Origin of the sequence: Streptomyces sp. AV19 (assembly GCF_015999245.1) — a bacterium.
Classification (GTDB): domain Bacteria; phylum Actinomycetota; class Actinomycetes; order Streptomycetales; family Streptomycetaceae; genus Streptomyces.
The window spans coordinates 1-55999 of the sequence record NZ_JAEAMR010000007.1 but is presented as its reverse complement, the minus strand read 5'-3'; the positions used below and the strand labels follow the sequence as shown (position 1 = coordinate 55999).

50 protein-coding genes and 5 tRNA genes (1 of these 55 cut by a window edge) are annotated in these 55999 nt (G+C 71.0%); 34 read left to right on the top strand and 21 right to left on the bottom strand.

What is annotated here, in order from left to right; all coding sequences use genetic code 11:
- A protein-coding gene (locus tag I5Q34_RS09790) for a nicotinate phosphoribosyltransferase (protein WP_199891820.1) crosses the window boundary here: on the top strand, positions 1–421 show its 3' end. The gene continues 908 nt to the left of window position 1, outside the view; only the last 421 of its 1329 coding nucleotides appear in the window; its start codon lies off the left edge, out of view; its stop codon occupies positions 419–421.
- A 143-nt stretch (positions 422–564) separates the two neighbouring features.
- Positions 565–1152 (top strand): isochorismatase family protein, encoded by a 588-nt coding sequence (locus I5Q34_RS09785; RefSeq protein ID WP_199891819.1) that lies wholly within the window; start codon positions 565–567, stop codon positions 1150–1152.
- A gap of 190 nt (positions 1153–1342) precedes the next feature.
- Here I5Q34_RS09785 and I5Q34_RS09780 read toward each other — a convergent pair whose 3' ends face one another.
- Complete coding sequence (locus tag I5Q34_RS09780; RefSeq protein WP_199891818.1) at positions 1343–2887, bottom strand: MFS transporter; 1545 nt, start codon at positions 2885–2887, stop codon at positions 1343–1345.
- Between the two features lie 79 nt (positions 2888–2966).
- On the opposite strand from I5Q34_RS09780, the gene I5Q34_RS09775 reads away from it, so the two are divergent.
- The 4 genes from I5Q34_RS09775 (at position 2967) to purM (ending at position 7281) form a co-directional block, all read left to right on the top strand.
- Complete coding sequence (locus tag I5Q34_RS09775) at positions 2967–3608, top strand: TetR/AcrR family transcriptional regulator (RefSeq protein ID WP_199891817.1); 642 nt, start codon at positions 2967–2969, stop codon at positions 3606–3608.
- A 123-nt stretch (positions 3609–3731) separates the two neighbouring features.
- A complete protein-coding gene (locus tag I5Q34_RS09770; RefSeq protein ID WP_199891816.1) occupies positions 3732–4559 on the top strand; it encodes a sterol carrier family protein in 828 nt (275 codons plus the stop codon).
- Between the two features lie 104 nt (positions 4560–4663).
- Positions 4664–6181: an amidophosphoribosyltransferase gene (gene purF, locus I5Q34_RS09765; protein ID WP_199891815.1), complete on the top strand. Its 1518-nt coding sequence runs from the start codon at positions 4664–4666 to the stop codon at positions 6179–6181.
- Positions 6182–6207: 26 nt separating this feature from the next.
- Positions 6208–7281, top strand: coding sequence for a phosphoribosylformylglycinamidine cyclo-ligase (gene purM, locus I5Q34_RS09760; protein ID WP_199891814.1), 1074 nt, complete (start codon positions 6208–6210; stop codon positions 7279–7281).
- Positions 7282–7386: 105 nt separating this feature from the next.
- On the opposite strand, the gene I5Q34_RS09755 is transcribed toward purM, so the two are convergent.
- Both I5Q34_RS09755 and I5Q34_RS09750 read right to left on the bottom strand, forming a co-directional pair.
- Positions 7387–7644 carry a DUF3073 domain-containing protein gene (locus tag I5Q34_RS09755; protein ID WP_199891813.1) on the bottom strand — a complete coding sequence of 86 codons (258 nt, stop codon included), beginning with the start codon at positions 7642–7644 and terminating at the stop codon, positions 7387–7389.
- Between the two features lie 358 nt (positions 7645–8002).
- The gene (locus tag I5Q34_RS09750) at positions 8003–9130 is read right to left on the bottom strand and encodes a Glu/Leu/Phe/Val dehydrogenase dimerization domain-containing protein (RefSeq protein WP_199891812.1); all 1128 of its coding nucleotides are present in this window, start codon (positions 9128–9130) and stop codon (positions 8003–8005) included.
- Between the two features lie 212 nt (positions 9131–9342).
- On the opposite strand from I5Q34_RS09750, the gene I5Q34_RS09745 reads away from it, so the two are divergent.
- Both I5Q34_RS09745 and bldC read left to right on the top strand, forming a co-directional pair.
- A complete protein-coding gene (locus I5Q34_RS09745; protein WP_199891811.1) occupies positions 9343–10179 on the top strand; it encodes a hypothetical protein in 837 nt (278 codons plus the stop codon).
- A 486-nt stretch (positions 10180–10665) separates the two neighbouring features.
- A complete protein-coding gene (gene bldC, locus I5Q34_RS09740) occupies positions 10666–10872 on the top strand; it encodes a developmental transcriptional regulator BldC (RefSeq protein WP_003980577.1) in 207 nt (68 codons plus the stop codon).
- A gap of 512 nt (positions 10873–11384) precedes the next feature.
- On the opposite strand, the gene I5Q34_RS09735 is transcribed toward bldC, so the two are convergent.
- The 6 genes from I5Q34_RS09735 to I5Q34_RS09710 all read right to left on the bottom strand — a co-directional run bounded on the left by I5Q34_RS09735 (position 11385) and on the right by I5Q34_RS09710 (position 16425).
- Positions 11385–11588 (bottom strand): DUF6274 family protein, encoded by a 204-nt coding sequence (locus tag I5Q34_RS09735; protein WP_199891810.1) that lies wholly within the window; start codon positions 11586–11588, stop codon positions 11385–11387.
- Between the two features lie 245 nt (positions 11589–11833).
- Positions 11834–11908 (bottom strand) — tRNA-Asp (locus I5Q34_RS09730).
- A gap of 95 nt (positions 11909–12003) precedes the next feature.
- Positions 12004–16005, bottom strand: coding sequence for an ATP-dependent RNA helicase HrpA (gene hrpA / locus I5Q34_RS09725; RefSeq protein ID WP_199891809.1), 4002 nt, complete (start codon positions 16003–16005; stop codon positions 12004–12006).
- Positions 16006–16139: 134 nt separating this feature from the next.
- Positions 16140–16213: transfer RNA gene (locus I5Q34_RS09720), tRNA-Phe, on the bottom strand.
- 24 nt (positions 16214–16237) lie between these two features.
- Positions 16238–16312: transfer RNA gene (locus tag I5Q34_RS09715), tRNA-Asp, on the bottom strand.
- Positions 16313–16352: 40 nt separating this feature from the next.
- A tRNA-Glu gene (locus I5Q34_RS09710) sits at positions 16353–16425 on the bottom strand.
- A 159-nt stretch (positions 16426–16584) separates the two neighbouring features.
- On the opposite strand from I5Q34_RS09710, the gene I5Q34_RS09705 reads away from it, so the two are divergent.
- The 5 genes from I5Q34_RS09705 (at position 16585) to I5Q34_RS09685 (ending at position 21801) form a co-directional block, all read left to right on the top strand.
- Positions 16585–16935 carry a metallopeptidase family protein gene (locus I5Q34_RS09705; protein ID WP_199891808.1) on the top strand — a complete coding sequence of 117 codons (351 nt, stop codon included), beginning with the start codon at positions 16585–16587 and terminating at the stop codon, positions 16933–16935.
- 111 nt (positions 16936–17046) lie between these two features.
- Entirely contained in the window at positions 17047–17562 is a 516-nt protein-coding gene (locus tag I5Q34_RS09700; protein WP_199891807.1) for a hypothetical protein, read from the top strand.
- A gap of 281 nt (positions 17563–17843) precedes the next feature.
- Positions 17844–20051 (top strand): DEAD/DEAH box helicase, encoded by a 2208-nt coding sequence (locus I5Q34_RS09695; RefSeq protein WP_199891806.1) that lies wholly within the window; start codon positions 17844–17846, stop codon positions 20049–20051.
- Positions 20052–20212: 161 nt separating this feature from the next.
- Positions 20213–20285: transfer RNA gene (locus I5Q34_RS09690), tRNA-Lys, on the top strand.
- A gap of 268 nt (positions 20286–20553) precedes the next feature.
- A complete protein-coding gene (locus I5Q34_RS09685; protein WP_199891805.1) occupies positions 20554–21801 on the top strand; it encodes an MFS transporter in 1248 nt (415 codons plus the stop codon).
- 13 nt (positions 21802–21814) lie between these two features.
- On the opposite strand, the gene I5Q34_RS09680 is transcribed toward I5Q34_RS09685, so the two are convergent.
- Positions 21815–22204: a winged helix-turn-helix domain-containing protein gene (locus I5Q34_RS09680; RefSeq protein WP_199891804.1), complete on the bottom strand. Its 390-nt coding sequence runs from the start codon at positions 22202–22204 to the stop codon at positions 21815–21817.
- A 321-nt stretch (positions 22205–22525) separates the two neighbouring features.
- Here I5Q34_RS09680 and I5Q34_RS09675 point away from each other — a divergent pair, with 321 nt between their 5' ends.
- The 7 genes from I5Q34_RS09675 (at position 22526) to I5Q34_RS09645 (ending at position 31408) form a co-directional block, all read left to right on the top strand.
- Positions 22526–23323, top strand: a complete 798-nt coding sequence (locus I5Q34_RS09675) for a DUF6227 family protein (RefSeq protein ID WP_199891803.1) — start codon at positions 22526–22528, stop codon at positions 23321–23323.
- Between the two features lie 212 nt (positions 23324–23535).
- Complete coding sequence (locus tag I5Q34_RS09670; RefSeq protein WP_199891802.1) at positions 23536–23739, top strand: cold-shock protein; 204 nt, start codon at positions 23536–23538, stop codon at positions 23737–23739.
- 94 nt (positions 23740–23833) lie between these two features.
- Positions 23834–25561, top strand: a complete 1728-nt coding sequence (locus I5Q34_RS09665) for a DEAD/DEAH box helicase (RefSeq protein ID WP_199891801.1) — start codon at positions 23834–23836, stop codon at positions 25559–25561.
- A gap of 503 nt (positions 25562–26064) precedes the next feature.
- Positions 26065–27252, top strand: a complete 1188-nt coding sequence (locus I5Q34_RS09660) for a PP2C family protein-serine/threonine phosphatase (protein WP_199891800.1) — start codon at positions 26065–26067, stop codon at positions 27250–27252.
- Positions 27253–27768: 516 nt separating this feature from the next.
- Positions 27769–28770 (top strand): M23 family metallopeptidase, encoded by a 1002-nt coding sequence (locus I5Q34_RS09655; protein WP_199891799.1) that lies wholly within the window; start codon positions 27769–27771, stop codon positions 28768–28770.
- A gap of 104 nt (positions 28771–28874) precedes the next feature.
- The gene (locus I5Q34_RS09650; protein ID WP_374192993.1) at positions 28875–30437 is read left to right on the top strand and encodes an MFS transporter; all 1563 of its coding nucleotides are present in this window, start codon (positions 28875–28877) and stop codon (positions 30435–30437) included.
- Between the two features lie 29 nt (positions 30438–30466).
- Positions 30467–31408 carry an aldo/keto reductase gene (locus tag I5Q34_RS09645; RefSeq protein ID WP_199891798.1) on the top strand — a complete coding sequence of 314 codons (942 nt, stop codon included), beginning with the start codon at positions 30467–30469 and terminating at the stop codon, positions 31406–31408.
- A gap of 228 nt (positions 31409–31636) precedes the next feature.
- Here I5Q34_RS09645 and I5Q34_RS34575 read toward each other — a convergent pair whose 3' ends face one another.
- Positions 31637–31954, bottom strand: coding sequence for a hypothetical protein (locus I5Q34_RS34575; protein ID WP_277965483.1), 318 nt, complete (start codon positions 31952–31954; stop codon positions 31637–31639).
- A 225-nt stretch (positions 31955–32179) separates the two neighbouring features.
- Complete coding sequence (locus I5Q34_RS09640) at positions 32180–32608, bottom strand: ATP-binding protein (RefSeq protein ID WP_199891797.1); 429 nt, start codon at positions 32606–32608, stop codon at positions 32180–32182.
- A 251-nt stretch (positions 32609–32859) separates the two neighbouring features.
- Between I5Q34_RS09640 and I5Q34_RS09635 the strand changes: the two genes are divergently transcribed.
- Positions 32860–33711, top strand: coding sequence for a helix-turn-helix transcriptional regulator (locus I5Q34_RS09635; RefSeq protein WP_199891796.1), 852 nt, complete (start codon positions 32860–32862; stop codon positions 33709–33711).
- Positions 33711–33914: a DUF397 domain-containing protein gene (locus tag I5Q34_RS09630; protein ID WP_199891795.1), complete on the top strand. Its 204-nt coding sequence runs from the start codon at positions 33711–33713 to the stop codon at positions 33912–33914. The genes I5Q34_RS09635 and I5Q34_RS09630 overlap by 1 nt, the downstream gene beginning before the upstream one ends.
- Positions 33915–34155: 241 nt before the next feature.
- Here the strand turns inward: I5Q34_RS09630 and I5Q34_RS09625 are convergent, their stop codons facing one another.
- On the bottom strand, positions 34156–34992 hold the full coding sequence (locus tag I5Q34_RS09625) for a hypothetical protein (RefSeq protein WP_199891794.1): 837 nt from the start codon (positions 34990–34992) through the stop codon (positions 34156–34158).
- A gap of 196 nt (positions 34993–35188) precedes the next feature.
- Here I5Q34_RS09625 and I5Q34_RS09620 point away from each other — a divergent pair, with 196 nt between their 5' ends.
- The 4 genes from I5Q34_RS09620 (at position 35189) to I5Q34_RS09605 (ending at position 40640) form a co-directional block, all read left to right on the top strand.
- A complete protein-coding gene (locus I5Q34_RS09620; RefSeq protein WP_199891793.1) occupies positions 35189–35878 on the top strand; it encodes a hypothetical protein in 690 nt (229 codons plus the stop codon).
- Between the two features lie 7 nt (positions 35879–35885).
- Complete coding sequence (locus tag I5Q34_RS09615) at positions 35886–37328, top strand: hypothetical protein (protein ID WP_234428699.1); 1443 nt, start codon at positions 35886–35888, stop codon at positions 37326–37328.
- Positions 37328–39142 carry a DEAD/DEAH box helicase gene (locus tag I5Q34_RS09610; protein WP_199891792.1) on the top strand — a complete coding sequence of 605 codons (1815 nt, stop codon included), beginning with the start codon at positions 37328–37330 and terminating at the stop codon, positions 39140–39142. The genes I5Q34_RS09615 and I5Q34_RS09610 overlap by 1 nt, the downstream gene beginning before the upstream one ends.
- Before the next feature lie 163 nt (positions 39143–39305).
- Positions 39306–40640, top strand: coding sequence for a DNA cytosine methyltransferase (locus tag I5Q34_RS09605; protein WP_234428698.1), 1335 nt, complete (start codon positions 39306–39308; stop codon positions 40638–40640).
- On the opposite strand, the gene I5Q34_RS34570 is transcribed toward I5Q34_RS09605, so the two are convergent.
- The 5 genes from I5Q34_RS34570 to I5Q34_RS09580 form a co-directional block, all read right to left on the bottom strand.
- On the bottom strand, positions 40572–41033 hold the full coding sequence (locus tag I5Q34_RS34570) for a very short patch repair endonuclease (protein WP_277965244.1): 462 nt from the start codon (positions 41031–41033) through the stop codon (positions 40572–40574). The genes I5Q34_RS09605 and I5Q34_RS34570 overlap by 69 nt on opposite strands.
- Before the next feature lie 59 nt (positions 41034–41092).
- Entirely contained in the window at positions 41093–42445 is a 1353-nt protein-coding gene (locus I5Q34_RS09595; protein ID WP_199891789.1) for a PrsW family intramembrane metalloprotease, read from the bottom strand.
- 40 nt (positions 42446–42485) lie between these two features.
- The gene (gene trmB, locus I5Q34_RS09590; protein ID WP_234428785.1) at positions 42486–43205 is read right to left on the bottom strand and encodes a tRNA (guanosine(46)-N7)-methyltransferase TrmB; all 720 of its coding nucleotides are present in this window, start codon (positions 43203–43205) and stop codon (positions 42486–42488) included.
- Positions 43206–43317: 112 nt separating this feature from the next.
- Positions 43318–44538 carry an L-2-hydroxyglutarate oxidase gene (lhgO, locus tag I5Q34_RS09585; RefSeq protein WP_199891787.1) on the bottom strand — a complete coding sequence of 407 codons (1221 nt, stop codon included), beginning with the start codon at positions 44536–44538 and terminating at the stop codon, positions 43318–43320.
- 227 nt (positions 44539–44765) lie between these two features.
- On the bottom strand, positions 44766–46217 hold the full coding sequence (locus I5Q34_RS09580) for an MFS transporter (RefSeq protein WP_199891786.1): 1452 nt from the start codon (positions 46215–46217) through the stop codon (positions 44766–44768).
- Between the two features lie 677 nt (positions 46218–46894).
- On the opposite strand from I5Q34_RS09580, the gene I5Q34_RS09575 reads away from it, so the two are divergent.
- Positions 46895–48805: an asparagine synthase gene (locus I5Q34_RS09575; protein WP_234428697.1), complete on the top strand. Its 1911-nt coding sequence runs from the start codon at positions 46895–46897 to the stop codon at positions 48803–48805.
- On the opposite strand, the gene I5Q34_RS09570 is transcribed toward I5Q34_RS09575, so the two are convergent.
- Positions 48798–49718, bottom strand: coding sequence for a hypothetical protein (locus tag I5Q34_RS09570; protein WP_199891785.1), 921 nt, complete (start codon positions 49716–49718; stop codon positions 48798–48800). The two genes, I5Q34_RS09575 and I5Q34_RS09570, sit on opposite strands and share 8 nt — an antisense overlap.
- Before the next feature lie 310 nt (positions 49719–50028).
- Here I5Q34_RS09570 and I5Q34_RS09565 point away from each other — a divergent pair, with 310 nt between their 5' ends.
- Positions 50029–50334: a hypothetical protein gene (locus tag I5Q34_RS09565; protein ID WP_199891784.1), complete on the top strand. Its 306-nt coding sequence runs from the start codon at positions 50029–50031 to the stop codon at positions 50332–50334.
- A 21-nt stretch (positions 50335–50355) separates the two neighbouring features.
- Here I5Q34_RS09565 and I5Q34_RS09560 read toward each other — a convergent pair whose 3' ends face one another.
- A complete protein-coding gene (locus I5Q34_RS09560; RefSeq protein ID WP_199891783.1) occupies positions 50356–50547 on the bottom strand; it encodes a hypothetical protein in 192 nt (63 codons plus the stop codon).
- A gap of 80 nt (positions 50548–50627) precedes the next feature.
- On the bottom strand, positions 50628–52442 hold the full coding sequence (locus I5Q34_RS09555) for an IS481 family transposase (RefSeq protein ID WP_199891782.1): 1815 nt from the start codon (positions 52440–52442) through the stop codon (positions 50628–50630).
- A gap of 182 nt (positions 52443–52624) precedes the next feature.
- Between I5Q34_RS09555 and I5Q34_RS09550 the strand changes: the two genes are divergently transcribed.
- From I5Q34_RS09550 to I5Q34_RS09525, 6 genes are all read left to right on the top strand, one after another.
- Positions 52625–53269, top strand: a complete 645-nt coding sequence (locus tag I5Q34_RS09550; protein WP_199891781.1) for an asparagine synthase-related protein — start codon at positions 52625–52627, stop codon at positions 53267–53269.
- The gene (locus I5Q34_RS09545; protein ID WP_199891780.1) at positions 53253–53540 is read left to right on the top strand and encodes a PqqD family peptide modification chaperone; all 288 of its coding nucleotides are present in this window, start codon (positions 53253–53255) and stop codon (positions 53538–53540) included. The genes I5Q34_RS09550 and I5Q34_RS09545 overlap by 17 nt, the downstream gene beginning before the upstream one ends.
- Complete coding sequence (locus I5Q34_RS09540) at positions 53537–53959, top strand: lasso peptide biosynthesis B2 protein (RefSeq protein ID WP_234428696.1); 423 nt, start codon at positions 53537–53539, stop codon at positions 53957–53959. Before I5Q34_RS09545 ends, I5Q34_RS09540 begins: the two co-directional genes overlap by 4 nt.
- A gap of 107 nt (positions 53960–54066) precedes the next feature.
- Entirely contained in the window at positions 54067–55092 is a 1026-nt protein-coding gene (locus I5Q34_RS09535) for a protein-L-isoaspartate O-methyltransferase (protein WP_199891779.1), read from the top strand.
- Positions 55093–55291: 199 nt separating this feature from the next.
- Entirely contained in the window at positions 55292–55606 is a 315-nt protein-coding gene (locus tag I5Q34_RS09530) for a transposase family protein (RefSeq protein WP_199891778.1), read from the top strand.
- Between the two features lie 109 nt (positions 55607–55715).
- Positions 55716–55999, top strand: a 284-nt coding sequence (locus I5Q34_RS09525; protein WP_234428695.1) for a transposase, incomplete at its 3' end; no start/stop codon positions are given.

Sequence of the window (55999 nt, the reverse complement as noted above, 5' to 3'; positions counted from 1 at the left end):
CGCCGCGCCCGTGGACGCCTACGGCGTGGGCACCCAGCTGGTGACCGGCAGCGGCCACCCCACCTGCTCGATGGTCTACAAGCTGGTCGCGCGGGCCGACGGCGACGGCCCGGACGCGCCGCTGCGGCCCGTCGCCAAGAAGTCGATGGGCGGCAAGATGTCGATCGGCGGCCGCAAGTGGGCCGCCCGCCGGCTGGACGCCGACGGCGTCGCCGAGGCCGAGGTCGTCGGCACCGGCCCGGTGCCGGCGGAGCTGACGGACCGGCAGCTGCTGGTCGAGCTGGTGCGCGGCGGCCGGGTCCTCGGCCGCGAGCCGCTCGACGCGGCGCGCGACCGGCACATCGCGGCCCGCTCGATCCTGCCGCTCTCGGCGACGCAGCTCTCCAGGGGGGAGCCTGTACTGCCCACCGAGTACCTCTGACCGCCCCCTGTGCTCCTCCTCCCATCGCCCCAGAGGACTCACTACCCTCGGTCACAGGGAGTCGATATCGATTCCGTCGATTCCGTCGATTCCGTTGATGCGGCACTGTCGGCCGAGGGCCCTTTCGCAAAGGATCGAGCGCCATGAACCGTGCACTGATCATCGTCGACGTGCAGAACGACTTCTGCGAGGGCGGCGCCCTCGGGGTGGCCGGCGGCTCCGACGTGGCGGCGGCCATAACGGACCTGGTCGGCGAGGCCCCGGCCGGATACGCGCACGTCGTCGCCTCCCGCGACATGCACATAAACCCCGGTGACCACTTCTCCGACCACCCGGACTACGTGGACTCCTGGCCGGTGCACTGCGTCGCCGGCACGGAGGGCAGCGGCTTCCACCCCAACCTGGCCCCCGCGCTCGCCTCCGGCGCGATCGGCGCCGTCTTCGACAAGGGCGCCTACGCGGCGGGCTACAGCGCCTTCCAGGGCTCCGACGAGAACGGCGTCTCGCTGGAGGACTGGCTCCGCGCGCGGGACGTCGACGAGGTGGACGTCGTCGGCATCGCCACCGACCACTGCGTCCGGGCGACGGCCGTGGACGCGCGCCGCCTGGGCTTCGCGACGACGGTCCTGCTGGACCTGACGGCGGGGGTGGCGCGGGAGACGGTGGAGAAGGCGCTGGAGGAGATGCGGGGGGTGGGGGTGGAGCTGGTGGGAAAGCCGGTGGTGGGGTGAGGGTGGGTTTTGCCCCGGACCCTCCCCCAGAGGGGGCACCCCCACTTTCACCGTTTCTCGCGCGCTCCGCGCGGGGCAACGCGGCTGCGCCGCGTTCGTCCTCAAGCGCCGGACGGGCTGGTTCAGCCCGTCCGGCTTTTGAGGACAACCGCGCGGAGCGCGGTTTCGGGGTCCAGGGGCGGAGCTCCGGCTACGCGGCGGAGCCGCGTTCGGGTCCGGGGCCTGCCCCGGGAAACGGTGAAAGGGGGGTGCCCTCTCTGGGGGAGGGGCCGGGGCTCTCCCCCGCCACCCGCAACCGGGTCGCGAGCAGCAACGCCAAGCCCATCAACCCCGCCGCCACCGCGAACACCACATCCACCCCCGACACGAACGCCTCGACCGCCCGCCCGCGTTCGGCCCCCCGAAGAGCGGCGAGCCCACTCGCCGACCCGCCCGGCCCCTCCGCCGCGTACACCCGCGCCAGCACCGTCCCGAACAGCGCCGACCCCAGCGACATCCCCAGCGTCTGGAAGAAGCGGATCGCCGTGGTGGCGACACCGAGTTGATGCCGCGGCGCCGCCCGCTGCACCAGCACGATCAGCTGCCCCAGGACCTGCCCGAACCCGGCCCCCAGCAGCAGCATTTCGCCCCGTACGATCCACAGCCCCGTATCGGCGGACGTGAGCGCGAGCAGCCCCATGGCCACCGCCGAGCAGAGCGTTCCGCTGATCACGGACGCCTTCGGGGACCGCCCGAGCCGGGCGGTGACCAGCCCCGAACCGGCCATGCCGAGCGCCATCGGGAGCATGAACAGGCTCGCCGAGGTCGGCGCGATGCCCCGCGCCACCTGCAGGTAGAGCATCACGTGGACGACCGCCCCGATGAGCGCCAGCCCGACGAGCGCCTGCACCGCGAAGCCGACGCGCAGGACGGGGCTGGCGAACAGCGAGAGCGGGAGCACCGGTTCGGCGGCGGTGGCCTGACGCCACAGGAACAGCGCGAGCAGGGCCGCGAATCCGCCGAGCAGCCCCAGGATCACCGGCGATCCCCAGCCGTACTCGCGCCCGCCCCACTCGGTGACCAGCAGCAGCGCGGTGGAGAACGCCGCGGCGAGCGCGGCCCCGAGGAAGTCGATGCGGCGTCGCACGCCGCCGTGGTGGGGCAGGTCGAGGGCGATCGCGGCGGTGACGAGCACCGCGATGCCGACGGGCAGGTTGACGTAGAAGATCCAGCGCCAGTCGGCGTGGTCGGAGAGGAACGCGCCGAGGAGCGGACCGAGGGCCATGCCGGTGCCGGCGACGAGCCCGCCGACGGCGGACCCCTTGCCCCCGCCCTTCTCGTCCGGCCCCTTGAGCTGGGCTATGACGACCATCGTGACGCTCATCAGCCCGCCGCCGCCGATGCCTTGGACGGCGCGGAAGGCGATGAGCTGGTCCATGGACCCGGCGGCGCCGCACAGCGCGGAGCCGGCGAGGAAGACCGCGACCGCGCCCAGGAACACCCGCTTCGCGCCGAGCGTGTCGCAGAGCTTCCCGTACAGCGGCAGCACGGCCGTGGAGGCGAGGGCGAAGGCGCTGATGAGCCAGGGGATGCGGTCGATGCCGCGGGCGGGGTCGAGGTCCTCGACGATCGGGACGGTGACGGCCGAAACGATGTTCTGGTCGAGGACGGCCAGCAGCATCGTGACGAGGCAGAGGGCGAAGCCGACTTTTCGCCTGCCGGCGGACGATGGGGGCGCGGACGGGGATGCGGTCATGGCCGCCACCCTGGACCAAAAATGTGTACTGAGTCAATTCTTCATCTGGGATTAATTTTCATCCTGGTACAGTCATGGCATGACCGAGGAGCCGGGGCTGCGCGAGCGCAAGAAGATCCAGACCCGCCGGAAGCTGTGGAAGGTCGCCCTCGACCTCTTCCTGGAGCGCGGTTTCGACAAGGTCTCGGTCGCCGAGATCGCGGCCGCGGCCGACGTGTCGAAGATGACGGTCTTCAACTACTGCGGCACCAAAGAGGACTTGGTCGTCGGGCCGATGCGCGAGCACGTCGACGACGTGGCGCGGGCGGTGCGGGAACGGGCGCCGGGGGAGTCCGTGGTCGCGGCGGTGCGCCGCCAATTCCTGGACGCGCTGGACGCGTTCGACGCGTCGGTGGGGATGAACGACAGGGAGTTCGTCCTGCGGGTGCGCCGGCTGATCGTCGAGACGCCGTCGCTGCTGGCGAGGGCCCGGGAGGTCCTCCACCTCGGCGAGGAGAACCTGGCGACGGTGCTGGTCGCCGAGGCCGCGCCGGGCGAGGAGCCCCTGGCACGGGTCGTGGCCGCGCAGCTCATGGCCGTGCGCTCCGGGCTCGTGGTGCACAACCACGGGCGGTTGCTGGCGGGGGAGCGGGCGGTGGACGTCGCCGCGGAGGCGAAGGCGCTGGCGGAGCGGGCGTTCGACACGGCCGAGTCCGGACTCCGGGAGTACGGGGTGAAATGAGCGGGAGTACGGCGTGAAGTGAGCGGGAGTGCGGATCCAGTGAACGGAAGTACAGGGTGAAGTGAGCCCCCGCCCACCGCCGTTCGAGCCCCCGCGCACGCCCGCGCGACTACGCTCACCCCCATGAGCCCCGCCCCCCGCACCCCCCGCCCCCGCGCCTACGACCCCGCCAAGGTGCGCACCGCCCTGGAGGCGGAGCTCCGCGTCCTGCGCGAGAGGGTGAACGCCCTGTGCGAGGGCGGGAACGCGGACGAGGCCCTCGCCGCCCCCACCCGCCTCGGCGACTGGACCGTCCGCGAACTGATCGTCCACATCGCGGCCGTTCTGGAGCGCCTGCCGCGTTACCTCGCCGAACCCGCCCCGGACCCCGCCGCGCCCCGCGTCGACCTGCGGAGCTACGTACCCCTCCTCCGCACCGCCGCCGCGTCCGTCGACGAGGAGGCGAGGGAGGCGACCGCCGCCGGGGCCGAACCCCGCGCCGTCGCCGACCGGTTGAACACCGCCGTGGACCGGCTCACCGAGGCCGCGGCCGCGGACCCCGCCACCGTGATCACCAGCCGCTTCGGCCCCATGACCGTCGCCGACTTCCTCGTGACCCGCCTCTTGGAGGCCGTCGTCCACGCCGACGACCTCGCCGCCGCCACCGGCGTCCCGATCACCCACGACCGGCAGGCCCTCGCGGCCGTCACCCGCCTCCTCGCCGACGCGCTGGCCGCCAGGGCCCCCGGCGGCTCGGTGGAGGTGAGGGTCCCGCCGTTCGCCGTGATCCAGTGCGTGGAGGGCCCCCGGCACACCCGCGGGACCCCGCCGAACGTCGTCGAGACCGACCCCCTGACCTGGATCAGGCTGGCCACGGGCCGCCTCGCGTGGGCCGCCGCGGTCGAAGAGGCGCTGGTCAGTGCGAGCGGCGAACGGGCGGACCTGTCCGCACAACTTCCCTTGCTCAGTTGAGCGGACGCTCATCCGCTGTACGCGTGGTGTGGCTGTGCGTGGTGTGAGACATCCCCGGTCGTCCCCGGTTCGGATGAACCACGTTGCTGCCATAGACTCGAGGTGTGCCTCGTGGTGACGGACGACTCAACCACGACCTGCTCCCCGGTGAGAAGGGCCCCCAGGACGCTTGCGGCGTCTTCGGTGTCTGGGCTCCGGGTGAAGAGGTCGCCAAACTCACCTATTTCGGGCTGTATGCGCTGCAGCACCGTGGACAGGAGTCCGCGGGCATCGCGGTGAGCAACGGCTCCCAGATCCTGGTCTTCAAGGACATGGGCCTGGTCTCCCAGGTCTTCGACGAGACCTCCCTCGGCTCGCTCACCGGCCACATCGCCGTGGGCCACGCCCGCTACTCCACCACCGGGGCCTCGGTGTGGGAGAACGCCCAGCCCACCTTCCGCGCGACCGCCCACGGCTCCATAGCCCTCGGTCACAACGGCAACCTGGTCAACACGGCCGAGCTGGCCGAGATGGTGGCCGCGCTGCCGCGCGACGGCGGCCGGGCCACCCAGGTCGCCGCGACCAACGACACCGACCTGGTCACCGCCCTCCTCGCCGGCCAGACCGACGACGACGGCAAGCCGCTGACCGTTGAGGAGTCGGCCGCGAAGGTCCTCCCGGCCGTCAAGGGCGCCTTCTCGCTCGTCTTCATGGACGAGCACACCCTCTACGCCGCCCGCGACCCGCAGGGCATCCGCCCCCTGGTGCTGGGCCGCCTGGAGCGCGGCTGGGTGTTCGCCTCCGAGACCGCCGCCCTCGACATCGTCGGCGCGTCGTTCGTCCGCGAGGTCGAGCCCGGCGAGCTGATCGCCATCGACGAGCAGGGCGTGCGCAGCAGCCGCTTCGCCGAGGCCCGGCCCAAGGGCTGCGTCTTCGAGTACGTCTACCTCGCCCGCCCCGACACCGACATCGCCGGCCGCAACGTCTACCTCTCCCGCGTCGAGATGGGCCGCCGCCTGGCGAAGGAGGCCCCGGCCGAGGCCGACCTGGTCATAGCGACCCCGGAGTCCGGCACCCCGGCCGCCGTCGGGTACGCCGAGGCCAGCGGCATCCCGTACAGCGCCGGCCTGGTCAAGAACAGCTACGTCGGCCGGACGTTCATCCAGCCGAGCCAGACCATCCGCCAGCTCGGCATCCGGCTCAAGCTCAACCCGCTCAAGGAGGTCATCCGCGGCAAGCGCCTGGTGGTCGTGGACGACTCCATCGTCCGCGGCAACACCCAGCGCGCCCTGGTGCGGATGCTGCGCGAGGCCGGCGCGGCCGAGGTCCACATCCGGATCTCCTCGCCGCCGATCAAGTGGCCGTGCTTCTTCGGCATAGATTTCGCCACCCGCGCCGAGCTGATCGCCAACGGGATGTCCGTCGAGGAGATCGGCAAGTCCCTCGGTGCCGACTCCCTGGCCTACATCTCCATCGACGGCATGATCGAGGCGACCACCATCGCCAAGCCGAATCTGTGCCGCGCCTGTTTCGACGGTGAGTACCCGATGGACCTGCCGGACCCCGAGCTGCTCGGCAAGCACCTGCTGGAGACCGAGCTCGCAGGCGGCCCCGACGCCGCGGACGCCCTGCGCCGCCCGTAAGAACGACACGAAAGATCTCGAGAGCAATGTCCTCTGCAGAGACCACCGGTGCCAGCTACGCGAGCGCGGGCGTCGACATCGAGGCGGGCGACCGCGCCGTCGAACTGATGAAGGAATGGGTGAGGAAGGCGAGCCGCCCCGAGGTCGTCGGCGGCCTCGGCGGCTTCGCCGGCCTCTTCGACGCCAGCGCCCTCAAGCGGTACGAGCGCCCGCTGCTCGCGTCCGCCACCGACGGCGTGGGCACCAAGGTGGACATCGCCCGCCGCATGGGCGTCTACGACACCATCGGCCACGACCTGGTCGGCATGGTCGTCGACGACCTGGTCGTCTGCGGCGCCGAGCCGCTGTTCATGACGGACTACATCTGCGTCGGCAAGGTGTACCCCGAGCGGGTCGCCGCGATCGTCAAGGGCATCGCCGAGGGATGCACCCTCGCGGGCTGCGCGCTGGTCGGCGGCGAGACCGCCGAGCACCCCGGGCTGCTCGGCGCGGACGAGTTCGACGTGGCCGGCGCCGGCACCGGAGTGGTCGAGGCCGACCGGGTGCTGGGTGCCGATCTCATCCGCAAGGGCGACGTCGTCATCGCGATGGCCTCGTCCGGACTTCACTCGAACGGGTACTCGCTGGTCCGCCACGTGCTCTTCGACCGGGCGGGCTGGGAGCTGGACCGCGAGGTCCCGGAGTTCGGCCGCACCCTCGGCGAGGAGCTGCTGGAGCCGACCCGGATCTACTCGCTGGACTGCCTGGCCCTCACCCGCACCACCGAGGTGCACGCCTTCTCGCACATCACCGGCGGCGGGCTCGCCAACAACCTCGCCCGGGTGGTCCCGGACCACCTGCACGCGGGGATCGACCGCTCCACCTGGACGCCGGGCGCGGTGTTCTCCCTGGTCGGCGAGGCGGGCGGGGTCGAGCGGCTCGAACTGGAGAAGACGCTCAACATGGGCGTCGGCATGGTCGCCGTCGTCCCGCGCGAATCCGTCGACGTGGCACTGGCCACCTGCGCCGACCGTGGCATGGACGCCTGGGTCGCGGGAGAGATCACCGACCGCGACGGCCGTACCGACGCGGTGACCCTCAGCGGTGACTACGCGAGCTGAACCGGCGCCGTCCACGGACCCCGGGGCCTCTCGGCCCCGGAGGTCCGGACAGCACAGAACCCGGTCCGAGGCGAAGCCCCGGACCGGGTCGGAAAAGCTATCGCGTCAAGCGCGGCGACGGTAGGCGGACTGACCGGACGGCTGCTGCTCGTCCTCGTCGTCCTCCTGGTTGTAACGCGCCGCGTACTGAGCGTACGGGTCGTCGTCCAGCTCATCCTCGAGCGGCTCAACGTTCGGCGGCTGCTTCGCCGCCGGCGATGCGCCCAGCTCGTCAGCCAGGCGTGAGAGGTCGGTCCCACCGCTGTTGTACTTCAGCTGGCGGGCGACCTTTGTCTGCTTGGCCTTGGCCCGGCCGCGCCCCATGGCTCGACCCCCTCAATTACGGGGCTCGACGGCCCCAGAGTCTTGACACGCGTTCACTGTCATGAGTCAGAGCGGATCCCCGCAGAGGGATCCGGTCTGTAGGACTTCCACGGTACCTGCTTCCGCGGCCATACGGTACGTCGCCCGCATGACGTGCCACGGAGCACAACCCTCGGGGTGCCCCGTCCCCGCTGGTCAGCTGCGATTTTAACCCGATCTCCACGGCGACCCGCCGAGGGGTGGTGAGGGATCTCTCCCTTGCCTTCCCCCGACGGGCGGTCTGTCGGGACCGCTGTGCGGACCCCGACCACCAGAGCGGGCTCGGTCCTCCCCTGCCGTCCCGGGCGTCCCTCGGGTGTCAGGGGCGGGCCTGGCGCGGGACCTCGGCGGTGCGCGGTGTCCGGGCCTCCGCCATGCGCTGCTCGGCGAGCCGGTCGGCGGCCGCGGCCGGCGGGATGCCGTCGGCCTTCGCGCGCTCGAATATGGCCAGCGTCGTGTCGTAGATCTTCTCCGCCTTGGCCTTGGCCCGGTCGAAGTCGAAGCCGCGCAGCTCGTCCGCCACCTGGATCACGCCGCCGGCGTTCACCACGTAGTCCGGCGCGTAGAGGACGCCCCGGTCGGCGAGGTCCTTCTCGACGCCCGGGTGGGCGAGCTGGTTGTTGGCCGCGCCGCAGACGACGGTGGCGGTCAGGGCGGCGACGGTCGCGTCGTCCAGCGCGCCGCCGAGGGCGCACGGGGCGTAGACGTCCAGCGGGGTGCGGATCAGCGCCTGTGTGTCAGCCACCGCCGTGACCTGCGGGTGGCGGGCGGTGACGCGCTCGACCGCGTCCGGGCGGACGTCGGTGACCACGACCTGGGCGCCGTCCTCGACGAGGTGCTCCACCAGGTAGTGGCCGACCTTGCCGACGCCCGCGACGCCGACCCGCCGCCCGCGCAGCGTCGGCTCGCCCCACTGGGTCCTCGCCGCGGCGCGCATGCCCTGGAAGACGCCGAAGGCGGTGAGCACCGAGGAGTCGCCCGCGCCGCCGTTCTCCGGGGAACGGCCGGTGGTCCAGCGGCACTCGCGGGCGACGACGTCCATGTCCCGCACGTACGTGCCGACGTCGCACGCGGTGACATAGCGGCCGCCGAGGGAGGCCAGGAACCGACCGTAGGCGAGCAGGAGTTGCTCGGTCTTTATCGTGTCGGGATCGCCGATGATCACGGCTTTTCCGCCGCCGTGGTCGAGGCCGGCGAGGGCGTTCTTGTACGACATGCCTCGGGAGAGGTTGAGCGCGTCGAGCACCGCCTCCTCATCGGAGGCGTACTGGTGGAAGCGGGTGCCGCCGAGGGCCGGGCCGAGGGCGGTGGAATGGATGGCGATGACGGCCTTGAGGCCGGTCTCGCGGTCCTGGCAGAGCACGACCTGCTCATGACCGCCGAGGTCCGAGCGGAAGAGGGTGTGCAGCACGCCCTCGGCTTCGGTGGTGGGACGTACGTCAGTCACGGTGGTGACTCCATATGTCTCGCGGTGGTCGCCCTCCGGGGGTGGAGGAGGGCCGGTTGGCAAGAGAGTAGGCCCTGAGGGGCCCTCGTACCGGTGCGGTGCCGAGGATCACTCTCCCGGGCTGTCGTGCCGTGGGACGATTCGGTCAGTACGGGAGGCCCGCGCGGTCCGCGCGGATCCCCGGGGGGTTCCTGCTGCTTGAGGGAGCGAGCGTGGGTCTGGCGACGTCGGTGACCGTCCCGTACGCGGCGTACCTGAGGGTCTACGAGCCGCTCAGCGCCTTCCCCCGGGCGGAACGGCGGCGCTGGGAGAACTACGCGCGGCGCGACGCGCTGCCCACCGCGCAGGACGAACTGCGGCGCTCGCTGGCCGATTTGCTGCCGACCCCGCCCGTGCCGGTCCCGGTGCACGAGAGCCGGGACGCTTTCGTCGCCGTCGTGGACGGCGTCGTCTGCGTCTGTCCCTGGCGCACCCGGCTGCGCGGCTGGCTGGCCCTGGAGGAGCTCGCCGAGCGCTTCCCCGCCCCCGTCCTGGACGCGGTGCTGCCGCCGGTGGTGCGGCGCCAGGCGGAGGCGGACTACGCGCGCTGGCTGGAGGGCAACCCCGACGCCCGCCCCTGGATCCGCACGGCGACCTGGCAGGTGCCGCTGCGCTGGTTCGTCCTGTTCTCCGACGGCGAGCGGGACTACGGCCGGGCCGGCGAGGTGCCGGTGCTGCGGTACCGCACCCCCATGGTCGAGGCCCGGCGCCGGGTGGCCAGGGGGCTGCGGACGCTGCGGGACGCCATCGAGGAGGGGCCGCTGATCGACGGGCTGGTGGACGTCGGGCGGTGGCTGGAAGAGTTCCATCCCCGCTCCCTGGTGGAGCTGGACTACGGCGGTCTGGTGCATATGGTTCCGGAGTCACAGCTGGCGGACGACCGTTCCGCCGCCGACATCGAGGAGGGGCTGACCGCGCTGCGGGCCGGGGACGGCGCCCGGGCGGGGGCGGCGTACGAGCGGCTGACGGAACGTTGGCGGGCGGTACGCGACCGTCAGTTCGCCAACTGACGCCCGGGTGCGGGCTTTTCGGACGGCCAGGACCTAGGTCCTGATCCGGCCAATTGCCACAATCGTGATCTAGCGCACTAACGTCAGCTCTTGCGCCCATCGCCCATCCTCGTGGCAAAATAGGACAAGGAGTCCGGGAAGGACTCCTTCCGTCCTCCTTCCGTCCGAGTAAGGGTGGATTGATCGGTATTGCACTCCTTGGCGGGTCTGGTGACCCCTGATCCCGCTGTGACTGATCGTCACGGTGGCGTGACTGTCCGCTATGGCACGGTCCATCGGCTTCCGTCGAGGTTGAACACCTGAGAGGGCAATTCCATCGGTTTGGCCGACGTGGCTGGACAGATGGTGTAGTTGTAGTGCCGAGGACAAGCCGTTCGTCCTATAACCGACTCGGCCTGCGTCTGCCATTTCGGGCAACGTGGGTCAAGGTGCAGAATTTAGAGGAAAGAACCGATCCTGAACTCGGTTCTCCCGAGGAGGCCGCTCATGACCGCTCGCACCCCTGATGCCGAGCCGCTGCTGACCCCGGCTGAGGTTGCCACGATGTTCCGCGTGGACCCGAAGACGGTCACGCGGTGGGCCAAGGCAGGCAAGCTCACGTCCATCCGCACGCTCGGAGGACACCGCCGTTACCGCGAGGCGGAGGTCCGGGCGCTGCTGGCGGGTATCCCGCAGCAGCGCAGCGAGTCCTGATCAACCGCGTGACCGGGTGTTTTCCGGGGCCCCCAACCCGGTGACCGCCCAACCCCAGCTTCACCGAGCTCCACCAGGCAGTGCCGCGACGGACACCCGCCCCCAACGGGAGTCCACGCCCGGTTCCCGGGCGTAGAGTCGTCGACCGCGCTGGACTCCGCCGGGTCCAGCGCGGTCTTTTTTGTGCCCGCTCCGCGCCCCCGGGCGTCCGCGCATTCCTTCGTGCGACGCCGGCGGCGCGGCTCCGGAAGGGGAGATTCCGGTCAGGCCGGTGGCTTTCGCGGGTGGTTGAGGGATCGGTGCAATTGCACATATTAAATTGACCGGTGGTGAGCGGGGGGTGAGTTCCGCCGGCTTCGTAACTCTTTCGGTGACTCCCGTCACAACGTGCTGCGCTTGTCACCCACCGTGTCGGCGCGGTAAAGAAGCAGACCGACCCGTTGGTTCCTCCGCCGCCGGGCCGACTGCCGTGGCGGGCACCGCTGTTGGGCGTCCGGGCCCACCGGGGCGCCTCACCACGCGACGGAGCCCCCGTCGCGGCCGGCGCGCCCCACTCTGTCCCCGTCGGCGCGGGGGCCCAGGGCCAGCCGCAGGAGCCGGTGGCAGACCGCGCAGCGGCGGGTCAGGTGCCCTTGACCGACGACGGCCGAGAGGTGGGCGCGCAGCAGGGCCCCGGTCTCGTGCCGGGAACCCCCGGGCCGGGGCGTCGTGGTCATCGGGCACGCACCTCCCACTGACTGGGTACCCCTGGCACGTGTCGTCGTCAAGACGTCGCGCGAACGAGCGTGGGGACGGGGCGAGTTGGCCCTTGGGGCAGCGCGGTGAGGCCCTGACGGGATTCGCCGTGTCCGCCGGCGGCTCCGCCGCGGGCGCGGCCTCCCGGTCCTCGCTCGGGGCAAAGAGCTCGAGGCAAAGACGAAGCCCCGCGCTCCATGCGGGGCGCGGGGCTTCACCATCGATGCGGTCCTGACGGGATTTGAACCCGCGGCCTCCACCTTGACAGGGTGGCGAGCACTCCAAACTGCTCCACAGGACCTTGCTTGCTTTCCCGCTCTCGCGGTGCTGCGTGCATGACTGTACAGCAGGTCAGGGGGTGCGGTCGAACTCGGCCGTCCCGCACCCCGCGGCCCCTCAGGGCGCCAGCGCGTCGATCGCCTTCACGATGCGCTTGTCCGAGACCGGGAACGCCGTGCCGAGCGCGTGCGCGAAGTAGCTCACCCGCAGTTCCTCGATCATCCAGCGCACGTCCAGCGCCTCCTGCGGCACCGGGCGGCCCTTCGGGAACTGCTCCAGCAGCCAGGCGTACTCGTCCTGCATCTCCCGCACCTTGGCCAGGCGCGAGCGGTCCCGCTCGGCGTTGGTGGGCAGCTGCGTCAGGCGCCGGTCCACGGCCACCAGGTAGCGCATGAGGTCCGGGAGCCGGCGGACGCCGTGGGCCGTCACGAAGCCGGGCTTGACCAGCTCCGCGAGCTGCTGCCGGACGTCCGTGAGGGACTCCAGCAGGACGGGGCTGGTCGTCGCCTTCAGCCGGCGCTCGCACGCGTGCCAGGCGGCCAGCACCTCCTGGACCTTGCGGACCGTGTCGAGCGTCACGTCGACGATGTCGGTCCGCACCGCGTCGAAGAGCTTGCGGAAGCCCTCCTCGTCCCAGGCGGGCCCGCCGTGCGCCGCGATCAGCTTGTCCGCCGCGCCGGACACGCAGTCGTCGAAGAGGGCCTGGATCGAGCCGTGCGGGTTCGCGGACAGGGCGAGCTTCTGCTGGTTGCCGAGCTTGTCCTGGGCGAACTTCGCCGGGTTCGACGGCAGGTTGAGCAGGATCAGCCGGCGCGTGCCGCGCCACATCGCCTGCCGCTGCTCCGGCTCGGTGTCGAAGAGCCGGACGGCGACCGACGCGCCCTCGTCGACGAGCGCGGGGTACGCCTTGACCGGCAGCCCGGCCATGGGGGTCCCCCCTGCTCGAGCGGAGCCGAGAGCTTGGGGGAGGGTCTCGAAGGTGCGCGGGAGGGCGCCGATCGTCCACTGGGTGAGCCCGGAGCGCTGCTCGGGGCCCGGGGCGCTCCCGGGGGCCGTGGCGGCCTGCTCGAAGGCCTTGGAGATGGCCGCCCGCGTCTTCGGCTTGAGCCGGGTCCGCAGCGCCTCCAGGTCCTTGTCCTCGGCGATCTTCCGCTTCCGCTCGCCGACGATCCGGAAGGTGATCTTCAGGTGGTCGGGGACGCGGCCGGGGTCGAAGTCGTCCGCCTCGATCCGCACGCCCGTCATCCGGTGCAGCTCGCGCGCCAGCGACGTGGTCAGCGGCGCCGCGAGGGGGGACGCCTGGTCCAGGAACCGCTGCGCGTAGTTCGGCGCCGGGACGCAGTTGCGCCGGATCGGCTTGGGCAGCGAGCGGATCAGCTCCGTCACCAGGTCCTCGCGCAGGCCCGGGATCTGCCAGTCGAAGCCCTCGGACGAGACCTGGTTGAGCACCTGGAGCGGGACGTGGACGGTCACGCCGTCCGCGTCCGCGCCGGGCTCGAACTGGTAGGTCACCTTGAACTTCAGCCGGCCCTGCCGCCAGGAGTCCGGGTAGTCGTCCTTGGTGACGGCCTCCGCGTTCTCGTTGATGAGCATGGAGTGCTCGAAGTTGAGCAACTCCGGCTCTTCGCGGCGCTTGTGCTTCCACCAGGAGTCGAAGTGCGCGCCGGACACGACGTGTTCGGGCAGCCGCTGGTCGTAGAAGTCGAAGAGCGTCTCGTCGTCGACGAGGATGTCGCGGCGGCGTGCGCGGTGTTCCAGCTCCTCGACCTCGCCGAGCAGCTTGCGGTTGTCGTGGAAGAACTGGTGGTGGGTCCGCCAGTCGCCCTCCACGAGCGCGTTGCGGATGAACAGCTCGCGGCTGGTCTCCGGGTCGATCCGGCCGTAGTTGACCTTCCGCTGGGCGACGATCGGCACGCCGTAGAGCGTGACGCGCTCGTACGCCATCACGGCCGCCTGCTTCTGCTCCCAGTGCGGCTCGCTGTAGTTGCGCTTGACCAGGTGCTGGGCGAGCGGCTCGATCCACTCCGGCTCGATCCGGGCGTTCACCCGCGCCCACAGCCGCGAGGTCTCCACCAGCTCGGCCGACATCACCCAGCGCGGCGGCTTCTTGAAGAGCGCGGAGCCGGGGAAGACCGCGAACTTGGCGCTGCGGGCGCCCAGGTACTCGTTCTTCTCGGTGTCCTTGAGGCCCAGGTGCGACAGGAGACCGGCCAGCAGCGACTGGTGGATGCGGTCCGGCGCGGCGTCCTCCTCGGCGGGGTGGACGCCCATGGACTTCGCGACGGTGCGCAGCTGCGTGTAGATGTCCTGCCACTCGCGTATGCGCAGGTAGTTCAGGAACTCGGACTTGCACATGCGCCGGAACGCCGACGAGGACAGCGCCTTCTGCTGCTCGCGCACGTAGCGCCACAGGTTGAGGAAGGCCAGGAAGTCGCTGGTCTCGTCCTTGAAGCGGGCGTGCTGCTGGTCCGCCTGCTGCTGCTTGTCCGAGGGCCGCTCGCGCGGGTCCTGGATCGAGAGGGCGGCGGTGATGACCATGACCTCGCGGACGCAGCCGTTCCGGTCGGCCTCCAGGACCATGCGGGCCAGCCGCGGGTCCACCGGCAGCTGCGAAAGCTTTCGGCCAAGTGCGGTGAGCCGCTTTCTGGGGTCCTTCTGCTGCGGGTCGAGCGCGCCCAGCTCCTGCAGCAGGTCCACGCCGTCCTTGATGTTGCGCCGGTCCGGCGGGTCGATGAACGGGAACTTCTCGATGTCGCCCAGGCCGGCGGCGGTCATCTGGAGGATGACGGAGGCCAGGTTCGTCCGCAGGATCTCCGCGTCGGTGAACTCCGGCCGGGAGAGGAAGTCGTCCTCCGAGTAGAGCCGGATGCAGATGCCGTCGCTGGTGCGGCCGCAGCGGCCCTTGCGCTGGTTGGCGCTGGCCTGCGAGACCGGCTCGATGGGCAGGCGCTGGACCTTGGTGCGGTGGCTGTAGCGCGAGATCCGGGCGAAGCCGGGGTCGATCACGTACCGGATGCCGGGGACGGTCAGCGACGTCTCGGCGACGTTGGTCGCCAGGACGATGCGGCGGCCGGTGTGGCGCTGGAAGACGCGGTGCTGCTCGGCGTGGGAGAGGCGGGCGTAGAGCGGCAGGATCTCGGTGCCCTGTCCATTAGCGCCTCCGGCGCGGGGGAGCTTCTTCTTCTCCAGCGCGTCCGCCGTGTCGCGGATCTCGCGCTCGCCGGAGAGGAAGACGAGGATGTCGCCGTCGCCCTCGCGGGCCAGCTCGTCGACGGCGTCGCAGATCGCGGTGATCTGGTCGCGGTCGGAGTCCTCGCCATTCTCCTCCAGCAGCGGCCGGTAACGGACCTCCACCGGGTACGTCCGCCCGCTGACCTCGACGATCGGGGCGTCGCCGAAGTGCCGGGAGAAGCGCTCCGGGTCGATCGTCGCCGAGGTGATCACGACCTTGAGGTCGGGGCGGCGGGGGAGCAGCTGGGCCAGGTAGCCCAGGATGAAGTCGATGTTGAGGCTGCGCTCGTGCGCCTCGTCGATGATGATCGTGTCGTAGGCGCGCAGCTCGCGGTCGGTCTGGATCTCGGCGAGCAGGATGCCGTCGGTCATCAGCTTGACGTGGGTGTCCGGGCTCACCTGGTCGGTGAAGCGGACCTTCCAGCCGACGGACTCGCCCAGCGGCGTCCGCAGTTCCTCCGCGACCCGCTCGGCCACGGTGCGGGCGGCGATCCGGCGGGGCTGGGTGTGGCCGATCAGGCCCTTCACGCCCCGGCCGAGCTCCAGGCAGATCTTGGGGATCTGGGTGGTCTTGCCCGAACCCGTCTCGCCCGCGACGATCACGACCTGGTGGTCGCGTATCGCCTCCAGGATCACGTCCTTCTTCTGGCTGACGGGCAGCTGCTCGGGGTAGCTGACGGCGGGCAGCGCGGCCCGCCGGCGCTCGACGCGCAGCTCGGCCTCGGCGATCCCGTCGACGATCTCGGCCAGGACGGCGGCGCGGGCCTCGGGCTTGCGGATGCGACGGGCGCCGTCGAGCCTGCGCCCCAGCCGCTGCGCGTCGCGCAGGGTCAGCTCGGGCAGGCGTGCGGCCAGGTCGGCGGGGGTGAGGGCAGGCTGCGTAGACATACGGCATCCAGGATCGCACCAGGCACGGCGGACCGGCGAACGTATTTGGGTGGGGGTGCCCCTGCCCATGCCCCTGTCCGGTCGTGCCGGAAAACGGCGAAGGCCCCGATCCGGGGATCGGGGCCTTCGGGCTGTGGCTGGGGCCGGGGTCGAACCGGCGACCTTCCGCTTTTCAGGCGGACGCTCGTACCAACTGAGCTACCCAGCCACGCGATTCCGCGAGGAATCGCAGCGGTCCTGACGGGATTTGAACCCGCGGCCTCCACCTTGACAGGGTGGCGAGCACTCCAAACTGCTCCACAGGACCAAGCGCGTGAGCGAGAACAAGTCTCGCACACGATTGTGCGTGCCCCCAACGGGATTCGAACCCGTGCTACCGCCTTGAAAGGGCGGCGTCCTGGGCCACTAGACGATGAGGGCTGATGGCCCACCTGGGCGCTTTGCGGCGCCTCGGGGACGTGAGAAGCATATGGGATGCGGGGAGGTAACGCCAAAACGGTTTGCCGAGGTCCCCGTCACACCGCTCCCGCCCACCCCTCCCGCCCCGCGCCCGGGCCGTCCGTGCCGGACAATGGCGGCGTGCTGGAGATGACGCGCGAGGAGTTCGAGGAGCTGGTCGCCGAGGCGCTGGACCGGATCCCGCCGGAGCTGACGCGGCTGATGGACAACGTCGCCGTGTTCGTCGAGGACGAGCCCCCGGCCGACGACCCGGAGCTGCTCGGGCTCTACGAGGGGACGCCGCTGACCGAGCGCGGCGAGTGGTACGCCGGCGTGCTGCCGGACCGGATCACCGTCTTCCGGAACCCGACGCAGCGCATGTGCGTCACCCGGGACGAGATCGTGGCGGAGGTCGAGGTGACGGTGGTTCACGAGGTGGCCCACCACTTCGGCATCGACGACGCCCGGCTGCACGCGCTCGGCTACGGCTGAGTCCCCGCCGGGTCCGCGCGGGCCCGCCGGGCCGGCCGCGTGTCCTGGGCGGGGCGGGGTCAGTTGGGCAGGGGGCCTGTCCCCCTGTGATCCCGTTAGGCGGTCCCCCTCATGCGCGCGACCCCAGTGCACGCAGCGTTCCGTTTCGCGGCGGCGGCCGTCGCGACCCTGGCCCTCGGCGGCTGCATGAGCGTGAGCGAGCCGGGACGGCCCGCGCCGTCCGAGCCGGGCCGGCTGCGGGACGCCGGACGGGAGCCGGAGGGCGGGAAGGCCTCGCCGGGCGGCAGGAGCGCCCACGCGGACGCGAAGGGGGTGCGCGGCGTCACCGGCGGGCCGTCGGCCACCCGGAGCGCCCGGCCCGGCGAGCCCTCGGCCGCGCCCTCGTCCTCGGGGACGGCGGAGGCGTCGCCGCCGGCGCCCCGGCCCGACGGCAAGCCGGGGGAGCGGAAGAAGCCCCCCGCGCCGGGCACCTCGTCCGCCCCGCCGAAGCCGACCGCCCCGGCGCCGCCCACCAAGCCGAACCCCGACAAGCCCACGCCGCCCGCGCCCCCGACCTCGGAGCCGCCGCCGTCCAGCGGTTCCCCGGCGCCGCAGCCGACGCCCCAGGCGGGGCCGCCGGCGCACTAGCCGATCCGCGACCGATCCACGACCTATCCGCGTCGATCCGGGCCGATCCGGGGCCGAACTTCACCCGATCCGGGGCGGATGTCCGGTACGGGGTTGCGCCGGACGGCGTGGAGTGCGTATGGTGGTAGATCGTTTGATCCCATTTGCCCGGCGCCATCACAGAAGCGCGCCGCGTGGCGCGTTCCTTACCTTGCCGTGGCTGACCGCATCGAGGCGGTCATTTGTGAAGCCGACACGGAGCTTGGGCGCGTGCCGAAACTCCGGAAGGTTTCGCATTTCGCATGTCCATTTCCACTGACCAGACGCTGCTCGAGAACCTCGAGAACAACGACGAGATCACCGAGATCACCGAGATCGCCGTCGAGGAGACCATCGAGTCCGCCGACTCCATCGAGTCCGCCGAGACCACCGACTCCGCCGAGCCCGCCGAGCCGTCGATCACCTTCGCCGACCTGGGCCTGGACGACGCGATCGTCCGCAAGCTCGCCCAGAACGGCGTCACCACCCCCTTCCCGATCCAGGCCGCGACCATCCCGGACGCCCTGGCCGGCAAGGACATCCTGGGCCGTGGCCGTACCGGCTCCGGCAAGACGCTCTCCTTCGGTCTGCCGCTGCTGTCGCTCCTGGCCGACGGCCGCACCGCGAAGAAGCGCCCCCGGGGCCTGATCCTCACCCCGACCCGCGAGCTGGCGATGCAGGTCGCCGACGCCCTCCAGCCCTACGGCGACGTCCTCGGCCTGAAGATGAAGGTCGTCTGCGGCGGTACGTCCATGGGCAACCAGATCTACGCCCTGGAGCGCGGCGTCGACATCCTCGTCGCCACCCCGGGCCGCCTGCGCGACATCATCAACCGCGGCGCCGCCTCGCTGGAGGACGTCAAGGTCGCCGTCCTCGACGAGGCCGACCAGATGGCCGACATGGGCTTCCTGCCCGAGGTCACCGAGATCCTCGACCAGGTGCCGACCGGCGGCCAGCGCCTGCTGTTCTCCGCGACGCTGGAGAACGAGATCGACACCCTGGTCAAGCGCTACCTGGTCGACCCGGTCACGCACGAGGTCGACCCGTCGGCCGGCGCGGTGTCCACCATGACCCACCACGTCCTCGTCGTGAAGCCGAAGGACAAGGCCCCGGTCACCGCCGCCATCGCCGCCCGCAAGGGCCGCACGATCATCTTCGTGCGCACCCAGATGGGCGCCGACCGCGTCGCCGAGCAGCTGGTCGACGCCGGTGTCCGCGCCGACGCCCTGCACGGCGGCATGACCCAGGGCGCCCGCACCCGCGTCCTGGAGGACTTCAAGTCCGGCCGCGTCGGCGTGCTGGTCGCCACCGACGTCGCCGCCCGCGGCATCCACGTCGACGGCATCGACCTGGTCCTCAACGTGGACCCGGCCGGTGACCACAAGGACTACCTGCACCGCTCCGGCCGCACGGCCCGCGCCGGCCAGTCCGGCACGGTCGTCTCGCTGGCCCTGCCGCACCAGCGCCGCCAGATCTTCCGCCTGATGGAGGACGCGGGCGTGGACGCCTCGCGCCACATCGTCGGCGGTGCCGGCGCCTTCGACCCGGAGGTCGCCGAGATCACCGGCGCCCGCTCCCTCACCGAGGTCCAGGCCGACTCGGCGGCCAACGCCGCCAAGCAGGCCGAGCGCGACCTGGCCGACCTCGGCCGCCAGCTGGAGCGCGCCCAGCGCCGCGCCACCGAGCTGCGCGAGGAGGCCGACCGCCTGCTGGCCCGTGCCGCCCGCGAGCGCGGCGAGGACCCGGAGGCCGCCGTCGCCGCCGCGGCCGAGGAGGCCGCCGCCGAGGCCGTGCGCGAGGAGGCCCGGGCTGCCGAGGCCGCCGAGCGGGCCGAGCGCGAGCGCCGTGAGGAGCGCCGCGACGAGCGGGGCAACTTCGACCGCCGTTCGTCCGGTTTCCGCCGCGACGACCGTGGCGACCGTCGTGACGACCGCGGCGACCGCAGTGGCTTCCGTCGCGAGGAGCGCCGGGACGACCGTGGCGGCTTCCGCCGCGACGACCGCCAGGACCGTGGTGGCTTCCGCCGCGACCGTGACGACCGTCCGTCGTTCCGTCGTGACGACCGCCGTGACGACCGTGGCGGCGAGCGCCGTGACGACCGCGGTGGCTTCCGCCGTGACGAGCGCCGGGACGACCGCCCCTCCGGCGGCTTCCGCCGTGACGACCGTCGTGACGACCGCGGCGACCGTGGCGGCTTCCGCCGCGACGACCGTCCGTCCGGTGGCTTCCGTCGTGATGACCGCCCCTCCGGCGGCTTCCGCCGGGACGACCGTCCCACCGGCGGTTACCGCTCCGGCGGCGGCGACCGTCCGTTCAACCGCGACCGCCGCGACGACCGTCCCTCCGGTGGCTTCCGCTCCGGCGGCGGCGACCGCCCGTCGTTCCGTCGTGACGACCGCCACTCCGAGGGCCACCGTGCCGGCTCCTTCGACCGCCGCGCCGACAAGCCCCGCTGGAAGCGCAACGGCTGAGTCGGCCGCCGAGCTGCCGACAAGCACCTCGCAACGCCGCCGAACTGAGGGCCCGTACGTCACATACGTAGCGGACGGGCCCCTTCCGGAAGGGCTTCCGGGAAAGTCCCGGGCATAACGACTCGGGCTCCGGCGCCCCGCCGGGCTATGCTGCGGGGTGCGGGCCGTTAGCTCAATTGGCAGAGCAGTGGACTTTTAATCCATTGGTTGTGGGTTCGAGTCCCACACGGCCTACCGCACGGAAACCGCAGGACGCCTGACAGGCGTCCTGCGGTTTTCCGTTTCCCGGGGCACTCCCGTCCTGGAAGGCGGCGCACATCGCGTCCGTGACGGAACACTCCCGCCCGTGACGGGGAAATGGCCCCGGACCCGCCTGGTACCGGCCGATCCCCACGAACGAGTGCAAGCGCGCCCGGGTCCAACCCCTTTGCCGTAAAGGCCCGTTCACGGTCCCTTAACGTGGCAGGTCCGCCCGTCACATGCCGGAGGGACCGGGGCCGACATGGGGTACATACGGCTGCTGCGCAGACGGCCGGTGCGCGTGCTGTGGCTGTCGATGACGCTGTCCGTCGTCGGCGACCGCCTCTACGCGATCGCCACGATGTGGATCGTCTGGGAGTCGACGCACTCGACGTCGCTCACCGGCCTGGTCGCCGTCGCGGAGTCGCTTCCGTACGTCGTCCTGGCCGGTGCCCGCGAGGGTGTGGCCCGGTTCATGCGCTGGCGCTCGCTGGCCCGGGTGGACGCGGCCCGCGCGCTGCTCGCGCTCTCCGTCCCGCTGCTGTGGACACCGGACGGCCGGGGGCTGGCGTTGCTGCTGGGGCTGGTGCTGACGCTCGGGGCGCTCGGTGCGGTCTTCGACCCCAACCTGGGCGCACTCATCCCCCAACTCGCGGCCTGTGAGGGGGTGGTGGACCTGCACGAGGTGGCTGGCCTGTTCGACCTGACCGCGCGCATCGCCGCCGTCGCGGGCCAGGGCGGCGTCGGCGTCGTCCTCCTCCTCGTCCCCGAGGTCCAGCTCTACGCCATCGACGGGCTCACCTTCGCCGTCTCGGCGGCCGCCCTCGCCTGGCTCGGCCGGTACGCGGCGCTCGGCGCGGGGTGCGCGCCGTCGCCGTGCGCCCCGGCGGCCCGGCGGGTGCTGCGCGCGCACAGACCGGTCGTCGCCGCCGTCGCGGTGAGCGGGGTGGCCCAGTTCGCCGCGGCCGTGCCGACGGTGGGGCTGCCGCCGCTGATCGCCGTCCGGCTCGGCCAGGGTGCCGCCGGGTACGGGCTCACGCTCGCGGCGACGGCGGCCGGGGCCCTGGTCGGCAACCTGCTGACCCCGGGCCTGCCGGCCGGCCGCCGCTGGCTGGGCACCTACTGCGGTGCCTGGGTGCTGGCCGGGGTGGCGCTCGCCGGGCTCGGCCTGGCCACCACGCTGACGATGGCGGTGGCGCTGTGCGTGGCGGGCGGGCTGCTGTTCCCCGTCACGGCGGTGACGCTGCGGGCCCGGCTCTCCCGGTTCGCGCCCGCCGAGCGGGTGGCGCTGCTGACGGCCCACCAGTCGGTGACCCGCGCCGCGGGCGCGGCCGGCCTGCTGCTCCTGCCGTACGCGGTGGACGCGGCCCCGGGCGGCTCGTTCGTCGGGGCCGGCCTGCTGCTGTCCGTCCTCGCCGCGGCGGGCTGGTGGTTCGGCCGCCGGCCGGCCGGGCGGGCGGTCCCGGCCGGCGACGGCAGCGGCGCGGCCGAGCACGGCCTGGCGGGCTGAGGCGGCGCCGTCCTCAGGCCCCGGCGCGCGACGGGTCGTAGGCGTACCCGACGTGCCGCACCGTCGTGATCGTCTCCCGGTAGCCGGGGCCGAGCTTGCCGCGCAGCCGGGCGATGTGCACGTCCACCGTGCGTCCGCCGCCCAGGGCGGTCGGCCCCCAGACGGACGTCATCAGCTGGCGCCGGGTGCAGACCTGGAGCGGGCGGGCGACCATGTGCGCCAGGAGCTCGAACTCCACGAGGGTGAGCCGGACTTCACGGCCGCCGACGACGGCGGCTCGGTGCTTGTAGTCGATCGTGATCCCGTCGGCCGGCGGGGCCGCCGGGTGCCGGTGGCCGTGGAGCGCGGCCGGGGCGGGGTGCGGGAAGTGGTTCCGGAGGGCCCGCGGGTAGTGCAGGGACATGGTCGTTCCTCCTCTGACCCGTTGGGGGAGGCGGTCGCCTCCCGCGAGTAAGAAGGAAGCGGAGGCGCGCGGGTTGCCTCGACGGGCGCGGGCGTACGGTCCGGCGCGCGGTCAACTCCCGTGCGCCGCCCGGCCGGTGGGGTCCGCCGGGGTCCCACGTCCTCGGATCCGTACTCGACCCGTACTCGACCCGTACTCGGCCGGGCGTTCGGGGGCCCGTCGCCCCGGCGGCGGATAACCGGAAACCCCGCCCCCGTCCGGTGTCCGCGCCGCTACGGTAAGTGCGCGGGGTGGGCAGGAGCGGGCCGGGAGGTCGAAGGCATGGAGCAGACGCACACGGGCGGGGGAGAGGGCCGCGCCGAGCCGACGCCCGCCGAGCACGTGGACGGGCTGCTGGCACGCGCCCAGAACGGCTTCGAGATCACCGAGTCCCTGCTGGCACGGCTGCGCACGGCCCTGATGCACCAGGCCGAGCTCCGCTCGTACCGCCAGCGCAACGACGCCGCCCGTCCGCTGCGCTGCCACACCTACCGGCACGTCTTCCTGCTCGCCGACGGCAGCAGCCGGCTGCTCTACGAGCTGGAGCACGACACCGGCCCGCGGGAGCGCTTCCAGTACGAGCTGTACGCCCGCGAGGAGGCCCTCGACGAGGCCGAGCGCCGGGTGCACGAGCGGATCGGCGGCGGCATCGGGCCGGATCATGAGGACGAGGAGCTGCCGGCCTGGCTCGCGGAGGAGCTGCTGCTGGCCATGGGCCCCGGCCGGCCCCGCCGCGAGTACGTCTGCGAGGCCTCGCCCGACCACGCCCGGCGGCTGCTGCGGCGCGCCGAGAACCAGGACGGGCCGGGCGAGGTGGTCGGCGAGATCCTCCAGGGCGCCCTCGGCCATCACATCGCGCTCATCACCAAGCCGCGGCGGCGCGGGCCCGGGCGGGACGCGACCTGGTGCCGGTTCTACGAGCACGCGTTCCTGCTGGAGGGCGGCGGCGAGGTCTCCCTCTGGGAGCTGGAGCACAACCTGACCTCCGACGGGCGGCTGGTCTGCGAGGTCTACCTCGACGAGGCGGACGCCGAAGTGGCGGCCGACCGGCACGCGCGGGCGCTGGGGGTCGAGTTATGAGGGCGTTGTGAGGGGGGTTGGTGAAGGAGCTGGTGAGGGGGCTGGGCAGGGCGGACCGGGTGTGGTACGGTTGTTCGAGTTGCAGTTGTGGTACCCATGAACTCGTGTGCGCCTCGGTCATGTAGCCGATGGCGCATTTTTGTTTATGCCGGCCTTTGCCGGCTGCCGGTCAGTCCGGTCTGGGGCCCACCCCAATCCGCTAGGAGATAGACATGGCTACCGGCACCGTTAAGTGGTTCAACTCCGAAAAGGGCTTCGGCTTCATCGAGCAGGACGGCGGCGGCCCCGACGTCTTCGCCCACTACTCGAACATCGCCTCCCAGGGCTTCCGTGAGCTGCTCGAGGGCCAGAAGGTGTCCTTCGACGTCACGCAGGGCCCGAAGGGTCTGCAGGCGGAGAACATCGTCAACATCTGACGATCCCCGCATCACGAGGCGATGGGGCCCGCACCACTGGGTGCGGGCCCCATTGTCGCCCTCGCCCCCGTTTCCGCCTCTGGGAAGGTCCCGTATGCCCAGCCCCGCCGCCCGATCCGCCCGACCGCCCCGCTCCACCGGTTCGCGCGGCGGTCAGCCGGCGCGCCGCCGGCCGGCCCGTCCCTCCGGGGGCGCGGCGGAGTCCGGGCACGCCGAGTTCACGACCCCGGTGAGCACCACGCCCGCGCTCCCGTCCGTGGACTCCTTCACCGACATGGGCCTGCCCAACGCGCTGCTGTCCACGCTGACGGCGCAGGGCGTCACCGAGCCGTTCCCGATCCAGGCCGCCACCCTCCCCAACTCGCTCGCGGGCCGCGACGTCCTCGGCCGCGGCCGCACCGGCTCCGGCAAGACCCTGGCCTTCGGCCTGGCGCTGCTGGCCCGCACGGCCGGCCGCCGCGCGGAGCCCCGCCGTCCGCTCGCGCTCGTCCTCGTGCCGACGCGTGAGCTGGCCCAGCAGGTCACCGACTCGCTGGCCCCGTACGCCACGGCCCTGGGGCTGCGCACCGCCACCGTCGTCGGCGGCATGTCCATCGGACGGCAGGCCAACCAGCTGGCGCGCGGCGCCGAGGTCCTGGTCGCCACGCCGGGCCGGCTCGCCGACCTCATCCAGCGCGGCGACTGCGCCCTGGGCGACGTGACGATCACCGTCCTCGACGAGGCCGACCAGATGGCCGACATGGGCTTCCTCCCGCAGGTCACGCGGCTGCTGGAGCAGGTCGCCCCGGGCGGTCAGCGGATGCTCTTCTCGGCCACGCTGGACCGCAACGTCGACCGGCTCGTCCGCCGCTTCCTCAGCGACCCGGTCACCCACTCCGTGGACCCGTCCGCCGGGGCGGTCGTCACCATGGACCACCACCTGCTCCACGTCGCGGACGAGACCGTGAAGAAGAGCACGGTCACCCGGATCGCCGCCCGCGAGGGGCGCGTGATCATGTTCGTCGACACCAAGCGCGGTGCCGACCGGCTGGCCAAGCGGCTGCTCTCGGAGGGCGTCCTGGCCGCCGCGCTGCACGGCGGCAAGAGCCAGCCGCAGCGCAACCGCACGCTGGAGCAGTTCCGCACCGACCAGGTCACCGCGCTGATCGCGACCAACGTCGCGGCCCGCGGCATCCACATCGACGGCCTCGACCTGGTCGTCAACATCGATCCGCCCGTGGACCACAAGGACTACCTCCACCGCGGCGGCCGCACGGCCCGCGCCGGCGAGTCGGGCACGGTGGTCACGCTGGTCCTGCCGGAGCAGCGCCGCGAGATGACCCGGATGATGTCCACGGCGAAGATCAGCCCCCAGGTGACCCGGGTCGCCCCCGGGGACACGGAACTCTCCCGCATCACGGGCGCGCGCGAGCCGAGCGGCGTCCCGGTGGTGCTCCCGACGCCGCAGCCGGCTGTCTCCGCCTCTTCCGCCTCTTCTGCTTCGTCGAAGCGCTCGACGGGGGCTTCGGGGACGACCGGACGTGGCCGGGGCCGTGGGCGCGGCCGATCGGGCGGGGGCCAGGGGGACGGTGCCCGGGCGCAGAACGGGCAGGCGCGGGGTGCCGCCCGGGACGGCCAGGCGCGGGCCGCGCAGGACGGCCGGGCCGGCCAGGGCGGTGGCCGGAACGGTCAGGCGCGCCAGGACGCTCCGTCCGGCCAGCGGGGCCGGGGCCAGGGTGCCCAGGGCTCGCAGAGCTCGCAGGGCACGGCCGAGGGCAGCCGCCGGACGAGGGCGCCTCGGCGCCGGCCGCGCGGCGCGGGGGGCTCGGGGCTGTCCGCGTAATCGCGGCTCGGCGGCGTAGCTGCGGCGCGGGGTGGCGGCTGGGGTGACGGGTGTGCGGGAGGGTGGGGCCTGATCGGCTGGGTTCTCCCCGCCCCGCCCTTTCACCGTTTCCCGGGGAGCCCCCGGCCCCCAACCGCCCTCCGGGCGGTGGCGGGGGCTGCGCCCCCTGCCCCCCGAAGCGCCCTTCGGGCGCTGTTCTCAAACGCCGGACGGGCTGATCATTCAGCCCGTCCGGCGTTTGAGGACGAGTGGCGGAGCCGCGATGGGGGGCCCGGGGCGAAGCCCCGAAAGGGGGCGCAGGGGGCGAAGCCCCCGCACCACCGCGCGGAGCGCGGTGCCGGGCCGGGCGGAGCCCGGAGGAAACGGTGAAAGGGCGGGTCCGGGGCAACCCCCTCCCGGTGGCACCCCACCGCACCCCCACCCGGCCCACCCCCACTGGCCACCCCCTCCCACCCACGCAATGGTGGAGAGGGAGCACACACCACCCCGGGCAGGAGAACACCGTGGGGAAGCGAGAGCGAGCCACCCCCACACCCTCGGCCCCCACCCCCACCCGCCCTAACTACCTCTGGCGCGCCGCCTGCTGGCTCCCCGCCATCCTCCTCATCGCCGGCGAGGTCTTCGCCGCCCTCACCCCCGCCAACTACAACTCCGCCCCCTTCTTCGCCGCGGCACCCCTCGTCGCCGCCTCCCTGCTCTCCGCACGAGCCACGGCCGTCGTCGCGCTGCTCGCCGTCCTGGCGTCCGTCGACGTCACCGTCCACCGGGGCTCCCCGAGCACGGGCGAGTCCGTCACCGAGAACGTGACGGTCCTGACCGTCGCCCTCCTCGCCCTCGGCATCAACCGCGTCGTGCGCCGCAGCGACAGCCGGCTCAGATCCGCGCGCGGCGTCGCCGAGGCCGCGCAGCGCGCCGTGCTGCCCGTGCCCCCCGCCCGCATCGGCGGCCTGCGCATCGCGGCCCGCTACGTCGCGGCCCAGGCCGACGCCGGGATCGGCGGGGATCTGTACGCGGTGCAGGACACCCCGCACGGCATCCGCCTGATCGTCGGCGACGTGCGCGGCAAGGGCCTCGGCGCCGTCGAGGCCGTGGCCGTCGTGATCGGCGCGTTCCGCGAGGCCGCGGAGCAGGAACGGACCCTGGACGGCGTCGCGCACCGCCTGGAGAGCGCGCTCCGGCGCGAGGGCGACCGCCGGGCGAACATCGACCAGTTCGAGGGCTTCACCACCGCCGTCGTCGCGGAGGTCCCGCACGACAGCACCCGCCGCCTGCGCCTCGTGAACCGCGGTCACCCGCCCCCGCTGCTGTTGTACGCGGACGGCGCGGTCGGCGAGACCCACCCGCGCACGCCCGCCCTGCCGCTGGGCATGGGGGACTTGGGGGAGTGGCCGGACCGGGTCGAGGAGTGGGACTTCCCGGCCGGGGCCACGCTGTTGCTGTTCACCGACGGGGTGACGGAGGCGCGGGACGCGGCCGGCGTCTTCTACGACCCGAAGGAGCGGCTGGCCGGCCGGCAGCCCAGGAGCCCCGACGGCCTGCTGGACTTCCTCGCGGCGGACGTGGCCCGGCACGCGGGCGGACACACGGACGACGACATGGCCCTGCTGGCCGTCCACCGCGCCGACGGCCGCGGCCGCGACCACCTGAGGGCGCACACGGGGCGCACCCCGGGCACGCTCCATAACGGATGACGCACCGTCAGTGCGGAAACGCTCCCCTTTCTCTCCAAGAGGCCCGTGGATTCACGCTTTCGGCTTGGAAACCACCAGTCCTGTCTATTAACGTTCGATAACGCAACGCGGTCCACACACCGCCACAAGAGGCGGCACCGCGCGCCTTCGCCGAATCCCGTGGGCACGAGAGGGAACCGGGGAACCACCGACCCGTGGGGTGCATCGGGCAGTCCTCAGGCCCGTAGGAGACCTTCCTGCTCCGAACCCTCCGCCAGCGCCCGAACGGCCTGGGGGACCCCCACCGCCGACCCGGCAGGCGAGAAGGAAGGAAAGGTGAACGCCCCCGTGGCGTCCAACAGCCCCGCAGGCGAGGACAGTTCGCACGACTCCTGGCCGGCAGCGCCGGGAGCGCCGGGAGCGCCGGGAGCGCCGGGACCGGTCCACTCCGGCGGGACGGCAACCGGCGTTCCCTTCACGGAAGGTGAGGCTCCGGTCCGCGGCCGGCACCGTGTTCCCAAGCAGCGCGGGGGCACGATGGCACGCGGCGGCGCGGCCCTCGGCGTCGGTGTGATCGCCGCGGTCGGCGCGGGCAGCGGTGTGGCGACCGCCCAGGAGCGCCCGGCTCCCATAACCGTGCCGGACGTGGACCCGACGGCGGCCACGGCCGGCCCGTACGCGGTTGACGACGACGAAGTCCCCGCCGCGGAAACCCCCGTCGCCGAAGCCGCGTCCGGGTCCGAGGCGCCCGCCCCGGCGCAGGGCGGCCCGTCCGACGCCGGCGAGGCCCTCCGCGCCCGCATCCTCCAGCAGGCCGAACCCCACAGCGCCGCGCAGGAGCGGGCGGCCGCCGACGCCCAGCGGATGGCGGCGGCGAAGGCCAGGGCGGCCGCGACGCACACCACGCAGCGGGCGGCCCACACCGCGCAGAACCAGGCCCAACACACCGCGCAGAACCAGGCCCAACACACCGCACAGAACCAGGCCCACAGCGTCGCGAGCGCGACGGACGCCGCCAACGCGGCCGGCGCCGCGAACGCCGCCGCGGCCCACGGCGCCGCCGTCCAGAAGGCCGCCGCCAAGGCCACGGGCAAGGCCCAGGCCGAGGCCCGGCGCGCCGCCGAGCGGATCACCCGCGCGAAGCACCGCTACGTCCTGCCGGTCTCCTCCTACCGGATCACGGCCCGCTACGGGCAGCACGGCGGCATGTGGTCGCACCGCCACACCGGCACCGACTTCGCCGCGCCGACCGGCAGCCCCGTCAAGGCGGTGAGCGGCGGCCGGATCACCCACGCCGGCTGGGCCGGTTCGTACGGCTACCGCATCGTGCTGCGCCTGGACGACGGCACGGAGCTGTGGTTCTGCCACCTCTCGTCCATGGTCCGCACCCAGGGCAAGGTCGTGCCCGGCCAGGTCATCGGCCGGGTCGGCGCGACCGGCAACGTCACCGGCGCGCACCTGCACCTGGAGGTCCGGCAGCACGGCGGGCACCCGGTCGACCCGCTGCACTGGCTGCGCTCCAAGGGCCTGCACCCGTAAACAGGCTCTGGCAAACAGACTCTGTAACAGGTGAAACGCGCGCGGGGGGCTTGCACAGCTTCCCGCGCGCCGCTGTTCCGGCGGTACCTCCCCGCCACGCCCCCATGCGGAAATCTTCCGCGAATGTTCCGTGGGCGATCGGGAACTCAGATGACGTGACGACCGCGACCATCAGCACTTCCGTGCCCTCACGCCTGGACCGGCTGCCCTGGTCCCGGTGGCACTGGACCGTGGTGATCGGCCTGGGCACGGTCTGGATCCTCGACGGCCTGGAGGTCACGGTCGTTGGCAACATCGCGGGACGCCTCTCCGAGCACGGCAGCGGCCTGCCCATCACCGGAGCCCAGGTGACGGGCGTGGCGGCGGCCCTCTACGTCGGCGGCGCCTGCGTCGGCGCGCTGTTCTTCGGCCGGCTGACCGATCGCTTCGGCCGAAAACGGCTGTTCATGGTGACCCTCGCCGTCTACCTGGGCGCGACCGCGCTGACCGCGCTCTCGTACTCCTCCTGGTGGTTCTTCGTCTTCCGGTTCATCACCGGATTCGGCATCGGCGGGGAATACGCGGCCATCAACTCCGCGGTGGACGAGCTGATTCCGGCCCGCTACCGGGGCCGCGTCGACCTCATCATCAACGGCAGCTTCTGGCTGGGCGCCATCGCCGGCTCCCTGCTGTCGATATTCCTGCTGGACACCCGGTTCTTCGCCAAGGACGTCGGCTGGCGGCTGACGTTCGGACTCGGGGTCCTCCTCGGCTTCGTCATCCTCCTCGTCCGCCGCCACGTACCCGAGAGCCCACGGTGGCTCTTCATCCACGGGCGGGCGGAGGAGGCCGAGGTGCTGGTCGACGCGATCGAGCGGCGCATCGAGGAGGAGAGGGACGCCCCGCTGGAGCCGGCCACCGGCACCATCACCATCCGCCAGCGCAAGAGCACCGGCTTCCGCGACATCGCCCGCACGGTCTTCACCGACTACCGGCGGCGCGCCGTGCTGGGGCTCGCCCTCTTCATCGGCCAGGCGTTCCTCTACAACGCCATCACCTTCGGATTCGGGGAGATCCTCACCAAGTTCTTCGGCGTCAACACCTCCCGCACCGGCTACTTCTTCGCCGTGATAGCGGTGGGCAACTTCCTGGGCCCGCTCTTCCTCGGCAAGCTGTTCGACACGGTCGGCCGACGCATCATGATCTCCTCGACGTTCCTGCTCTCCGGAGCCCTCCTCTTCGTCACCGCCTGGCTCTTCGGCTCCGGCGTCCTGAGCGCGGTCACCCTGACCGCCTGCTGGTGCGTCGTCCTCTTCTTCGCCTCCGCCGGCGCGAGCAGCGCCTACCTCACGGTCTCCGAGGTCTTCCCGACCGAGACCCGGGCCATGGCCATCGCCTTCTTCTACGCGGTCGGCACCGCGGCGGGCGGCATCAGCGGCCCCCTGCTCTTCGCCGAGCTGACCAGCACCGGCGTCGTGAGCGACACGGTCCTCGCGTTCCAGATCGGCGCGACGCTGATGTGCCTGGCCGGCGTGGTCGCCGCCTTCCTGGCGGTACCGGCCGAGGGCCGCTCCCTGGAGGACATCGCCACCCCGCTGTCCGTGCACACCGAACCCCTGCCCACCACGGCGCTGGTGGACTGGCCAGGACGTTCCCCGGAAGTGCCGGGCCGGTCCGCGGCGGAATAAGCGGCCCGGCGACCACGCTGGCAACCAATATGAGCGACACCCGGAAGATCGGAAGCCTGTCCGTCCATCCGCTCGCCCTGGGCGGCAACGTCTTCGGCTGGACCGCCGACGAGAAGCAGTCCTTCGCCGTCCTGGACGCCTACGCCGGCGCGGGCGGCAACTTCATCGACACGGCTGACGTCTACGCGGCCTGGGCCCCCGGCAACGTGGGCGGCGAATCCGAGACCGTCATCGGCAACTGGATGGCGGCGCGCGGCAATCGGGATGCCATGGTCGTCGCCACGAAGGTCGGCGCCGGCATCCCGGAGAAGGCCGGCCTGTCCGCGAAGACCATCAAGGAAGGCGTCGAAGGCTCCCTCCGCCGCCTCCGCACCGACTACATCGACCTCTACTACACCCACTACGACGACCCGTCCCTCCCGGTCGAGGACTACATCACCACGCTCGACGGCCTGGTGAAGGAGGGCAAGGTCCGCGAGATCGCCGCCTCCAACGTCACGGCGGAACGCCTCGCCGAGGCCCTGGAGTTCTCCGACGCGGCGGGCGTGGCCAAGTACGTGGCGATACAGCCCGAGTACAACCTCGTCTCCCGCGACACGTACGAGGGCCCGCTCGCCGACGTCGCGGCCCGCCACGGCCTGGCCGCCGTCCCGTACTACGCCCTGGCGTCGGGCTTCCTGACCGGCAAGTACCGCCCGGGAACGACGGTCGACAGCGCGCGAGCGGAAGGCGCGGCGAAGCACTTGGGGTCGGAGCGCGGCCTGCGGGTGCTGGCGGCGCTGGACGAGGTGGCTGCCGCGCATGACGCGGAGGTGGCGACGGTGGCCCTGGCGTGGCTGGCGTCCCGTCCCACGGTGGCGACCCCGCTCGCGAGCGCCCGCACGGTCGAACAACTGCGGCCGCTGCTGGCGTTGGCGGATCTGAAGCTGACGGAGGGGGAGTTGGCGAAACTGACGGAGGCGTCGGCGTAACGCACTGCGCTGCTCGCGCTATCTAGAGCTGGGCCGGACTTCTCCGGGCTGGGCGCGCAATTCAGCCCGTCCGGCGTTTGAGGACAACCGCGCTCCGCGCGGTTTCGGGGGCGCAGGGGGCGAAGCCCCCGATCACGCGGCGGAGCCGCGTTCGGGTCCGGGGCACCGCCCCGGGGGGAACGGTGAAAGGGCGGGTCCGGGGCAAAAACCCGGGCCCCGCCCGCCACCTCAGCCCGCGACAGCAGCAGCCGCAGACCGTTCCACGGCCCAGGACGCCCCCGCCACAACCCCCGTAACCCCCAGTACCGAAGGCCAAGCCCCAACCTTCTTCGCCAACGGGTGCGAACCCGCAAAACCAGCCAGGTACAGCCCGGTCAACGCCGCCGCCTTCCCGGACCCCACCTTCCCGGCCCACTGCCGAGCCGCGACAACCCCCGCGACACCCAGCGCCACCCCACCCAGCGGCCGCTTCTTCGTGATCCGGGCAACGCTGTACCCACCGATCAGCCCGGCCGCAGCCGTCACAGCCGCCGGAACCCGCGTCACTGCACCAGCAATCCCTGCCATGGCGGCAACCTCCGCATCAAGGACATCAAGAGACGTATACGTAAGCCTGCCTCCGAGGCTAACTCTCGCCCCGGAACAGGCCCCCGGCACCCCGCCTTACGCCGACGCAGCAATCGCAGCAGCGAGCAACGACTCTGCCACCACCGCCCGCGCGTACAACACCGACTGGCGCGGTGGCGGCGCCGTGAGCGCGGTGTCTGACCCTCACTCCTGACTCCGCAGCTCAAACCAAAGACACTTCCCCACGACCACGAGCCCGTCCCAGACCAGATTGAGCCCGCACTCGGCGGCCAGTTCCCTCACGAGCAGCAGCCCTCGCCCACCCTCGTCGGGCGCCCGAAGGTGAGGCCGCAGTGTTGGGTTGTCGTCCCTCACTGCGATTTCGACGTGGTCGCCGAAATCAGTCACTTGGACGGAAAGCATGAGCGTCCCGGCATGCTGAACGACGTTGGAGACAACGTCGGAAACGCACAGGCGGGCATCATCGACAAGCCCTTGATGCCCGGCCGTCTCCAGCACTCCCGCAACGAACTCGCGGGCGAGCCGCACACTGGCCGGGATGGCGGGTGCGAGCAACTGGTAGGGCCGGGTGGGCTCGTGGGTCGGAGTGGGGAGGGTTGCTGCGGTCGTCATGCCGTGATCTCCCAACGGGATTGGTGAACGAACCGCGCCCACCCACCATCCGTGGCCCGGCCGTCTGCGCGCACAACCGGCATGCGCACGGCTGCACTTCGGCTCTTCTCGGCGGTGCTGCGCGGCGATGGCAGGACCGTAAGGCACAAAGCTGTGCCGTCACAACGCTGCGCCACGATCGAGTGACAGCGGGTGGACTATGGGATCGTGGCGCAGGACACTCGCAGCCATGGAAGTGGAAGGACACACTCATGCCGCCGAGGAGTAACCCCACTGCGCGGCAGGCGCGTTTGGGCGCCGAGCTGAGAAAACTGCGCGAAGCCTGTGGCATGTCGGCGCGCGAAGCGGGCGCATTACTCGGTGGCGGAGTCGCCCAGATCAGCCACATCGAGGCCGGCCGCTGGGGCGTGAGCGCGGAACGGGTCCGGCGCCTGGCTGCCTTCTACCGAGCTGATGATGAACGGCTGATCGGCGAGCTGTGCGCAATAGCAGAGGAACGTTTGCGTGGGTGGTGGACTGAGTACCGGGGAATCCTGGCGAGAGAATTTTTGGATGTCTCCGAACTGGAGCATCACGCCCGTGCAATCCGAATTCTGCAAATTACATATGTGCCAGGGATCTTCCAGACCACGAGCTACGCACGGGCTCTCTTCAGCAGTGCAGGGCCTAGCCTGCCAGAGAAGGATCTGGCCGCTCGGGTGGAGCACCGCGTTGCCCGACGTGTCGTGTACGAACGAGCAACGCCGCCTCCTACGACAGCGATCGTTCATGAGGCGGCACTTCGGATGCGCTACGGGAGCCGTGGTGTCCAGCGAAATCAGCTGAAGTTCCTGTGCGAGGTCGCAGATTGGCCGGCGGTAACGCTCCGCGTAGTGCCCTTCGATACGGACAACCTGATTGGTACGGCCGAGTCCGTGCTCTATGCCGTGGGACCAGTCCCGGAACTGGACACCGTCCAGATGGACCACGCGCAGGGCGGGCGACTCGTGGACGCTCCTGCCCTACTGTCCGTCTACCGCAACATGCTCAACGCTGTGGAGCGCTCCGCCTTGGGCCCAGACGATTCGCAGAAGTTCATCCATAGAGTCATCCAGGAAATGTGATGTCTACGCAAATTTATTGGCAGAAATCCTCCTACTCCGGTGGCGGCGACGGTAACAGCTGTGTGGAGGTTGGCTGGTTCGACGACGGGATAGCGATACGCGAGAGTGACGACCCCGGGATGGTCATACACACCAGCCGCGCCAAGTTGGGTGCCCTCATGGCCAGAGTTTGCTTGGCCAACCTGCCGGGCACGCTCGTCTGAGGACACAAACCCTGCGGCTGCATGACGCATGTTGAGACGATTCCAGTAACGGAAACTGATCCTCCTGCGAGGCCCTCCTCCGGCTCAGGGAGACAGGGCCTACCAGGAGAAGGCCATGGCCCGAGCCGATCCGCTCTCGGATTGGTGGGCACAGTACAGCGCTTGACCGGTTCAGAACCGATGTCCTGTCACTGACTTCAGACTCTGTGCCGGCCACGCGCGCTTTTGTGTTGCCTTGGCGCTACTTCAGAGCAGCTCGAAGTACAGCGCTTGCGTCGTCAGGCATGCCGTAATCGTGCAGTTGGAGGGCAAACTTCATGACCAAATCGCTGGACTGGCCGCGCCCGCAGAATCCGATGAAGCTGTCGGCCAGCAGTCGGTGCTGTTGGCGGAGGAGCGCAAGGGACGCGGCCCGTTCCAAGGGGGTCAAAACCTCGGCGGCCCCACGTAGCAGCACAACAATTTCATCCGGTTCGCCCTTTTTAAGTAGATCCAGCGTCTTTGTGGCGAGCTGTGTCGCAGCGGCGATGTCAGAAGCGGCTTGCTGTTGCCGGTCCCATGCCTGGAGGGGGACCGGCAAGTGCGTTGCCCAGTCGGCGGCCGCCGATGATGGGGCTGCAAGGCCGGCTTGCGAGCCCAATGCAGGGGGCGCTTTGGTGCTGTGCTGAGCGCACTTCCCCTTCCTCAACGTACGGACTTCCTCCTTCAAGACGCGGACGTCTCGGCGGAGCTTCGCGCACGAACCGCAGAGAGTCGGCTCTGCCGCTTGGTGCAGCTGGGTGAAGTGCGAGAGCGGTCTGAATCCGGTCGCTGAGTCGCCCGAGTCGTGCTGCGCCAGAGCATGCAGCTTCTCTATGAAGTGCTTTGGCGGCAGGTACCTACCGCTTAGGTAGCGGTGCAAGGTGCTCGGGTTCAACGTGTAGGCGGCCTCCTCGCGGAGGCGCTCGGCTAGCTGCCGTACGGATCCCCTCGGTGGCTTCATGAGGCCATGGAGCTCTCGGAGCGCTTCAGCGAGAGCCCGTCTCCCAGTCGGCAGGCCGTCTTTGATCCTGACACCTGTGTCTTGTCGCTGGTACATCGCCGCCCCCCAAGGTTGCCGGTCCAGGGCAACTAGTTTGCATCAGCCCCGTGTTGCCACCTCAAGAGCAACACCTGTTTCCCTCTGGATTTCCCTTCGTGGGCGGGGTCTTATGGAGTCGCCGCCGATCACCCGGGGGAGGCCAGGCCGCAGTGGGCGGCCAGGTGGGTTCGGCATGACTGAACGGAGGCTTTCTATGACGCTGCCGTCGTGGCAGGACGAGAAGTTCGGAAGCAAGACCCGTGCAGCGCTGTGGCTTGAGGCTGAGGTGGGGGAAGGCAACGTCTTCACCAAGACCCGGCTGCGCGAAGCGTTCCCGGACGTTGCGCAGATCGACCGGCGTATGCGAGACCTTCGCGATCACGGCTGGACCATCCACACGCGCCGTGAGGACCCCTCCTTGAAGCTGGAGGAGCAGCGCTACGTGAAGAAGGGCGCGGAGATCTGGCTTCCCGGACAGGCGAAGGTCGATAGGTCGAAGTCGAGCCTGACCGCTGCGCAGCGGACCAAGGTCATGGCGGCTGACAGTTTCCTGTGCCGGTCGTGCGGCATCGGCGCGGGCGAGTCCTACGGCGATGGGGGGCAGGACTCCCAGCTGGACGTTGCCCGGCGCAGGGTGTTGCTGGGGGGCGGTCTGGAGGAGGTGCAGCTGGTTACCGAGTGCAACCGGTGCCGTGTTGGTGGCCGGGGCCGTGAGGTCGACCTCGTCGCCGTCATCGACGCATGGAAGGACCTGATGCCGTTGGAGCAGCGCATCTTTGCGGGCTGGGTTGACGCTGGTGAGCGCAAGCTGAGCGACCTTGAGAAGCTTTGGGGCGTCTTCCGGTCGTTGCCGGAGTCGGCTCGTGAAACGGTCCGGCAGGCCATTCAGGATGGGAACGAGTAGCTAAGGGATGGAGACAGTCACTATGCGGGAATTTCCGCCTCCGCCGCGTGCGGCAGAGTTCAGTGCGCTGATCAAGAAGCGCCTGGAGGAAGTGAAGAACTCGGGAGGTACGCGGGAAACAGTCACGATCGACTGGAACGGGACTTTGACGCCTGTCGAGGTGATCGAGCTCCCGCTCAGCGGTCTGTACTACAACCCTGGCACGCACCGTATCCGCGCTCAGCGGAGCCACGATCCTGTGCGTGATGAGGCCATTGACAAGGATCCGTGGAGTGCTGAGAGCCAGGACTATCTGGAATTCCTGCTCCAAGGCGATCCGGCTAACCCGGACCGCCGTGACCGGGACTTCGACAAGCTCAAGGAGAGCCTGCAGCAGTTCGGCCAGAACGACCCTGGCCTGGTGACGCATCAGGGCGTCATCATCAACGCCAACACCCGCGCTGCCGCACTCCGTGAGCTTGGCAAGCAGTCGATGCGAGTGGGCGTGCTCCCTGAGTCCTTCACCTGGGCAGACATCAATGCGGTCGAGCTGTCACTTCAGCTCCGCAAGGATCACCGGCGGGACTACTCGTACATTAACCGCCTCCTGGCGATGGAGGAGCAGGCTTCGCTCGGCCATACACCGGAATCCATCGCCAAGGAGTTCCGGATCCGGCCGACTACCTATCATCAGGAGCGGTGGATCCTCAGCACGATCCGTGAGCTGATCGACCGCAGTAAGAGTGGAGGTGGTGTAGCCCTTCGGCTAGTTGACTTCGAGGACGACCAGGAGAAGCTCAAGGAGCTTCATCGTCTCTACGAGAAGCTTGAGCGCGTTGACCGGGACCAGGCAGAAGTGCTCAAGGAATGGCGCCTTGCAGCGATACTGCTCGATTTCGCCAAGACCGACATTCGGCACATTGACGAGGCGTTCCTTGCAAAGGACTACCTGGCCGACAGGCTGCCGGCGAACCTGAAAACGGGCGGTTTTGCCGCTGAGCAGTCGCCTGTATCGATTCCCGGCCTCGACATCGAGATCCCCGGCGCAGTCTCCGCTGTTGCGGCGGCCCGCGCGCTCAACGATCAGATTTTGCGGGCGAAGGCAACCATAGGAAGTCCGGGATCGGAACTGCTGGGCGAAGACCGAGAACGAGCCCAGGAGGTTGTCGAAGAAGCTCGCGATGCCTTCGACAAGGCGATTGACGCTGCCGGCCGCGACGCTCGTGTCCGGAAGCGCCAGCAACTGGCACCAGCTCGTCTTGCGGAAGCGTGTGCGGACATCGATCAATGCGTTGTCGATCTCGTTCAGGCCCGTGCTTCACGCACGTTGGATGAAGAGGCCTTCGACGATGCAGTGCTGAAGCTCCGGGGCAGCCTCCGAAAGCTTGCGCAGCAGGCTGGGCGTGGGCTTCCGCATCCGGGAGACGGTGTCGCGTGGTTGATCGAAGCTGTCTCTATGGAGGGTGCCTGATGCCGGAGACCGTGGTTGAGGCGTCTCTTCGTCTTGGCTTTGACGAGACGCGCACCAGGGTCATCTTGAGAACCACCGAGAAGTACCGCGAAGATCTTGTCCAGTTGGTCGCCCGTTTCCGTACGGGCGGCCAGCTTGGCCAGCTTGCCGCGACGGTGGAACTTGATGACCTGCTGGCCGGCCTGGGCACGCTCAGCACTTGGCCGCACCGTGTCGGAGTGGAATGGACCCCGGAACTCCGGGACTTGGTCGTCGGCGTCACGAAGGACGCGGAGACTGTCAAGAATCGTCTTGATGCTCCTGGGCGGTCCGTAGAAATCGGATCTGACGACGTCCTGCCCTTGCTCGGAGAAGGGTGGATTGCTGAGCTCGGGGAGTTCCAGCGACGCGACATCGCCAAGCTGCTGTCGCTTCAGCATGGGGCGAACTTCAGTGTTCCCGGCGCCGGCAAGACACGTGTGGCGCTTGCCGTTTATTCAGCCCAGAAGGCCAAGGGCGTGGCTGAGAGGGTGCTGGTTGTATGCCCCAAGTCGGCCTATGAGTCATGGCGTTACGAAGCCAACGTGTGCTTCGCGAGAGGGCTGCGCACACACATTCTCGATGGCTCTGCCCCGGATCCGGGGGCAGAGGTGCTGATCGTCAACTACGAGCGGCTTGACCGTTCTCTCGGGGTTCTCGCGGCGTGGCTGAAGGCGGCTCCGTCGGTGATCGTCCTTGACGAGGCTCACCGGATGAAGCTCGGCGCGCGTGGCACCTACGGAGCAGCCTGCATGGCACTCGGCCCCTTGGCCCGGCGCCGTTTGATCCTCACCGGCACGCCGGCACCCAACGGGACCAAGGACCTGGAGAACCTTCTTGGGTTTGTGTGGCCGGGCCACGGCCAGCGGACCGTAGCGCAAGCTGTGGCCGGCGGCGACCTCGTACATGCGAGCACCGTTTTGAGGCCCCTGTTCACGCGCACGACGAAGCGGGAACTGGGCCTCCCTCCGGTGGAGGTACGAGTGCGATACGTGGACATGCCTGACCTTCATGCCGAGATCTATGAGGCCTTGGTTGGAGGTGAAAGGGCTGGAGCTGCTCGCGAGGACCTGGGCTCGCTGGGCAAGACCGCACTGCGGCTGCTCATGGCAGCCACGAGTCCGGCGCTGCTGCTAGAGGGCGCGAGCCGCTATGAGCCTCTGGCGTACCAGCTCCCGCCACTGGAGGTTCCCCAGGAGCACTCGCTCTTCAAACTGATGCAGAACCTTCCTGACTATGAGCTGTCGCCCAAGTACAAGGAGGCCGCTGCGCTCGTTGCTGAGAACGCTGCTCAGGGCCGCAAGACTCTGGTCTGGACGACGTTCGTCCGCAGCCTGACCACGCTGGAGCGGCTGCTCCGCGAGTTCGGTCCTGCGGTGGTTCACGGTGGGACACCTGATCGCGAAGAGCAGATCCGGCGGTTCCGAGAGGATCCGGACTGCATGGTCTTGATCTCTAACCCAGCCACTCTGGGTGAAGGGATCAGCCTGCACCACGTCTGTCATGACGCTGTGTACGTAGACCGCGACTTTATGGCGGGCCGCTACCTGCAAAGCCTCGACCGTATCCATCGCCTGGGCCTTGCTCCGGGCACTGAGACCCGGGTCACCGTGCTGGCTGTCCGGAACACCATCGATCAGGTAGTCGAGGTGCGGCTTGATCAGAAGCTCACGTTCATGGGGCAGATCCTCGACGACCCGTCTGTCCAGCAGCTGGCTGATCTTGTGGAGGAGCCTGCTGTAGCAGCTGGTCTGGCCCCGAGTGATGTTGCCGCCTTGCTGCAGCACATGGGGTAGAGCGATCTTTCGCACGCAGCGTGGCCCCTGCCGGGTGCAGTATCGGTGGTGGCAGCGAGACTCCTGGTACGGGGTTCTGCGAGACTTGGGCATCTGTGTCCGTCGTACCAGGAGGAGCGTGCCGATGAGCGTTAGCGGCCGAGTAGCCCCAGAGACTGAGCCGTTGACCTCGATCGAGATCTGCGCTGGCGCCGGCGGGCAGGCTGTGGGGTTGCACAACGCGCATTTCGGGCATCTCGCCCTGGTTGAGTGGGACCAACACGCGGTCAACACTCTCAAGGAGAATGTGGTCCAGTGGCCCGGTTGGGATAAGGAGCGCGCTGACGCACTCAAGCCCATGGACGTCAAGGAATTCCTCTCTTCTGGCGTCTATGAGAATCTTGGTGAAGCGTTTACCCGACTTGGGGCTAATCCTCAGTCGAGGGTGGATCTTCTGGCTGGTGGTGTTCCCTGCCCGCCGTTCTCCCTGGCTGGGAAGCAGCTTGGGGCTGACGATGAGCGTGACCTTTTTCCGGACATGCTTAAAATCGTTGAAGAGGTGCGGCCAAACGCCGTCATGATTGAGAATGTCCGCGGCATCCTTGAGCCACCGGCTGTGTTTATTGAGTACCGCAGGTGGATCCTTGACGAGCTTCGGCGTCTTGGGTATGTCGTGCCTGAAGTGCCTGAGGAGTTGTCGCCCGAGGCTCAAGATGAAGTTATGAGGAGTGTTTGGCGGAAAGTTGAGGCGCGAGATTTTGGCGTGCCGCAACTTCGTCCTAGGGCCATTCTCGTGGCCTTCCATGAGCGGGTTGAAGGCGCTGAACGCTTTGTTTGGCCGAAGCAAAGCAGGCGAGGCGTCATGCCTGTCTTGGAAGCTCTTGAGCAGTCGATGCTGGACCGTTGCAAGGTGTTCTGGGACAAGAACTTCAAGGGTGAGATTGCAGGCCCTGACGAGCGGACCGGGCAGGATGTTTTCGATGACTGGCGCACAAGTGCTGACAAGGCCAAAACTAATGCCACGGATGGCGTAGCGCCGACGCTGGTGGGCGGCTCAAAGAAGCATGGCGGAGCTGACTTGGGGCCAAGTCGTGCCAAAAAAGCGTGGGCCGCTATGGGGGTTGACGCCACAGGCGTTGCCAATGATGACACGGACGATGAACGGAATCCGGAGCGCGATCTCTTCCGGCCGGTCGGGCCGATGCTCACCGTTCAGCAGGCTGCAAAGATCCAAGGATTCCCTGATCAGTGGCGATTTAAGGGCCGGAAGACGGCGCGTTATCGGCAAGTCGGTAACGCTTTTCCTCCGCCGGTAGCTGAGGCGATTGGTCGTGCTATTGCCGCAGTGCTTCGCCCGGATCGACGCGAAGAATTGCTCAAGGACTATGTGATGGAAGGCCAGGCTGGGGGCGCGACAGGCGATATGCCCGGGAACGTTGTCGTGCCAGCCTCAAGGGCTCCTGAGGGTCGCGCGGCGGGCCAGGACCGTAGCCGCGATCTTATCGGCGCAGAGGCCTGATGGTTCGTGCTCCCAGAAACGGAGCACGAACCAACCCGCAGCGATCAGTTGCTTGTCCGTATCCCGGTCGCGCGCCATATTACGAGCGACCTTGTCCGACCAGTAGCCGGGGTTTGTTCGGGGAGCTACGTAGTGCTCCGGACACCCATGCCAGTAGCAGCCGTCGATGAACACTGCGACCTTGGCGGGGCGGAAGACGAGGTCCGCTGTCCGGCGTAGCTCGGGTAGTGGTCTCGCTGCTACGCGGTAGCGCAGGCCTTGGGCGTGCACCAAGCGCCGGATCAGGTGCTCGGGTTTGGTGTCTCGGCTGCGAATCGCCTGCATGTTGCGGCGGCGCGCAGCCGACGAAGCCCAAGATCCTTCAGGTGGTGTCCAGTCGGTCTCGTCAGCCACAGTTCTGAGGATAGTGCTGCTTGCGGTGTGGCTGAGCGCGTCACCTGGGGCGCAGAGTGTCACTGATACCGTCCGGGGCCATGCGGTCCGGAACTCTGCCAGCCGGGTGCAGCAGCAGGGCCGTACGCCGGAGGCATCCCGCATGGCGCCGACGGCGCTGTCATTGTCGGCCGGACCAACGACAACGACGCCCGCTCCAGCGCAGGTTGGGCTACGCCCTTCCGCTGCCACAGATGATGCAGCAGTTCCTGCTCCCGCGCCGCGAAGTCCGGCTCAAGTCGGCCCGCGTACGCCCGCTGCCGCAGGAACGCCAACGACGTCGCGAACGAGATGTACTCCGCCACCGTCCGCGCCGCCCCCGGCCCGCCCGCTCGCTTTGCCACGTCCCGGGCGATTGCGCGCGCCCGCATTGATGACAGAGCCAGCGGCTCCGGCGGGGTCAGCCAGCCCGCCGCCTGGTACTCCGGTAGATGCGCCCGGATCGTGCGGAGTTCTGTCTGGCGGGACCAGATCGTCAGCCAGGTCAGGGTGCCGAAGACCGGGACCATGAAGAGGGCGTAGACGATGAGGAAGCCGAGGCCGGGGAGGGAGGCGGAGCCGTTCCAGACGCCGTGGAGGACCATCGCGGTCAGGAGGCCGACGAAGGGGACCAGGGCGCGGAGTGCGCGGCGGTGGGCGGGGAGTGTGGCCGCTATGCCGAAGCCCAGGCCCGTCATTGATGTGAAGAGGGGGTGGGCGAAGGGGGACATCAGGACGCGGACGACGAACGTGCCTGCGGTGGTCGTAAAGCCCGAAGCGCCGAAGGACTGGTCGGAGGCGTAGGCGTTGCCCAAGTAGAGGATGTTTTCCGTGAAGGCGAAGCCGGTGGCCGTGATTCCGGCGATCACCACGCCGTCGACGATGCCGTTGAAGTCGCGGCGGCGGTAGAGGTAGAGGAGGAGGACGGCCGCGGCTTTCGCGGACTCCTCGACCACCGGGGCCACGAACGTCGCGCCGAAGGAGCTCGCCTCCTCGCGGTGGGCGATGTCGATCGTGTTCATGAGCCACTTCGTGGCGTAGCCGTTCGCGAGGAGGGCCACCAGCGTCGCCGCGCAGGCGCCCCAGGCGAAGGCGAAGATCAGGTTCTTCCAGGGTTTTGGTTCTACTCGGTCCATCCAGCGGAAGGCGGCTATCAGCAGCGGGACCGGGAGGACCGCCAGGCCCAGGCCCACCAGGAAGCCGGGGGTGCCCGTCTGTTCGCGGACCAGGGCGAGGATCAGCAGGCCGCAGAGGGCCAGGAGGAGCGCGACCGTTCCGGCGCGTACTGCCTTGTTGTCCCAGAGCGCGCGGCGGGGGCGGTAGTGCCGGAAGGCCGGGGCGGGCGGCGTGGGTATGGGGCCCGCTGTCGCGGGCCGTTGCTGGGACTCATGCACCCGTTGACCCTAGCCAAGGGCGCACGGGGGGTGAACGGGTTTAGACGCGGCGGAACAGCAGGTCGTGGACCACATGGCCCTTGTCCAGGCCCTGGCCCTCGAAGCGGGTCAGCGGGCGGAAGTCGGGGCGCGGGGCGAAGCCGCCGTCGGGCTGGGTGTTCTCGAAGCCGGGGGCCGCGGTCAGGACCTCCAGCATCTGCTCGGCGTATGGCTCCCAGTCCGTCGCGCAGTGCAGGAGCGCGCCCGGCGCGAGGCGGGTCGCCGCCAGGGCCAGGAACTCGGGCTGGATCAGGCGGCGCTTGTGGTGGCGCTTCTTGGGCCAGGGGTCCGGGAAGTAGACGCGGATGCCCGCGAGCGAGTCCGGGGCGAGCATCTCGCGGAGGAGGATGATCGCGTCGCCGTTGGCGACCCGGACGTTGGTCAGGCCGTTCCGCTCGGCGAGGGCGAGCAGGTTGCCCTGGCCGGGGGTGTGCACGTCGCAGCCGAGGATGCCGGTGCCGGGGTCGGCCGCGGCCATCTGCGCCGTCGCCTCGCCCATGCCGAAGCCGATCTCCAGGACGACGGGCAGGGCGGGGTCGCCGAAGAGCTCGCCGAGGTCGATCTTGCTCAGGCCGTCGATGTCCAGGCCCCACTTGGGCCACAGGCGGCGCAGTGCCTCGCCCTGTCCGGTCGTGACGCGGCTGCGGCGCGGCTGGAAGGAGCGGATGCGGCGCTCGTGGTGCGAGCCGGCCGGGTCCGGGGCCGGGCCGTCGGGGAACATCGGTTCCCGGCGGGCGCGGGGGTGGGCCTGGGCCGGTACGGCGGCGGGGGAGGTCTGGTTCTCGGGCACAGTTCTTCCATAGTACGGGCGTGCCAGGAGCACTCCCCAGCCCTCAGCGCAGCTCCGCCAGCACCCTCCGCGCCACCTCCCGCCCGATCGGCAGCGACGCCGTCGCCGCCGGCGACGGTGCGTTCAGCACGTGCACCATGCGCGGCGAGCCCGCGAAGAGGAAGTCGTCCACCAGCGTCCCGTCCCGCAGCACCGCCTGGGCGCGGACCCCGGACGGGGCGGGTATCAGGTCGTCGGCGGTCACGCCGGGGAGCAGGCGCTGGACCGCGGCGGTGAAGGCGGGCTTGGAGAGCGAACGGCGGATCTCGTCCGCGCCGTAGCGCCAGTGGCGGCGGGCGAGCCGCCAGGCGCCGGGGAAGGCGGCCGTGCCGGCCAGCTCCGCGGGGCGCACCGTCCGCCACGCGTACCCCTCGCGGGCCAGGGCGGGCACCGCGTTCGGTCCTATGTGGACCTGGCCGTCGACGCCCCGGGTGAGGTGGACCCCGAGGAAGGGGAAGGCCGGGTCGGGCACCGGGTAGACCAGGCCGCGGACCAGGCCCCGGGCGGCGGGCGCGAGCTCGTAGTACTCCCCCCGGAAGGGGACGATCCGCATGCCCGGGTCGTCGCCCGCCAGCCGCGCTATCCGGTCGCTGTGCAGGCCCGCGCAGTTGACCAGGGCGCGGGCCCGGAGCACCGAGCCGTCCGCCGTGCGCACCGCGACCGCCGGCCCGCGCCGGCCGATGACGCGGGCCTCCGCCCCGTACCGCACCGAGGCCCCCGCGTCCTCGGCGAGCCGGGCCAGGCACGCGGCGACCGCGCCGTAGTCGCAGACACCCGTGGTGCCGACGTGGATGGCGCCGATGCCGCGCACCTCCGGCTCGAACTCGGCTATCTGGGCCCGCCCCAACTCCCGTACCGGAATGCCGTTCTCCCGGCCGCGCTGGACGAGGGCGTGCAGACGGGGCAGTTCGGCGTGGTCCGTGGCGACGACGAGCTTGCCGGTGACCTCGTGGGGCAGGCCGTGCTCGGTGCAGAACTTCACCATCTCCGCCGCGCCCTGCACCGCGAACCGCGCCTTGAACGAACCGGGCCGGTAGTAGATCCCGCTGTGGATCACCCCGCTGTTGCGCCCTGTCTGGTGGCGGGCCGGGCCGCGCTCCTTCTCCAGCACGACGACGCTCGTGCCCGGCGCGGCGCGCGTGATCGCGTAGGCCGTCGACAGGCCGACGATGCCGCCCCCGATCACCAGCACGTCACAGTCGTACGCCGCGTCGTACGCCGTCATTGGGTCACCTCCCCGCACCGATCCCCGCGACTCACCGCACCGACCGCACCGACAGCACCCACCGCCGGTCCCCGCTCTCGCCGACTCACGGTCCCTATGATGACGTGCGCCACTGACAGCGGGCCGAAACATCGTCGGACCAGGGGGAACGGCTCGGGGAACGAGGAGGGGAACGGCCCGGAGAACGTCAGGTGTCCGGCCGGTTCACACCATCCTCCACCCGTCCCTCACGCCGTCGTCGCCATCAGCAACGGCCGCGCCCGCTCCCGCAGCTCCACCACCCGCGGCTCGTTGCCGTACGGCTCCAGCCGGTGCAGCAGGTCGCGGACGTACTCCGTGGTGCGCGCCGAGGAGATCCGGCCCGCGACCTCCACCGCCCGCGTCCCCGCCGCGCAGGCCGCGTCGAGGTTGCCCGACTCCAGCTCGGCGACGGCCGAGACCACCAGCCGCAGCCCGTGCGAGCGCACGAACTCCTCCGTGGGCCGCGACAGCGCCTGTTCGGTGAACCGTTGCACCTGCCGCGGCATGCGCAGATCGCGGTAGCACTCGGCGGCGTCCGCGGCGAACCGTTCCTGGGTGTAGAAGTCCAGCCAGGACGGGTCCGGGTCGCCGGAGCGGGCCCGCTCCAGCCAGCCCTCGGCCGCCTTGAGCGCGGTTCCGCAGGCCGGCTGGTCGCCGGCCTTGGCCTGGGCGCGCGCCTCGACGAGGCGGAAGAAGCTCATCGTGCGGGCCGTGGCCAGGCCGCGGTTGCGCTCCAGGGCGGCCTGGGCGAGGTCCACGCCCTCGTCCGCGTAGCCGCGGTAGGTGGCCTGGAGGCTCATCGAGGCCAGCACGTAGCCGCCGAGGGGGACGTCGGCGGCGGCGCGGGCCAGCCGCAGGGCCTGGATGTAGTAGCGCTGGGCGGCCTCCTGTTGGCCGGTGTCGAAGGCCATCCACCCGGCCAGCCGGGTGAGTTCGGCCGTCGCGCCGAAGAGCGCGCGGCCCACCTCGTCGGTGTACGAGCCCAGCAGCAGCGGGGCGGCGTCCACCCGCAGGCACTCGGGCACCATCGACGAACGCCAGTCGCCGCCGCCGTACTTGGAATCCCACCGGCGGGCGTCTCCCGCGGCCTCGCGGAGCTTGGCCACGTCGCTGTGGCCGACGCGTTGCGGTAAACCGCAGTCCGGGACGGTGCCGGCGGCTCGCTCGCCGGCCACCTGCTCGGGATCGCGGGCCACCGAACTGTCGGCCGGGGTTATCAGCCAGCGCGAGGCGGGGGTCGAGTACGCGCTGACGGAAAACGAACCGGCGAGACTCTGCCAGATGCTGCCGCCCCCGCGGCGACCGGCCGAATCCAGCCGGTAGAGCTCGGTGGCGGAGCGGACCGCCTGGCCGACATCGCGCGGGAACGCCAGCCCCACCTCGGGCGCCGGGTCGGCCTCGGCGAGCCCGATCTCGTGCAGCGGCACCGGCCGGCCGAGCTTGCCCGCTATCGCCGCGGCGATGAGGTGCGGCGCGGCACCCTGCGGGACCATGCCCTTCGACACCCACCGCGCGACCGACGTCTTGTCGTACCGGAGCGTCAATCCCCGCTGCGCACCGAGGTCGTTGACCCTCCGGGCCAGACCGGCGTTGCTGATCCCCGCGAGAGCGAGGACCGTGCCCAGCTTCTCGTTCGGTCCGCGTGGCTCCCTGGACATGCGCACCCCTCGGCAACAACGATGCCCGCCCCGGCATAGGCGCGGGGCATTCGTAAACCCAGCGTAGTTCCCCACATCCCGACCGTTAAGGGGCGTTGTCCCGGATGGCGGGATTCTGGTCCGCATGCGCGTGCATCGAGAGGCGCGTGCTCCGGCTGTGTGTGGCCGTGCGCCCGCCGTGCGCCTTGTACACGCCATCGCCGGGGCGGTTCCATGGTTGTCGCGTGGGTTGGCCCGCTGTACTGGATCCAGTGGGCCGGGGGAAGCCGTCGCCTCATTCCCCGCGGGCGGCGGACCGGTCCGGGAGGTGCGGCTCGTGCCTCCCGGACTGCGCCGTTGCCCGTCGCCGGGGCCCTGAACGCCCCGTCCGCCCGGGGGAGTTCGCGGTGTCGCCGCCCGTGTCGCCGCCGTCGGCGCGCCGTGCGGAAAAACGGCCGAATCCGGTCGTGCGCCCGCCCTGCCGGGCGTCCGGTGCGCGCGCCGAAGCGGTTTCATGTGCCGTCAACCGTGGCAGCATGGGGTGTGCACGGGCCATGGCGTGGCGCCATTTCGTCCCGTTCCACGGACAGTTGGCGTACCGAGGGTGATCAGGAGTCGCCCGTTCCATGTCGCGTCGTCCGCCTCGCTGTGCATGATGACTGCTACCCGATGGTTGTCCACAGCCTGTGGAGGCGGCGATGCGCTGGTTGGTGGGGTGGAGCTGCACCGCCTCCGGGGCCGGTTCCGGGGGCGGCGTGCCGGCGGTCCACCCCGTGGGCGCCCAACTCCTGTGGGAGGAACCCGATCCGCTGTGGGCCGTGGGCGACTGGCGGCCCGACGAGGTGCGCGTCGTGCACGCCGAGGCGGGCCCGTCGGGAAGCTCCGCGTTCGTCACCCGCCTCGCCGTCCTCGGCCGCTGCGGCGCCGCCGACGACCAGTTGCGCGCCGGGCTGCTCGCCGCGCGCGGCGGCGCGCTGCGCCATCTGACCGCCTGGCCGGGCAGTTACACCGCCGTCGCCCAGGTCGGCCGCCGCATCACGGTCGCCGGCGACCTGGCCGGCGCCCGGCCCGTCTTCCACACGGCCTGGGCGGGCGGCACGGCGTTCGCCACCGCCGCCCTGCCGCTCGCCGACCTCGTCGAGGCCCAGCTCGACGTGGGGTACCTCGCCGCGCTGCTCGCCTGCCCCGACTCCCCGGAGGCGCTGGGCGACGGCACGCCCTACGCGGGCGTGCGGCGCGTGCCGCCGGGACACGCGCTGGTGGTACGCGCCGGTGCCCGCGACATCACGGGGTACGAACCGACCGCCTCGCTCGCCGTCGCCGCCCCCGAGGCCGACGCCCAGCAGGCGGTCGAGGGCGTGCGCGACGCCCTCGTCGAGGCGGTACGCACCCGTTTCGCCGCGCCGCGCCACGCGCCGGACTTCGCCGCGGGGTTCCCCGGCGGGCGCGACCCCGGTCCCGTGCCCGGCATGGGCCCGGCCTTCCGGCGGGCCGCGCGCGGCGTCCCGGCGCCCGGCATCGGCGCCGACCTCTCCGGCGGCAGCGCCTCCGCCACCCTGGCCCTGCTCGCCGCCGGGCTGCCCGGGCTGCCGGGCACACCGCCCGGGCACGGCGCCGGGGCGGGCGAGCGGCTGCTCGTCGTCACCTTCAACGACCTGGTGGCGGGCGGCCGGACGCGCGAGTCCGAGCTGGAACGGGCCCGCGCCCTGGCCGCCGACCCCCGGCTGCGTCACATCGTCGTCGCGGCCGCCGAAGAGGCCCTGCCCTACGCGGACTTGATGAGCGGCCCGCTGACCGACGAGCCGGGACCGGCCCTCGTCACCGCCGAACGCCACCGCCGCCGGCTCGCGGCGGGCAGCGCCGACCACCTCACCGGGCACGGCGCGCGCCAGGTGCTGGACGCCCATCCGGCCCGGCTGGCCGACCTGCTGATGGGCCGCCGCAGACGCCATCTGCTGCGCCCGGTCACGGCGTTGGCCCGCGCGGCCGGACCGGCGGCGCAGTCCGCGGTCGTCCCGTTCACGGTCTACCGGGCGGCGCGCCGGCTGGCGCGCACGTCCTCCCGCGAGGGGCTGGAGGAGGCGGCCGCCCGGCTCCTGGCCTCCGGGGTCTCCGGGACGGTGAACGACGCGCCGGCCGGGGCGGTGGACGCCTCGCTGGCAGCGCTCACCTGGTGCCGCCCCGGGCCCGCGGCGCGCTGGCTGACGGGCGAGGCGCTGGCGGAGGTGTCGGTCCGCCTCCAGGCGGCGGCCGTCCGGCCGTCGGGCCCGCCGCGGCGGCCCGGCGCACAGCGGGCCGCCGCCGCGCGCGGCCGGTACGCGGCCGCCCACCCCGGCCGCGAACAGGCCGCCGCGATCCGCGGCCCGCGGCTGCCCGCCCCCGTCCTCGACAACCAGGTCGTCAGGGCCTGCCGCGCGCGCCCCGAGGCGCTCCGCGTGCAACCCGGGGCGCGTGCGGCCCGAACATCGCCTGAAAACACACAACCCGGCCGCTACGAAAGTCGGGGCAGCTCAATCGAGGCCGACCATCCATCAAAGGCCCGTGTAAAGGTCGCCGCCGGTGCGATGAGTTGTGGGCGGCCCAGACGATGCGTGAGCTCGATCACGTAAAGGCCCAGCGGTTCTTTGCGTCGAGAGCGCGGTGATACTCATCGTCGACGGTGCGGCCCCATTTGCCGTTCGAGTAGTACACGGACCGGTCGCTGGCCGGGTCGTGGAAGTCGACTCTGCACGTGCCGTGACGGTGGTCGCACAGGCACGTGCACGCCTTGGCGGTGACCCTCCAGCCGAGCCCGGTGGGGCCAGTGCCGAGCAGGTGGATGAGGTCGGGGCAGGGCGGGCCGTCGGCAGTCTCCAGACGGAAGTCGTTGCCTACGCAGTGCCAGGCGTCGGTGGAGTTGACCGGCCCGGGGCCGGCGGTCGCGCGGATGCGGCGCAGCAGGGGCGACAGGAGGCCGGCCGGTTCCAGGGCGGAGGCCGACGTGGCGGTGTGGGCAGCGTGTTCGTCCGGGGTCCAGTCGGGCTCGCCTTGGAGGAGCTGGTAGTCGCGTTGCATCCGCGTGGTGACGCGTTCCCACCAGCGAGGGTTGAACCTGGTGAGGACGATGCGGGCCGGCAGCCGGGGGTAGTACAGGCAGATGGTGCTGCCTTCACGGCGCCAGCGCAGTCCGGGCACGCCGGTGATGGCGTCGCGGGGATCGGATGGTGCCTCCCCGCTGGTGCGCGGCAGGAGGAACTCCGCCCAGTGCCAGATGACGTAGGGCTCGCCCAGCAGCCGGACGGTGAGCCGGTCCGGCTCGGGCCTGAGGCGGACGATGCCCAGCGGGTGGGCGGCGCGCCCGCCGAGCCTGCAAACGCCGAGGAAGACCGCGGCCTCGAGCTGCGCCTGCGCAGGGTGCCGGGCGGAGGGGATGCTGAGCGGCTCAGTGCGGCCGTTCAGGAGCGGGTGGAGTGCTTGGTGGGATTCGCCGGTGCAGCGTCGGCGGTCTTCGGTGGCAGCCAGGGCGGAGGTGGGGCGGGGCATGGTGGTCACGGTTTCCGCGCCGGGCCGGCCCCCGGGCGGTCGGCGCTGGCCTGTGGTTCTGCTGCGGTGTCGGTGCGAGCAGGTGATCTTCTGGCCGGTTCCTGGGCGAGGGAGCGTCGGGGGCTTCCTTCCTCGCGCGGCCGGGCGTCACGGGCCCGAGAAGATCCAAGTCAGCTCGTGGCCCCGGAGCAAGGCGCCACGGCGAGGACCGCATCTTTCGGGGGACGGACCTCTCGGACCGATGGAGAGGCGGTCGCCGTTGGCCGGGCGGGGTACGGCCCTGTTCGAGCGCGATATCGTGGAGGGCCTGATGACCACCGCACATGACCTGGGGGAGCCCCGCGTGGCCGAGGACCGCATCACGCAGAACGAAATCGACTCGCTGACCCGCCGTGTCGAAGCGGTGGAGGACCGTGTCGAGGCGCTGCAGGTGCAGACCGGTGGCAACTTCGCGGCCGTCATCGAGAGCCAGGCCGCGCTGCGCCGCGAGGTTCGCGAAGGTTTCGCCAAGGTCAACGGCCGCTTCGATGCCCTGGAAGAGAAGCTGGACCGCAACCAGGCGCAGATCGTCGAGTTGCTGTCGGCGCTGGTGGGCAAGAACCCGAACGCGAGCTGACCGCTCCCTCGGATTGGCCGGCTAGAAGGGGAGCGGCGCGTGAGTCTTCGTCGCAACGCTGAGGTCCTCGACGCGGTTCGGGAGTCCCAGCTCGAGCAGGGCGAGCTGCTCGACGGATGCACGAGGGCCCTCGAGGAGCAGAGCAGCACTCTCCAGAATGTGGCCGCCCTCGTCGCCCAGCTCGTGGTGGGACAGACGGCCGTGCTGGAGCAACTCGAACAGTGTCGGCGGTCACGAAATTCCCCACCCTGAGCCGATGTGTGGGGTCTCACGAGTTCTTTGACGTGATGTTCTCAGGACTTCGTTGACACCTCGTTGGTGCTGGTCCGGGCTGCGTAAGCCCGGAACCGGGTGACTGGCTGCTTGTCGTCCCGGGGGTGGAGGCAGAGCTCCTCGCCGTCGAGGAGGACGCGGAAGTGGGTGTCCTCGACGAGGATGTGCACAGTCTTGCCGGCATGGGTGCGCCCGATCCGGAGTCGTTGGCGGGTGACCATGACGACGCCGTCGCGGGGGACCCGGCGGGTGACACTGATCGGCCCGGGGGCCGGTGCGGGCAGCGGGTCCGTGGCGATGCGGGCGCCGCGAAGGCTGGCGCGCTCATCGGGCGCGAGGGGCGAGGGCAGGGTCTTGGCGAGGACGCCGTCGGCGACGACGTGGACCAGGTGTCCGTCGAGGCGGAGCGTGACCTGGCGGCGGGCCAGCGGGGTGCCGACCTTCAGGGCCTGGCCGCCGAGCTGGCAGAAGCCGTCACCGCCGACGGCCCGGGTCAGCTCCACCACTGCACCGGCGGCGAGCTTCTTGCCGCGTGCCGCGGTGACCGCGACTGGAGGCGGTCCGGCCGGGCGGGCTCCGCGCAGACGCAGTTCTTCCAGGTCGGCGACGGTCAGGTTGGACGCCGCGGTGCGGATGTGCTCGCCGCCGATCTGGACGTGGACGCTGAACTCGTCGGCCCACACGTGCGCGGCATGGCCGGCGTACTTCGCAGCGATGCGCAGGCGCTGGGTGCGTGGCAGGACGCTGAGCACTCCGCTGGCGGCAATGACGGTGTCGAACTCCACCGCGTTCTGGCTGAACGGAAGTACGACCTCAGCGGCCAGCGGTGCCGCCGGGGCGGACTCGGCGGGGGCGGTCGCCCTGACCTGGGGCACGGCCGGAGAGTCGGGCGCGGGCGCGGGGTCCCCTGGCTGCGGCCGGGCGGGGCGGAACAGACTGCCGGGGGTGGCCATGTTCAGTGCCTGGTGGGGACGCTTGTGGTTGTAGGCGTGAACCCAGGCATCGATCGCCTCCTGGGCGGCGGGAAGGTCAGCAAACGGGCCTGCTCCGTCGAGGAGTTCACGGCGCAAGGTGGCATGGAAACGTTCGATTTTCCCGGTCGTGGTGGGCGAGCGGGGCTTGGTCAGCCGGGCGGTGATGCCGTTCTCCCGGCAGACGCGCTCGAACAGGACCTCGGCTGGCCGCGGCTTGGTGAACCGGCCGGTGAACTGCTTGCCGTTGTCGGTGAGCACTTCGGAGGGGATCCCGTACCGGCGCATCGCCGCAGCGAATGCCTCGCAGACCGCCCGCCCCGAGGGGACGGCGAGCACGGCGGACACCACCAGGAACCGCGAGTGGTCGTCGATCCCGGTGAGCATCTTGCACTCCCGCCCGTCGGCCAGGAAGATCCCGCCGACAAGGTCCATCTGCCACAGGTGCATCGGGGCTTCTCGCTGCCACCGCTTGTACTTGCGGACATGGCGCTGTTCCTGGGGGACGACCAGGCTGTTACGGGTCAGCACCCGGTGCACGGTTGCCTTCGAGGGCACCGGCTCGACACCGCGTTCTCCCAGCTCGAAGGAGATCCGGCGGGCGCCCCAGCGCGGATGGGCCCGCCGGAGCTCGCATATCTCCGCCTCGACCTCGGCCGCCACCCGGTGCGGACTGCGATGTGGACGACGCGAGACCTCGTCCAGGCCGGCGATGCCGTCTGCCTCATAGCGGCGCCGCCAGTTGTGCACAGTCTGCCGCGAGACCCCGTAGCGGACCGCGACCTCTGTGACCGGCGAACCCGCCTGCACCTCACGAACCGCCTGGAACCGCTGCTCAGCCAGCCAAGCCCGATCGGACCCCACGACACCCCACCCAAGATCGACAACGGGTAGGAGAAGATCACCAACAGGCCGTCGGCGTCAAGGATGTACTGAGCACACTGCGTCAAAGATCTCCCGAGACCTCACACCCCGCAGCCCGTACGGGCCTGGCCGACTGCTGGCGGCAGACAGCCGCCGACCTGCGGCAGGACCCGCGGCCGTGGGTGCCGCAGGCCAGGCGTCCGCTGGCCTGGTCGCCGCTGCTGGCCACGGCCGACTGGATGACGCCGGACGTCCGCCACCAGCTCGCCGACGCCCTCACCGAGGCCGCCGGCGAGCTGGCCGAGGCGCCCGCGCGGCTGGCGGCGTGGACCGAGAGCCAGGACCTCGCCCGCATCGGCGCCGACACCCGCGGCTGGCAGACGCTCGCCTGGATCGAGCACGGGATCGAGATCGCGGCCCCGTACCTGGACAACGAGGTCCGCCGGGCCTGCCTGGCCGTGCCCGCCGACCAGCGCGGAACACCGGGCCGGTACAAGCCCCTGCTCGCCGAGGCGTTCGCCGGCACCGACGTGCTGCCCGGCTTCGTCCTGACCCGGGTCACCAAGGGCGGGTTCAACGCCCTTTCCTACGCCGGTCTCGTCCAGCACGCCCCGGTTCTACGCTCCTTGCTCGGCTCGTCCTCGCGTCTGGGTGCCATGGGGCTGGTGACCTCCGGGCCGGTGGGGGCGATGCTGGAGCGCGCGGCGGCCGGGCAGGCCACGGCCCAGGGCGCCCTGCACGCGGCGGTCGTGACCGAGGTGTGGCTGCGGCAGCTCGAACAGGCTCCGGCCTGGTGGGAGGTGACGGGCCGTGTGGCAGCTGCGTGACGGCGTCCACCCGGTCCTCACCGACGAGGGCGGGGCCATCCTCAACGAGCACACCGGCCGCTGGACCTACCTGACGCCGACCGCCGCCTCGGCCGCGCTGGTCCTTCTGGCCGCCGCCGATCCGGACCGGGCCGCCGTCCACTTCGCCGCCAACTACGGCCTGCCCCACGAGCGGGCGGCCGCCGACGTCCAGGCCGTCGCCGAGGCCCTGGCCGCCCAGGGCCTGGTCCGCACCAAGCCGTCTCGCCGCCTACGGGGGTGGCGGCGATGACCACCATGGAGTCCTACTCCACCGCCCGTACCGGGCCCTTCCGCGACCGCTTGGCGGCGGCCGCCGGTCTCGCCCTGGCCCTGGTGCTGCTGGCCCTGCCCTTCCGCTGGACCGTCCGCGCCGCCCGGTGGGCCCGTCGCGCCGGGCGCCGGCCGATCGCCCCCGACCGGGCCGAGGCCCTGGTCACCGCCGTCCGGCACACCGGCCGCCTGTGGCCGGTGAGGGCCGCGTGCGCCGAAATCTCGCTCGGGGCGGTCCTGGCCGCGGCTCTCCTCGGCCGGCGCCTGGACTGGTGTCTGGGCGTCCGGTTCTCGCCGCCGCCGGTCGAATACCACGCCTGGGCCGCTCTGCCAGGAGGCAGCCCGGTCGGCGAGTACGCGCAGGCCGGATGGCACCACTACACCGCGCTCGTCATCTGAACGAGTCAATGAACCCGTCAACCTGGCGCCGCATTGACGCGTGTCCTTCACCCACTCGGAGCTGTTGAGGAACGCGTCCCGACCCTTCCCCTAAGGAGTGAACAGCGATGAACGCCGTTGCTACTGCCGCCGGGAGAGTTCCCGAGCAGCACTACACCCACCACGAGGCCCGTGGTGAGACCGTGCACCGCACGAACCCGGTCTTCATCCACCGGGAACTGGAAGCCCTCGACGTCCGCAAGGGCATGAAGGTCGCCGAGGTCGGCACCGGCTCGGGCCTGTCCGGCGGCCTGCTCGCCGAACTCGTCGGCCCCGTCGGCCAGGTCACCAGCCTGGACATCGACCCGTACCTGACGCGGTGGGCCAACCACATCCACGCCGAGCGCGGAATGGAGAACATCCGCTGCTTCGCCGCGGACGGCACCGCCGGCTACCCCGACCGGGCCCCGTACGACCGGCTGGTGGCCTGGTGCACCCCGCCCCTGCTGCCCACCGCCTGGGTCAACCAGGTCACCGACGGCGGATTGATCGTCGCCACCCTGCCCATCGCCCCCGTCCCCAACCTGACCGTCGGCGCCGTCATCCGCGTCCGCAACGGCCAGCCGCAGGTCGAATCGGTCTTCCCCGGCTCCTACATCGAGACCGGCACCTCGCCCCGCAGCGACTTCTCCGTCCCGGCCCGGTGGGTCGACTGGGAGAACCGCGTCCCGGCGACCTCGTGGATCTCGATCGCCTGGCGCAATCAGGATGACTGGCGCAACTCCGGCGCCCGGGCCGCCCTCGAACGCCTCCGCGAGCCCGGCCACACCGAGCCGTACGCGGGCAAGGAACTCGACTGGGCCAGCCTGCGGACCTACCTCGCTGCCACCGCCACCGGCCACCGGCTAACCATGACCGAAATGCGGCCGAACGTCCTCGGCCTCGGCCGCTCGACCGGCGACTCCGCCGCCGTCATCGAACAGGACGGCACCCTCCGCGCCGACGCGCCCGACTCCGCCTCCCTGAACGTGCTGCGGGGCTGGCTGGCGGCCTGGGAAGAGGCCGGACGGCCCGCACCCGACACCTACACCCCGGCCCTGGTCCCCGACGCGGAAGGCAGTGTCACCGGCTGGTCCCTCCGCCTGACCCAGTAGCCCCGCGACCGCCCGACACCACAGGTCGAGGGCCGCCCGGCGGCCACAAGCCGTCCCGAGGTCTCTGCTCCTCATTGCCGCTGAGGAGGAGAGACCTCCTTTATGCCCGCCCCGCCTCCCGCCATGCCTACGGGCCCGTCACCGCCAACCGCACGGCCAGCACGGCCCGTTGTCAGACCCCGCCGCCATCATGAAGCGCATGGACGACTCCCGTGGCCTTCCCTCACCCAGCGACCGGCAGATTCCCGCGTGGGCCCACGCCGTCGGACCCGGCTGGGCGACCCTGCTCGACCAACTCCACCGCGACCTGCTCGCCCCGCACCGCCGCCGTCCACGTCAAGAACTCACCGTCCGGCAGCGGTCGTTGAACAAGGCCCACGCCGGGCTCCGGTATCCCGTCGAACGCGGCATCGCCCGCCTGAAGACCTGGCGGATCTTCCGCAAAGCCCACTGCAGCCCCAACTGGCTCACCACCGCGGCACAGGCCGTCCTCATCCTGGAGAGCTACCGCTGAAATGCTCAGCTTGACTCTGTCGGGGATCTTGGAGTTCTCCGGTGCGGCAGCTTGGTCGACGGGGATGATCGGGGAGTTCCGCCGACCGTTGCAGCTGTCGAGGTGCCCGTTGTCCCTGCGCCCCCGTTCCGGTGAGCACGTTCCGCCTCTGACCGCGCGGGTCGCGCGGGCGAGCAACCCGGGTGGCACGACGGCGATATGGGTGCGGGACCGCCTCAATGGGCTGTGGTGCGACGAGGACTTCGCCGGCTGGTACCCGCGGGACGGGCGTCCGGGTCTTTCGCCTGCTCAGCTGGCCACCGTCTGTGTGCTGCAGTTCCTGCTCGGCCTGTCGGACAGGCAGGCCGCCGAGGCGGTCCGCTGCCGCATCGACTTCAAGTACGCGATGGCCAT

What these genes read in the sequence shown, in the direction of transcription:
- I5Q34_RS09625 (WP_199891794.1), bottom strand. Translation starts at nt 34,992, where the DNA reads ATGTACCAGCGACAAGACACAGGTGTCAGGATCAAAGACGGCCTGCCG.
- I5Q34_RS09650 (WP_374192993.1), top strand. Translation starts at nt 28,875, where the DNA reads ATGCGGAAATCTTCCGCGAATGTTCCGTGGGCGATCGGGAACTCAGAT.
- I5Q34_RS09700 (WP_199891807.1), top strand. Translation starts at nt 17,047, where the DNA reads ATGCGCGCGACCCCAGTGCACGCAGCGTTCCGTTTCGCGGCGGCGGCC.
- I5Q34_RS09615 (WP_234428699.1), top strand. Translation starts at nt 35,886, where the DNA reads ATGGAGACAGTCACTATGCGGGAATTTCCGCCTCCGCCGCGTGCGGCA.
- I5Q34_RS09530 (WP_199891778.1), top strand. Translation starts at nt 55,292, where the DNA reads ATGGACGACTCCCGTGGCCTTCCCTCACCCAGCGACCGGCAGATTCCC.
- I5Q34_RS09680 (WP_199891804.1), bottom strand. Translation starts at nt 22,204, where the DNA reads ATGTCCCTGCACTACCCGCGGGCCCTCCGGAACCACTTCCCGCACCCC.
- I5Q34_RS09770 (WP_199891816.1), top strand. Translation starts at nt 3,732, where the DNA reads ATGAGCCCCGCCCCCCGCACCCCCCGCCCCCGCGCCTACGACCCCGCC.
- I5Q34_RS09540 (WP_234428696.1), top strand. Translation starts at nt 53,537, where the DNA reads ATGACCACCATGGAGTCCTACTCCACCGCCCGTACCGGGCCCTTCCGC.
- I5Q34_RS09670 (WP_199891802.1), top strand. Translation starts at nt 23,536, where the DNA reads ATGGCTACCGGCACCGTTAAGTGGTTCAACTCCGAAAAGGGCTTCGGC.
- I5Q34_RS09685 (WP_199891805.1), top strand. Translation starts at nt 20,554, where the DNA reads ATGGGGTACATACGGCTGCTGCGCAGACGGCCGGTGCGCGTGCTGTGG.
- trmB (WP_234428785.1), bottom strand. Translation starts at nt 43,205, where the DNA reads ATGTTCCCCGACGGCCCGGCCCCGGACCCGGCCGGCTCGCACCACGAG.
- I5Q34_RS09645 (WP_199891798.1), top strand. Translation starts at nt 30,467, where the DNA reads ATGAGCGACACCCGGAAGATCGGAAGCCTGTCCGTCCATCCGCTCGCC.
- I5Q34_RS09620 (WP_199891793.1), top strand. Translation starts at nt 35,189, where the DNA reads ATGACGCTGCCGTCGTGGCAGGACGAGAAGTTCGGAAGCAAGACCCGT.
- I5Q34_RS09785 (WP_199891819.1), top strand. Translation starts at nt 565, where the DNA reads ATGAACCGTGCACTGATCATCGTCGACGTGCAGAACGACTTCTGCGAG.
- I5Q34_RS09575 (WP_234428697.1), top strand. Translation starts at nt 46,895, where the DNA reads ATGCGCTGGTTGGTGGGGTGGAGCTGCACCGCCTCCGGGGCCGGTTCC.
- bldC (WP_003980577.1), top strand. Translation starts at nt 10,666, where the DNA reads ATGACCGCTCGCACCCCTGATGCCGAGCCGCTGCTGACCCCGGCTGAG.
- I5Q34_RS09695 (WP_199891806.1), top strand. Translation starts at nt 17,844, where the DNA reads ATGTCCATTTCCACTGACCAGACGCTGCTCGAGAACCTCGAGAACAAC.
- I5Q34_RS09775 (WP_199891817.1), top strand. Translation starts at nt 2,967, where the DNA reads ATGACCGAGGAGCCGGGGCTGCGCGAGCGCAAGAAGATCCAGACCCGC.
- I5Q34_RS09665 (WP_199891801.1), top strand. Translation starts at nt 23,834, where the DNA reads ATGCCCAGCCCCGCCGCCCGATCCGCCCGACCGCCCCGCTCCACCGGT.
- I5Q34_RS09755 (WP_199891813.1), bottom strand. Translation starts at nt 7,644, where the DNA reads ATGGGGCGCGGCCGGGCCAAGGCCAAGCAGACAAAGGTCGCCCGCCAG.
- purM (WP_199891814.1), top strand. Translation starts at nt 6,208, where the DNA reads ATGTCCTCTGCAGAGACCACCGGTGCCAGCTACGCGAGCGCGGGCGTC.
- lhgO (WP_199891787.1), bottom strand. Translation starts at nt 44,538, where the DNA reads ATGACGGCGTACGACGCGGCGTACGACTGTGACGTGCTGGTGATCGGG.
- I5Q34_RS09640 (WP_199891797.1), bottom strand. Translation starts at nt 32,608, where the DNA reads ATGACGACCGCAGCAACCCTCCCCACTCCGACCCACGAGCCCACCCGG.
- I5Q34_RS09610 (WP_199891792.1), top strand. Translation starts at nt 37,328, where the DNA reads ATGCCGGAGACCGTGGTTGAGGCGTCTCTTCGTCTTGGCTTTGACGAG.
- I5Q34_RS09570 (WP_199891785.1), bottom strand. Translation starts at nt 49,718, where the DNA reads ATGCCCCGCCCCACCTCCGCCCTGGCTGCCACCGAAGACCGCCGACGC.
- I5Q34_RS09565 (WP_199891784.1), top strand. Translation starts at nt 50,029, where the DNA reads ATGACCACCGCACATGACCTGGGGGAGCCCCGCGTGGCCGAGGACCGC.
- I5Q34_RS09535 (WP_199891779.1), top strand. Translation starts at nt 54,067, where the DNA reads ATGAACGCCGTTGCTACTGCCGCCGGGAGAGTTCCCGAGCAGCACTAC.
- I5Q34_RS09630 (WP_199891795.1), top strand. Translation starts at nt 33,711, where the DNA reads ATGTCTACGCAAATTTATTGGCAGAAATCCTCCTACTCCGGTGGCGGC.
- I5Q34_RS09580 (WP_199891786.1), bottom strand. Translation starts at nt 46,217, where the DNA reads ATGTCCAGGGAGCCACGCGGACCGAACGAGAAGCTGGGCACGGTCCTC.
- hrpA (WP_199891809.1), bottom strand. Translation starts at nt 16,005, where the DNA reads ATGTCTACGCAGCCTGCCCTCACCCCCGCCGACCTGGCCGCACGCCTG.
- I5Q34_RS09675 (WP_199891803.1), top strand. Translation starts at nt 22,526, where the DNA reads ATGGAGCAGACGCACACGGGCGGGGGAGAGGGCCGCGCCGAGCCGACG.
- I5Q34_RS09655 (WP_199891799.1), top strand. Translation starts at nt 27,769, where the DNA reads ATGGCACGCGGCGGCGCGGCCCTCGGCGTCGGTGTGATCGCCGCGGTC.
- I5Q34_RS09635 (WP_199891796.1), top strand. Translation starts at nt 32,860, where the DNA reads ATGCCGCCGAGGAGTAACCCCACTGCGCGGCAGGCGCGTTTGGGCGCC.
- I5Q34_RS09735 (WP_199891810.1), bottom strand. Translation starts at nt 11,588, where the DNA reads ATGACCACGACGCCCCGGCCCGGGGGTTCCCGGCACGAGACCGGGGCC.
- I5Q34_RS09780 (WP_199891818.1), bottom strand. Translation starts at nt 2,887, where the DNA reads ATGACCGCATCCCCGTCCGCGCCCCCATCGTCCGCCGGCAGGCGAAAA.